This window comes from Pseudomonas sp. FW300-N2F2, from assembly GCF_017351655.1.
In the GTDB taxonomy this organism is placed as follows: domain Bacteria; phylum Pseudomonadota; class Gammaproteobacteria; order Pseudomonadales; family Pseudomonadaceae; genus Aquipseudomonas; species Aquipseudomonas fluorescens_AA.
Genome location: NZ_JACNDQ010000001.1, coordinates 456,282 through 511,392 on the forward strand (window position 1 = coordinate 456,282; position 55,111 = coordinate 511,392).

At 61.7% G+C, this 55,111-nt stretch carries 56 protein-coding genes (2 of these 56 only partly in view); 30 read left to right on the forward strand and 26 right to left on the reverse strand.

Annotation, left to right across the window (positions count from 1 at the left end; translation table 11 throughout):
- Nucleotides 1–410: the 5' portion of a uracil phosphoribosyltransferase gene (gene upp / locus J4E63_RS02130; protein WP_192262121.1), read on the reverse strand. 229 nt of this gene lie to the left of the window's left edge; the window shows 410 of its 639 coding nt (coding positions 1–410); the start codon lies at nt 408–410; its stop codon lies beyond the left edge, outside the window.
- A gap of 164 nt (nt 411–574) precedes the next feature.
- Here upp and J4E63_RS02135 point away from each other — a divergent pair, with 164 nt between their 5' ends.
- Both J4E63_RS02135 and J4E63_RS02140 read left to right on the forward strand, forming a co-directional pair.
- Nucleotides 575–1,132, forward strand: coding sequence for a hypoxanthine-guanine phosphoribosyltransferase (locus J4E63_RS02135; protein ID WP_053125250.1), 558 nt, complete (start codon nt 575–577; stop codon nt 1,130–1,132).
- Nucleotides 1,133–1,135: 3 nt separating this feature from the next.
- Nucleotides 1,136–1,609: a WbuC family cupin fold metalloprotein gene (locus J4E63_RS02140; protein ID WP_207280932.1), complete on the forward strand. Its 474-nt coding sequence runs from the start codon at nt 1,136–1,138 to the stop codon at nt 1,607–1,609.
- Nucleotides 1,610–1,735: 126 nt separating this feature from the next.
- On the opposite strand, the gene dauA is transcribed toward J4E63_RS02140, so the two are convergent.
- Nucleotides 1,736–3,478, reverse strand: coding sequence for a C4-dicarboxylic acid transporter DauA (gene dauA / locus J4E63_RS02145; protein WP_207280933.1), 1,743 nt, complete (start codon nt 3,476–3,478; stop codon nt 1,736–1,738).
- Between the two features lie 267 nt (nt 3,479–3,745).
- Between dauA and J4E63_RS02150 the strand changes: the two genes are divergently transcribed.
- From J4E63_RS02150 to J4E63_RS02160, 3 genes are all read left to right on the forward strand, one after another.
- Nucleotides 3,746–4,231, forward strand: coding sequence for a hypothetical protein (locus J4E63_RS02150; RefSeq protein ID WP_207280935.1), 486 nt, complete (start codon nt 3,746–3,748; stop codon nt 4,229–4,231).
- A 62-nt stretch (nt 4,232–4,293) separates the two neighbouring features.
- Entirely contained in the window at nt 4,294–4,581 is a 288-nt protein-coding gene (locus J4E63_RS02155) for a PA4642 family protein (protein ID WP_207280937.1), read from the forward strand.
- 190 nt (nt 4,582–4,771) lie between these two features.
- Nucleotides 4,772–5,233, forward strand: coding sequence for a hypothetical protein (locus tag J4E63_RS02160; RefSeq protein WP_207280938.1), 462 nt, complete (start codon nt 4,772–4,774; stop codon nt 5,231–5,233).
- A gap of 63 nt (nt 5,234–5,296) precedes the next feature.
- Here the strand turns inward: J4E63_RS02160 and mqo are convergent, their stop codons facing one another.
- Together mqo and J4E63_RS02170 are read right to left on the reverse strand one after the other, a co-directional pair.
- Entirely contained in the window at nt 5,297–6,802 is a 1,506-nt protein-coding gene (gene mqo / locus J4E63_RS02165) for a malate dehydrogenase (quinone) (RefSeq protein ID WP_207280941.1), read from the reverse strand.
- Between the two features lie 737 nt (nt 6,803–7,539).
- On the reverse strand, nt 7,540–7,773 hold the full coding sequence (locus J4E63_RS02170) for a hypothetical protein (RefSeq protein ID WP_014340171.1): 234 nt from the start codon (nt 7,771–7,773) through the stop codon (nt 7,540–7,542).
- Nucleotides 7,774–7,978: 205 nt separating this feature from the next.
- Between J4E63_RS02170 and J4E63_RS02175 the strand changes: the two genes are divergently transcribed.
- Entirely contained in the window at nt 7,979–8,563 is a 585-nt protein-coding gene (locus J4E63_RS02175; protein ID WP_003205489.1) for a YajG family lipoprotein, read from the forward strand.
- 113 nt (nt 8,564–8,676) lie between these two features.
- Here the strand turns inward: J4E63_RS02175 and J4E63_RS02180 are convergent, their stop codons facing one another.
- Nucleotides 8,677–8,883 carry a hypothetical protein gene (locus J4E63_RS02180; protein ID WP_003185312.1) on the reverse strand — a complete coding sequence of 69 codons (207 nt, stop codon included), beginning with the start codon at nt 8,881–8,883 and terminating at the stop codon, nt 8,677–8,679.
- Nucleotides 8,884–9,148: 265 nt separating this feature from the next.
- Here J4E63_RS02180 and J4E63_RS02185 point away from each other — a divergent pair, with 265 nt between their 5' ends.
- Nucleotides 9,149–9,430: a hypothetical protein gene (locus J4E63_RS02185; RefSeq protein WP_060740672.1), complete on the forward strand. Its 282-nt coding sequence runs from the start codon at nt 9,149–9,151 to the stop codon at nt 9,428–9,430.
- 222 nt (nt 9,431–9,652) lie between these two features.
- On the opposite strand, the gene J4E63_RS02190 is transcribed toward J4E63_RS02185, so the two are convergent.
- Complete coding sequence (locus J4E63_RS02190; protein WP_207280943.1) at nt 9,653–10,819, reverse strand: 1-acyl-sn-glycerol-3-phosphate acyltransferase; 1,167 nt, start codon at nt 10,817–10,819, stop codon at nt 9,653–9,655.
- Nucleotides 10,820–10,958: 139 nt separating this feature from the next.
- On the opposite strand from J4E63_RS02190, the gene J4E63_RS02195 reads away from it, so the two are divergent.
- From J4E63_RS02195 to J4E63_RS02205, 3 genes are read left to right on the forward strand one after another with little or no spacing between them, the layout of a single operon-like run.
- Nucleotides 10,959–11,141, forward strand: a complete 183-nt coding sequence (locus tag J4E63_RS02195; protein ID WP_060740674.1) for a CPXCG motif-containing cysteine-rich protein — start codon at nt 10,959–10,961, stop codon at nt 11,139–11,141.
- A gap of 10 nt (nt 11,142–11,151) precedes the next feature.
- A complete protein-coding gene (locus J4E63_RS02200) occupies nt 11,152–11,412 on the forward strand; it encodes a putative signal transducing protein (RefSeq protein WP_024619861.1) in 261 nt (86 codons plus the stop codon).
- Nucleotides 11,413–11,451: 39 nt separating this feature from the next.
- Entirely contained in the window at nt 11,452–12,075 is a 624-nt protein-coding gene (locus tag J4E63_RS02205; protein ID WP_192262127.1) for an SOS response-associated peptidase, read from the forward strand.
- A 138-nt stretch (nt 12,076–12,213) separates the two neighbouring features.
- On the opposite strand, the gene J4E63_RS02210 is transcribed toward J4E63_RS02205, so the two are convergent.
- The 3 genes from J4E63_RS02210 to algW form a co-directional block, all read right to left on the reverse strand.
- A complete protein-coding gene (locus J4E63_RS02210) occupies nt 12,214–12,933 on the reverse strand; it encodes a DUF4198 domain-containing protein (protein WP_192262128.1) in 720 nt (239 codons plus the stop codon).
- 13 nt (nt 12,934–12,946) lie between these two features.
- Nucleotides 12,947–15,052 carry a TonB-dependent siderophore receptor gene (locus J4E63_RS02215; protein WP_207280946.1) on the reverse strand — a complete coding sequence of 702 codons (2,106 nt, stop codon included), beginning with the start codon at nt 15,050–15,052 and terminating at the stop codon, nt 12,947–12,949.
- A 145-nt stretch (nt 15,053–15,197) separates the two neighbouring features.
- A complete protein-coding gene (gene algW / locus J4E63_RS02220; RefSeq protein ID WP_207280948.1) occupies nt 15,198–16,358 on the reverse strand; it encodes a Do family serine endopeptidase AlgW in 1,161 nt (386 codons plus the stop codon).
- 103 nt (nt 16,359–16,461) lie between these two features.
- On the opposite strand from algW, the gene J4E63_RS02225 reads away from it, so the two are divergent.
- The 3 genes from J4E63_RS02225 to cysN all read left to right on the forward strand — a co-directional run bounded on the left by J4E63_RS02225 (nt 16,462) and on the right by cysN (nt 20,283).
- On the forward strand, nt 16,462–17,220 hold the full coding sequence (locus tag J4E63_RS02225; RefSeq protein WP_060740679.1) for a Nif3-like dinuclear metal center hexameric protein: 759 nt from the start codon (nt 16,462–16,464) through the stop codon (nt 17,218–17,220).
- 237 nt (nt 17,221–17,457) lie between these two features.
- A complete protein-coding gene (gene cysD, locus J4E63_RS02230; RefSeq protein WP_003178041.1) occupies nt 17,458–18,375 on the forward strand; it encodes a sulfate adenylyltransferase subunit CysD in 918 nt (305 codons plus the stop codon).
- 9 nt (nt 18,376–18,384) lie between these two features.
- The gene (gene cysN, locus J4E63_RS02235; RefSeq protein ID WP_060740680.1) at nt 18,385–20,283 is read left to right on the forward strand and encodes a sulfate adenylyltransferase subunit CysN; all 1,899 of its coding nucleotides are present in this window, start codon (nt 18,385–18,387) and stop codon (nt 20,281–20,283) included.
- Between the two features lie 166 nt (nt 20,284–20,449).
- On the opposite strand, the gene J4E63_RS02240 is transcribed toward cysN, so the two are convergent.
- Genes J4E63_RS02240 through J4E63_RS02250 form a run of 3 tightly spaced genes read right to left on the reverse strand, consistent with a single transcriptional unit; the run spans nt 20,450 to nt 23,857 of the window.
- The gene (locus tag J4E63_RS02240; protein ID WP_207280949.1) at nt 20,450–21,358 is read right to left on the reverse strand and encodes an acyltransferase; all 909 of its coding nucleotides are present in this window, start codon (nt 21,356–21,358) and stop codon (nt 20,450–20,452) included.
- A complete protein-coding gene (gene pta, locus J4E63_RS02245) occupies nt 21,359–23,458 on the reverse strand; it encodes a phosphate acetyltransferase (protein ID WP_207280950.1) in 2,100 nt (699 codons plus the stop codon).
- 60 nt (nt 23,459–23,518) lie between these two features.
- Nucleotides 23,519–23,857 (reverse strand): DUF3565 domain-containing protein, encoded by a 339-nt coding sequence (locus J4E63_RS02250; protein ID WP_060740683.1) that lies wholly within the window; start codon nt 23,855–23,857, stop codon nt 23,519–23,521.
- On the opposite strand from J4E63_RS02250, the gene J4E63_RS02255 reads away from it, so the two are divergent.
- The 3 genes from J4E63_RS02255 to J4E63_RS02265 all read left to right on the forward strand — a co-directional run bounded on the left by J4E63_RS02255 (nt 23,826) and on the right by J4E63_RS02265 (nt 26,275).
- Nucleotides 23,826–24,311 carry a peptidylprolyl isomerase gene (locus tag J4E63_RS02255; protein ID WP_207280951.1) on the forward strand — a complete coding sequence of 162 codons (486 nt, stop codon included), beginning with the start codon at nt 23,826–23,828 and terminating at the stop codon, nt 24,309–24,311. The two genes, J4E63_RS02250 and J4E63_RS02255, sit on opposite strands and share 32 nt — an antisense overlap.
- A 114-nt stretch (nt 24,312–24,425) precedes the next feature.
- The gene (locus J4E63_RS02260; protein ID WP_072409398.1) at nt 24,426–24,908 is read left to right on the forward strand and encodes a glutathione peroxidase; all 483 of its coding nucleotides are present in this window, start codon (nt 24,426–24,428) and stop codon (nt 24,906–24,908) included.
- A 263-nt stretch (nt 24,909–25,171) separates the two neighbouring features.
- The gene (locus J4E63_RS02265; RefSeq protein ID WP_192262133.1) at nt 25,172–26,275 is read left to right on the forward strand and encodes an NADH:flavin oxidoreductase; all 1,104 of its coding nucleotides are present in this window, start codon (nt 25,172–25,174) and stop codon (nt 26,273–26,275) included.
- Between the two features lie 137 nt (nt 26,276–26,412).
- On the opposite strand, the gene J4E63_RS02270 is transcribed toward J4E63_RS02265, so the two are convergent.
- Both J4E63_RS02270 and cysZ read right to left on the reverse strand, forming a co-directional pair.
- Nucleotides 26,413–27,612: a glycosyltransferase family 1 protein gene (locus J4E63_RS02270; protein ID WP_207280952.1), complete on the reverse strand. Its 1,200-nt coding sequence runs from the start codon at nt 27,610–27,612 to the stop codon at nt 26,413–26,415.
- A 39-nt stretch (nt 27,613–27,651) separates the two neighbouring features.
- A complete protein-coding gene (gene cysZ, locus J4E63_RS02275) occupies nt 27,652–28,407 on the reverse strand; it encodes a sulfate transporter CysZ (protein ID WP_053125122.1) in 756 nt (251 codons plus the stop codon).
- A 310-nt stretch (nt 28,408–28,717) separates the two neighbouring features.
- On the opposite strand from cysZ, the gene trxB reads away from it, so the two are divergent.
- Nucleotides 28,718–29,680, forward strand: a complete 963-nt coding sequence (gene trxB, locus J4E63_RS02280; RefSeq protein WP_003205459.1) for a thioredoxin-disulfide reductase — start codon at nt 28,718–28,720, stop codon at nt 29,678–29,680.
- Between the two features lie 187 nt (nt 29,681–29,867).
- Here the strand turns inward: trxB and J4E63_RS02285 are convergent, their stop codons facing one another.
- The 7 genes from J4E63_RS02285 to J4E63_RS02315 all read right to left on the reverse strand — a co-directional run bounded on the left by J4E63_RS02285 (nt 29,868) and on the right by J4E63_RS02315 (nt 34,585).
- The gene (locus J4E63_RS02285) at nt 29,868–31,118 is read right to left on the reverse strand and encodes an aspartate aminotransferase family protein (RefSeq protein WP_207280953.1); all 1,251 of its coding nucleotides are present in this window, start codon (nt 31,116–31,118) and stop codon (nt 29,868–29,870) included.
- A gap of 297 nt (nt 31,119–31,415) precedes the next feature.
- Complete coding sequence (locus J4E63_RS02290; protein ID WP_207280954.1) at nt 31,416–31,754, reverse strand: HopJ type III effector protein; 339 nt, start codon at nt 31,752–31,754, stop codon at nt 31,416–31,418.
- Complete coding sequence (locus tag J4E63_RS02295; protein WP_003205454.1) at nt 31,747–32,043, reverse strand: DUF1244 domain-containing protein; 297 nt, start codon at nt 32,041–32,043, stop codon at nt 31,747–31,749. The genes J4E63_RS02290 and J4E63_RS02295 overlap by 8 nt, the downstream gene beginning before the upstream one ends.
- Nucleotides 32,044–32,142: 99 nt before the next feature.
- On the reverse strand, nt 32,143–32,523 hold the full coding sequence (gene folX, locus J4E63_RS02300; RefSeq protein ID WP_014340149.1) for a dihydroneopterin triphosphate 2'-epimerase: 381 nt from the start codon (nt 32,521–32,523) through the stop codon (nt 32,143–32,145).
- Entirely contained in the window at nt 32,524–33,084 is a 561-nt protein-coding gene (gene folE / locus J4E63_RS02305; protein WP_060740690.1) for a GTP cyclohydrolase I FolE, read from the reverse strand.
- A gap of 20 nt (nt 33,085–33,104) precedes the next feature.
- Nucleotides 33,105–33,815, reverse strand: coding sequence for a dihydromonapterin reductase (folM, locus tag J4E63_RS02310; RefSeq protein ID WP_207280957.1), 711 nt, complete (start codon nt 33,813–33,815; stop codon nt 33,105–33,107).
- A gap of 209 nt (nt 33,816–34,024) precedes the next feature.
- A complete protein-coding gene (locus tag J4E63_RS02315) occupies nt 34,025–34,585 on the reverse strand; it encodes an antibiotic biosynthesis monooxygenase (protein WP_207280959.1) in 561 nt (186 codons plus the stop codon).
- A gap of 219 nt (nt 34,586–34,804) precedes the next feature.
- On the opposite strand from J4E63_RS02315, the gene J4E63_RS02320 reads away from it, so the two are divergent.
- Nucleotides 34,805–35,761 carry a MerR family transcriptional regulator gene (locus tag J4E63_RS02320; protein ID WP_207280961.1) on the forward strand — a complete coding sequence of 319 codons (957 nt, stop codon included), beginning with the start codon at nt 34,805–34,807 and terminating at the stop codon, nt 35,759–35,761.
- Here J4E63_RS02320 and J4E63_RS02325 read toward each other — a convergent pair.
- Both J4E63_RS02325 and J4E63_RS02330 read right to left on the reverse strand, forming a co-directional pair.
- On the reverse strand, nt 35,758–36,363 hold the full coding sequence (locus J4E63_RS02325; protein WP_072409419.1) for a hypothetical protein: 606 nt from the start codon (nt 36,361–36,363) through the stop codon (nt 35,758–35,760). The genes J4E63_RS02320 and J4E63_RS02325 overlap by 4 nt on opposite strands.
- A 54-nt stretch (nt 36,364–36,417) precedes the next feature.
- Nucleotides 36,418–36,891, reverse strand: a complete 474-nt coding sequence (locus tag J4E63_RS02330; protein ID WP_207280963.1) for a PAS domain-containing protein — start codon at nt 36,889–36,891, stop codon at nt 36,418–36,420.
- Between the two features lie 155 nt (nt 36,892–37,046).
- On the opposite strand from J4E63_RS02330, the gene J4E63_RS02335 reads away from it, so the two are divergent.
- The 8 genes from J4E63_RS02335 to J4E63_RS02370 all read left to right on the forward strand — a co-directional run bounded on the left by J4E63_RS02335 (nt 37,047) and on the right by J4E63_RS02370 (nt 48,109).
- Nucleotides 37,047–37,502: a flavodoxin gene (locus J4E63_RS02335; protein ID WP_072409423.1), complete on the forward strand. Its 456-nt coding sequence runs from the start codon at nt 37,047–37,049 to the stop codon at nt 37,500–37,502.
- Between the two features lie 141 nt (nt 37,503–37,643).
- Nucleotides 37,644–38,426: a class II aldolase/adducin family protein gene (locus J4E63_RS02340; RefSeq protein WP_207280964.1), complete on the forward strand. Its 783-nt coding sequence runs from the start codon at nt 37,644–37,646 to the stop codon at nt 38,424–38,426.
- Entirely contained in the window at nt 38,426–39,328 is a 903-nt protein-coding gene (locus tag J4E63_RS02345) for an alpha/beta fold hydrolase (protein ID WP_207280965.1), read from the forward strand. The genes J4E63_RS02340 and J4E63_RS02345 overlap by 1 nt, the downstream gene beginning before the upstream one ends.
- 287 nt (nt 39,329–39,615) lie before the next feature.
- Complete coding sequence (locus J4E63_RS02350) at nt 39,616–40,527, forward strand: SDR family oxidoreductase (RefSeq protein ID WP_207280966.1); 912 nt, start codon at nt 39,616–39,618, stop codon at nt 40,525–40,527.
- Between the two features lie 643 nt (nt 40,528–41,170).
- Nucleotides 41,171–42,964, forward strand: a complete 1,794-nt coding sequence (locus J4E63_RS02355; protein WP_207280967.1) for a DUF1302 domain-containing protein — start codon at nt 41,171–41,173, stop codon at nt 42,962–42,964.
- 22 nt (nt 42,965–42,986) lie between these two features.
- A complete protein-coding gene (locus tag J4E63_RS02360; protein WP_207280968.1) occupies nt 42,987–44,354 on the forward strand; it encodes a DUF1329 domain-containing protein in 1,368 nt (455 codons plus the stop codon).
- Between the two features lie 304 nt (nt 44,355–44,658).
- Entirely contained in the window at nt 44,659–47,208 is a 2,550-nt protein-coding gene (locus tag J4E63_RS02365; RefSeq protein ID WP_207280969.1) for a LuxR C-terminal-related transcriptional regulator, read from the forward strand.
- Between the two features lie 199 nt (nt 47,209–47,407).
- Nucleotides 47,408–48,109 carry a hypothetical protein gene (locus J4E63_RS02370; RefSeq protein ID WP_207280970.1) on the forward strand — a complete coding sequence of 234 codons (702 nt, stop codon included), beginning with the start codon at nt 47,408–47,410 and terminating at the stop codon, nt 48,107–48,109.
- Here the strand turns inward: J4E63_RS02370 and J4E63_RS02375 are convergent.
- Complete coding sequence (locus J4E63_RS02375; RefSeq protein WP_207280971.1) at nt 48,074–48,895, reverse strand: IclR family transcriptional regulator; 822 nt, start codon at nt 48,893–48,895, stop codon at nt 48,074–48,076. The two genes, J4E63_RS02370 and J4E63_RS02375, sit on opposite strands and share 36 nt — an antisense overlap.
- A 152-nt stretch (nt 48,896–49,047) precedes the next feature.
- Between J4E63_RS02375 and hmgA the strand changes: the two genes are divergently transcribed.
- The 3 genes from hmgA to maiA are packed head-to-tail and all read left to right on the forward strand — an operon-like array spanning nt 49,048 to nt 52,309.
- Nucleotides 49,048–50,352 carry a homogentisate 1,2-dioxygenase gene (gene hmgA, locus J4E63_RS02380; RefSeq protein WP_207280972.1) on the forward strand — a complete coding sequence of 435 codons (1,305 nt, stop codon included), beginning with the start codon at nt 49,048–49,050 and terminating at the stop codon, nt 50,350–50,352.
- 2 nt (nt 50,353–50,354) lie between these two features.
- Nucleotides 50,355–51,659, forward strand: a complete 1,305-nt coding sequence (gene fahA, locus J4E63_RS02385; RefSeq protein WP_207280974.1) for a fumarylacetoacetase — start codon at nt 50,355–50,357, stop codon at nt 51,657–51,659.
- Nucleotides 51,660–51,670: 11 nt separating this feature from the next.
- On the forward strand, nt 51,671–52,309 hold the full coding sequence (maiA, locus tag J4E63_RS02390; protein ID WP_207280976.1) for a maleylacetoacetate isomerase: 639 nt from the start codon (nt 51,671–51,673) through the stop codon (nt 52,307–52,309).
- Between the two features lie 131 nt (nt 52,310–52,440).
- Here the strand turns inward: maiA and J4E63_RS02395 are convergent, their stop codons facing one another.
- Nucleotides 52,441–53,244 carry a SirB1 family protein gene (locus J4E63_RS02395; RefSeq protein ID WP_207280978.1) on the reverse strand — a complete coding sequence of 268 codons (804 nt, stop codon included), beginning with the start codon at nt 53,242–53,244 and terminating at the stop codon, nt 52,441–52,443.
- A gap of 187 nt (nt 53,245–53,431) precedes the next feature.
- Here J4E63_RS02395 and J4E63_RS02400 point away from each other — a divergent pair, with 187 nt between their 5' ends.
- Nucleotides 53,432–54,451 carry a Glu/Leu/Phe/Val dehydrogenase dimerization domain-containing protein gene (locus J4E63_RS02400; RefSeq protein ID WP_060740711.1) on the forward strand — a complete coding sequence of 340 codons (1,020 nt, stop codon included), beginning with the start codon at nt 53,432–53,434 and terminating at the stop codon, nt 54,449–54,451.
- A gap of 138 nt (nt 54,452–54,589) precedes the next feature.
- On the opposite strand, the gene glyA is transcribed toward J4E63_RS02400, so the two are convergent.
- On the reverse strand, nt 54,590–55,111 hold the final stretch of the coding sequence (gene glyA, locus J4E63_RS02405; protein ID WP_207280980.1) for a serine hydroxymethyltransferase. It continues 717 nt past the right edge of the window; 522 of the gene's 1,239 nt are visible here — the last part of the coding sequence; the start codon falls outside the window, past its right edge; it ends in the stop codon at nt 54,590–54,592.

Below are 55,111 nucleotides of genomic sequence, written 5' to 3' on the forward strand. Positions count from 1 at the left end.
CTGCCGGTGGCGAGCATCGGGTCGATGATCATCGCCAGGCGCTCGTCGATTTCCGGCACTAGTTTTTCCAGGTAGGTGTGGGCTTGCAGGGTCTGCTCGTTGCGAGCCACGCCCACGGCGCTGACCTTGGCCCCCGGGATCAGGCTCAGTACGCCTTCGAGCATGCCGATGCCGGCGCGCAGGATCGGCACCACGGTGATTTTCTTGCCGGCGATTTTCTCCACCTGGACCGTACCGGCCCAGCCATCGATTTCGTAGGACTCCAGCGGCAGGTCCTTGGTGGCTTCATAGGTGAGCAGGGCACCGACTTCCTGGGCCAGTTCACGGAAGTTCTTCGTGCTGATATCGGCGCGGCGCATCAGGCCGAGTTTGTGTCTGATCAGCGGATGGCGGATCTCGAGGATGGGCATGGGGAAGGCTCCGGCGGCGGGCAAAAAAACCGGCCTAGATTAATCTATCCGAGGGTGTTGTCCTATAGACAATACAGAACGTTAGTCCACAAACGCTTGATCTGGCCGGGCGGGATGCGTACCTTTGCCGGCTTTTCCGAACCCTGCCCCCCCTGGAGAGCGCCATGTCCGCTGATCTCGAGCATATCCGTCAAATCATGCGAGAGGCTGACTGCCTGTACACCGAAGCCGAAGTCGAAGCGGCCATCGCCCGTGTCGGTGCGCAAATCAACGAGCAACTGGCCGATGCCAATCCGGTGGTGTTCTGCGTCATGAACGGCGGGCTGATTTTCTCCGGCAAGCTGTTGACCTATCTGAACTTCCCCCTGGAAGCGTCCTACCTGCACGCGACGCGTTATCGCAACGAAACCAGCGGTGGCGACCTGTTCTGGAAAGCCAAGCCGGAAGTCTCGTTCATCGACCGCGACGTGCTGATCATCGACGACATCCTCGACGAAGGTCACACCCTGGGCGCGATCATCGACTTCTGCAAACACGCCGGCGCCCGCGCCGTGCACACCGCCGTGCTGATCGACAAGGACCACGACCGCAAGGCGCGGCCTGACTTGAAAGCCGATTTCGTCGGCCTGCCGTGTATCGACCGCTACATCTTCGGCTACGGCATGGACTACAAAGGTTACTGGCGCAACGCCAATGGCATTTTCGCCGTCAAGGGGATGTAATCGATGACTCGGCCAAGTTTCCTGGAACACGCGTTGTTCGATGAATTGGCCGAGAAAGCCGCGGCCAGTCCTCGCGGACGCCAGCACCATAACTTCCATGAGATGGATGAACCGTGCCACCGCATGGCGGTTGGCTTGCAGCCTTGCACCTACATCCCGCCGCACCGCCACCTGAGCGCCGATAAGGCGGAAACCTTGCTGGTGCTCAAGGGGCGGCTGGGGGTGTTGATTTTCGACGAGGCCGGTGCGGTGGTGGACAAGCGGATCCTGCAGGCCGGTGGCGATTGCCTCGGCGTCGACCTGCCCTCTGGCGTGTATCACGGGTTGGTGGTGCTGGAAGCCGACAGCCTGATGTTCGAATGCAAGGCCGGTCCCTACCGGCCCGTGGGCGAGGGCGAACTGGCCCACTGGGCGCCCCGCGAAGGCGAGCCAGGCGTGGCCGAGTACCAGGCCTGGATGCGTGCTCAGTTTGACTGAGCACCGAGTCAGGCAGGGCAGCGGAGATTTTGTGGCGAGGGAGCTTGCTCCCGCTTGGGTGCGTAGCACCCACCTGCAATTGGGGCTGCTGCGCAGCCCAGCGGGAGCAAGCTCCCTCGCCACAGTTCAAGCAAGTCTTGGATGAGCGGTGTTGCCGCCGGCCAACCATTGCTCACTCTTGACCCGCGCCTGCTCCAGGGTCTGCACATAGGCCAATTGCCGCTGTTCGCGATGAATGCCGGCGCGGCGCAGTTTCAGGCGCACCCTGGGCGCGGTCGCCACCAGGATCAGGCCGATGCCGTGCTTGCGGTAATCCTTCAGGATATTTTCAAACGCAGCCAGCGCGGTCATGTCCAGCATGGGCACGGCGCTCATTTCCACGACCACCACCCGAACGCCCGGGTCGAACCGGCGCAGCACATCCAGGGCTTTTTCCGCCGCGCCAAAGAACAGCGGTCCACGAATGGCGTAGCAGCGAACGTGCTCGGGCATGTCCAGCAGGGCCTGGTGAAAATGGCGCGGCAACTCGGTGCTGTCGGTCAATTCGCTCATGCGCTTGATGAACAGCCCGGCGGCCAGCAGCAGGCCGACGGCGACGGCCAGGACCATGTCGAACAGCACCGTCAGGCCCAGGCAGGTCAGCAGCACCAGCACGTCGCTGCGCGGGGCGATGCGCAGGGTGTGCAGCACATGCCCGGCTTCGCTCATGTTCCAGGCGACCATCACCAGCAGTGCGGCCAGTGCAGCCATGGGCAAGTAACTGAACAGCGGCGCCAGCAGCACAATCGCCACCAGCACCACGAGGCTGTGGATGATTGCGGCCAGCGGTGAAAAGGCGCCACTGCGCACATTGGTGGCGCTGCGGGCAATGGCGGCGGTGGCGGTGATGCCACCGAACAGCGGCGCCACCAGGTTGCCCAGGCCCTGGCCCATCAGTTCGGCATTGGGATCGTGCTTGCTGCCGGTCATGCCGTCCGCCACCACCGCGCACAACAGTGATTCGATGGCACCGAGCATGGCGATGGCAAAGGCGGGCGCCAGCAATTGGCGGATCAGGTCATAGGACAGGATCAACGGATGTCCCTGGCTGTCCGGCAGGTTCCAGGGCCAGTCGAAGCTGGGTAGGAAGGGCGGGATGCCCGGGTGAGCGATGCCATCGACGACGTAGCTGAAACGTTCGCCCAGCGTCGCGATCGGCCATCCGCCGCGCTCCATCGCCAGCCCCAGCAACGTGCCCACCAGCAGCGCCACCAGATGCCCAGGCACCCGTGGCACCCAGCGCGGCCAGGCAATCAGCACCGCCAGGCACACGGCCCCGATGACCCCATCGCCGAGACGGGCACCGGGCAGCGCCACGATCAATTCGCCCAGCTGTTCGATGTAGTGTTTGGCTTGGCCTGCGGTGGTCAGCCCCAGCAGATCCTTCAGTTGCAACGTGGCGATGACCACGCCGATGCCGGCGGTGAAGCCGAGGATGACCGGATAGGGAATGTACTGGATCAAGCGGCCGGCGCGTAACAGGCCCAGGGCGATCAGGATCAGGCCGGCGAGCATGGTGCACAGCAGCAGGCCGCCCAGGCCGTATTGTTGGGTGATGGGCAGCAGGATCACCACGAACGCCGCTGTCGGCCCGCTCACGTTGAAGCGCGAGCCGCCGGTGAGGGCGATCAGCGGGGCCGCCACCAACACCGTGTACAGGCCGTTCTGCGGCGGCACGCCGACGGCAATCGCCAGGGCCATGGCCAGGGGGATGGCGATAATGCCGACGGTCAGCCCGGCCACCAGATCGCCGCGCAGGCGTTCCAGGGTGTAGCCGGCACGCCAGGTCTGGCGCCAGGCGGCGAATAACGGTGGGGCGGAGAAAGCCATGAATACTCCTCGCAAGGGGGGCTGGCACTGGCCCCGTGGCGAGGGAACTTGCTCCCGCTCGAGTGCGTAGCGCTCGCAATATTCTGGGGCGGCTGCGCCACCCAGCGGGAGCAAGCTCCCTCGCCACAAAGGCAGGCGCCAGTGAGATCGACGCTGATGGCCTCTTTGAGTATGCCGCGCTCGCTGTCCGGATGTATTGATCCGGATCGCTTATTTTTACTGTCCGTGCTCATGCTAGAGTGCCCGGCCAAGATTCTGGAGGTTGTCATGCGTGTATCGATCCGCCGCTGCGCCACTTCACTGTTGATCGCCAGCCTGCCTTTGACGGCCGTGGCCGCGCCGATGCACAGCCAGTTCCTGCCGCCGGATGACCAGGTGGTGCGCCAGGAACAGCCCGAACAGCAGCAGTTGCTGCAAGTGACCGAATATTCGGTGGTGCTGGGGAACCAGCGCCAGTCCAACCAGCAACCGATCCCGGTCACTTCGCCCTTGCTGGTCCGTCTCAAGGGCAAGTCCTTGAACAAGGGGGCGACGATCAGCCAGGTGATCCTCAACTTCGACGGCGAAAGCAAAAGCTTGAAGAAACCGGCCTTCGACGAGGCGAGCAAGACCCTGACACTGTCTTATCCACAGGCCCAGTACCGGGTGGTCATCGACCTGTTGCGCAACAACACGGTCTACGTGCAGTTCCTCACCTACGCCAACGGCCATATCTGGGCCGACCTGCACACCGGCATCGAACGCCCGCGTTGAGCCCCGAGGCCTGCCGGGGGTAAACTGCCCGCCCCCGTGAATTGTGCGAGTTGGAGCCGGCAATGCGTAAAGACAAGAAACAAGTGATTGGCGACGAGATTGGCGACGAGCAGATCAAGCTGTTCCTCAATTTCGAACCGGTCGATGCCACTTCGCCGTCGTTGCACAAACTGATCAAGGCCTACCGTGGCCTGCGGGTCGATGATTTCGAGCGTTTCCTGACGTTCTTCGTCGAGACCGGCCATGACCTCGACGGCAAGGATGAGCACGGCAACGATTTCGTTGCGCTGATCCAGGACCAGCGTAATGCCGAGGAATACATCGAGTTGATCAATAAGGCGCGCCGCTGAGTTGAACCCCTGTCAACGCTCTTCGGAGCGTTGAATCGTTCGGGCTGATCGCAACTAATCTCTTCTTCTGCAAGTTGCTCCGAAAGGTTATGTCACCATTCGGGCTGTTTTGTTTTATTTGAATTTCCATTACTTTTGCGCCGAAGCCAAGTGGCTTTGACGTCATCGTTTAAATGGAGCTGTATTCATCATGGAAGATCAAAAGAAGTTTGTCGCCGGGGCGTTATTGTCCCTGGCGGCGTGTCTGGCAAGTTCAGCTTCCTGTGCACGGGATGAAATTGTCAATGTCGAAGTCTATAACGCAACCGCCGCCGTCATCGTTCCCGGCAGAAATTTTACCTGGACGCAGAATCCGGCCAATGCAGGCCACAGCTTTTCGATAAACCCGGGCGAGAGCCAGGAATTAACCTACTACCTGCCCCAGTCACGCGCCGAGCGAGAGGCCTTCAGCTATACGCAAGGCAGCCGAACCTGTCATTTCAGCTTTGGACATGTCGCAAGGGCACCGGGCAATGATAAAGAGGCAATGCCTTATCATCGCTGGGTCAAGGCGGAGCCGGCGGGTTCCTGTGTCGCTGAATTGTTTTATGTTGAAGATGATGACGACTATGTGAGTCACGGTGGAACACGCGTCAAATTCAGCATGAACTAACACCGAGGAAATAAAAAAGCCTCCCGTCTGCACGGGAGGCTTTTTTATATTAGCGGCAAGGTGTCAGGCGTAACTTTGAGCCTTGCTGTCTTCAACCAACTCCAACGCAATGTTGTTCTGCGCGTTGATCTTGCGATACAGCGCCGCGTCGGTTTCCAACACTTTTTCCCGGGCCGGGAATATCTCTGCGAGCTTGTCAGCCCACTCGCCCTTGGCCTTGTCCGGGAAGCAGCGCTCGATCAGTTCCAGCATGATCGATACGGTCACCGAAGCACCCGGCGATGCGCCGAGCAGGGCGGCGAGGCTGCCGTCCTTGGCCGCCACCAGTTCGGTGCCGAACTGCAGGACGCCACCTTTCTTCGGGTCCTTCTTGATGATCTGCACCCGTTGGCCGGCCACTTCCAGGCGCCAGTCTTCGGCTTTCGCCTCGGGGTAGAAGCGACGCAGGGATTCCAGGCGCTGCTCCATGGACTGCATCACTTCGCTGATCAGGTACTTGGTCAGGTCCATGTTGTCCCGGGCCACGGCCAGCATCGGGCCGATGTTGCCGGCGCGTACCGACAGCGGCAGGTCCATGATCGAACCGTGCTTGAGGAACTTGGTGGTGAAACCGGCGTATGGCCCGAACAGCAGGGATTTCTTGCCGTCGACCACGCGGGTGTCCAGGTGCGGCACCGACATTGGCGGCGAGCCCACGGCGGCCTGGCTGTAGACCTTGGCCTGATGGTGCTTGACCACTTCCGGGTTGTCGCAACGCAGCCACTGGCCGCTGACCGGGAAGCCACCGAAGCCCTTGCTTTCCTCGATGCCCGAGGCTTGCAGCAGCGGCAAGGCCGCGCCGCCGGCACCGAGGAACACGAACTTGGCGTCGACTTCGCGGGTGCTGCCGGAATTGACGTCCTTGATGCTCACGGTCCAGCCGTTGCCGTTGCGCTTGAGGCCGGTGACGCGCTTGCAGTATTTGACCTGGGTGTCCGGGGCGCTGGTCAGGTGCTTGAGCAACTGATTGGTCAGGGCGCCGAAGTTGACGTCGGTCCCGTTCATGACGCGGGTGGCGGCGATGACTTCATCGTCCGGCCGGCCAGGCATCATCAACGGCATCCACTCGGCCATCTGGCCTTTGTCTTCGGTGTATTCCATGTCGGCGAAGGCGTGATGCTGGCGCATCAGCTCGAAGCGCTTCTTCAGGAACGCCACGCCTTTCTCGCCCTGTACGAAACTCAGGTGTGGCACCGGGGCGATGAAGGACTTGGAGGAGCCGAACGTGCCTTTCTGGGTCAGGTACGTCCAGAACTGCTTCGACACTTCGAACTGGGTGTTGATGTGCACGGCTTTCTTGATGTCGACGGTGCCGTCGGCCGCCTGGGGTGTGTAGTTGAGCTCACACAGCCCGGCGTGGCCGGTACCGGCGTTGTTCCACGGGTTGGAACTCTCCGCGGCACCAGAGTCCATCAGCTCGACGACTTCCAGCGAGATCGCGGGGTCGAGTTCCTTGAGCAGCACGGCCAGGGTGGCACTCATGATGCCGGCCCCTACCAGAACTACATCGACTGCTTCGTTATGCGCCATTTAACGCGTCTCCAAAATCTGCAGCACCAAATTGTCGGCATAGCGGCCAGGAGTGGCGGGGCAGGTCAGTTGCGCCCCAGTTATCCATGGCCAGGATCGCCATGTCCGAATCTTCGCAATTTTTCGCACCTACTGCGGATGCATGCAGCCTGGCCTCAAGAGTCACATGAACTCATTTAAGCGCCGGGCAGGCAATTCGACTTATGGCCGAGACATCCGTTCGTGCAACCAAATCCGTAGCGGACAGGCTTCAGGCGCCGGTTCTTGAGCGATATCCGGTCCTGTGTCGTTGGGCTGTTTCAGACGCTAATGGTGCTTGTTCAGACGCAAAACTCTTCATTTGCTCGCCACACTCTCGTGAAGTTGTGAAAACCCGTTTTTTCACGCTCTTTTGAAGACGTGAACCTCAAAAAAGGGCTGTCCCAGCCTGGCACCGTGCCCGGTTTGGTTGCCCCCATGGAGTACATGACAGGCAAAACAGGCAGACAGCTCAGTGACCGAGCGTAATGACAGCTCTGCAGATTCGCGAAAAGTGGTGATTTGCCTGGAGAACAGCAAGCGCGCCAGCTTCACTCGATCTGTGTGGGCGGCTCTCTGTGGGCGGTGCGGGGTGCCAATACCAGCGCATCAGCGGTGTTGCGAGGCCCGATCAGGAGACGTCCTTATAATCGGGGGGAGATTGTATCGAAGAAACGCAGGGAAATGGTCGTGTTTAATGACTTTTATTAGCCGTCCGGTCAGATGGTCAACAGTTGCCGGTTGCGTGCGCGGGCACGAAGCGGTTGCACGCGGGCGCTGGCGGGCAATGGCTGGTGCAACCAGTTGAGGCGGATTTCGTCGATTTCCACCCAGCCCTCGCCCATGGGTTGCAGGCTGCACTGCTTGAAGGCCTGGCAACGGCCGTTGCGATCGAGCAGGGCGAAGCTGCGGTGATGGGGACGCGGGGTGAACAGGGAAATGAGGAAGCGCATGAGTGGATACCGGGTCAGGGAGCTTGGAGCAAGCCTGACAGCGGGCCATGACATGCCGGTGTAAGGACCGTGACAATGGGGTGACAGGAACCGGCAATCACGGCCCGTGTCAGACATTTCAGTATTCATCGTGCGACGCTAGTTCACGGCGATGGCGCACCGCTATACTGCCGGCCTGTTTGTGCCCGATTCTGGAGAGAAGAGCATGTTGCAACGCCTGTTGTTCGGTTTGATCGCTGTGACCAGTCTGACCCTCGTCGGCTGCGCCCACAGCCCGCAACAACTTAACCCGGAGCCCAAGCTCAATGCCCAACTGGCGCCTGTGGGTCGTGGCCAGCCGGTGGTGGTGCGGGTCGTGGACGGTCGTCCGTCGCCGACGCTCGGCACCCGCGGCGGGCTGTACCCGGAAACCAGCGTGATCACGGTGCAGGGTGCGCAGATCCTGCCCAAGCTGCAGGCCCAGGCTGAAGCCGCGGTACGTTTGCTGGGCTTCACGCCGACCGCCAATGCCTTGAATGCACCGCAGTTGACCGTGACCCTGGCTGAGCTCAAGTATCAGTCGCCCAAGGAAGGCATGTACGTGACCGAAGCCACCATCGGCGCGACCTTCCGCTCCGACGTGCAGAACGCCAACCGCCGCTACAGCGGGCGTTACGGGGCGTCCCTGGACCAGCGCTTCGGCATGGCGCCTAACCAGGACACCAACACCAAGCTGGTCAGCGACGTGTTGAGCGATGCCCTGACCCGGCTGTTCAAGGACCCGACCATTGGCCAGGTGCTGGCTGAGTAAGCATTAAGTCTGCAACCCCGTGGGAGCGAGCTTGCTCGCGATAGCTGAGTGTCAGCCATCTTGATGTCGGCTGATCCACCGCTATCGCGAGCAAGCTCGCTCCCACAGTTTTTTCAGGCCGCCTGGGAATAGAATTCCAGCACGCTGATCCCGGTCAGCAGGTCTGTCTCAGGCAGGTCGGCATGTTGATGGCCGCCGAGGGCGCAGTACACCAGCCAATGGCGGTCCTGCACATTGAAGGACAGGCTGTCGACGAGGTTCTGTTGTTCGTCGCTTGGGCTGATGAGATAGAGGCGATCCTGGTTTTCGGCGTGCAGCATGACGGGTTCCGTGCGGGTTTGAAGGGCGACAGAGTGGCCTATTCAGATGACGAAACCGTGACGGGGGAAATTAAGCCAAGGCTTGATTGCGAAGCCTGTGGCGAGGGAGCAAGCTCCCTCGCCACGAAGTTACCAGGCCATTATCCCAGCCGGTCGTTACTGGTCGGAAAAAACGGTGCAGGACGGCAGGCTTTCGGTAGAATCCGCGCCCTGTTCGTAGGCCACGGGCGTGTCTGTCCTGTCCGTTTTTCGCTTGAGGTTCGTGATGTCGCTGCATCTGTTTTCGTTGTTCGCTGCCCACCCCGCCAAACTGATCAACCTGCTCGCGTTGCTGTTTGCCTGCCCGGGCGGCTGGGTGCTGCATGCGACGCGTCGCCGTGAACAACGGGCGCGAGCCTGCCTGCAAGCACGCAATGGCAATGGCGAGGAGCGCTTCGAAGCACTGCTGGACCTGGCCACCCAGCGCATGAACCGGTTTTTCTATCGGTTCGGCTTTGGCTGCCTGGCGCTGGCGTTGCTGGTGTCGTGGATCAGTACGCAGTTCTGACTGCGTAGCCGTGGCGAGGGCGCTTGCAGCGCAAGCGAGGGCCGCCAGGCAAAGGTGCTTTTGTGGCGAGGGAGCTTGCTCCCGCTGGGCTGCGAAGCAGCCCCCTCTTGAACGGTCAGCCCCAAGGCTCTGACTAACCGCAAGCCCGTTTTGCGATTGCTGCGCAATCGAGCGGGAGCAAGCTCCCTCGCCACAGAGACCCTGTGTCCTCAGACCTGTCGCTTAAAGCGCCAACCCCGCCTTGACCCGATACTGATTACGCACTGGCGTCGCATATTGCAGCACCAGGAACGGCCGGTGTTCCGGCGGGCAAGCGTCCAGCCGGCGCTGCCATTCTTCCTGGGCCTTGGCCAGTTCATCGGCGCCAAACACCTCGGCGGCCGTCGGTACCTGCAACTGCGGGTCGGCGTCGGCCCATTGGGCGTAAGCCAGGTAATGCACCGGGAACAGGCGGTAGCCGCCGAGAATCTGCCGGTCCATTTCCAGGGCCAATTGCTTGGTGTCCTCGAACAGCTCGGTGATGGGCGCGGCGAAGTTCACGTGGACCCGGCCCTTGTAGCCGGTGATGCCCTTGGCGATGCTCACGTCGTCCTCGCCCGGTGCCTTGGTGTAGGTGCCGGTGGTGGCGCGGATGAACAGCTCGCGGGCCTTGGCCTGGTCGCACGGGTCATATTCGTAGCTGATCGACACCGGCGTGAGGTTCAGCGACTGGATCACCTCGCCGAACGGCTCGTCCTTGCGACTCATGTGGAACATCTTGAGGATCGCCGATTCGGTCCGGTCGTCGCCGTCCTTGGCCCGCCCTTCGGCCTGGGCGATCCAGATCGAGGCGCAGTCGTTGCGGATCGAATGGTTGATGTACGCCGACAGCAACTGGTACGCCGCCATTTTTTCCCGCCGTCCGGTGATGGAGCGGTGCACGATGAAGCTCTTGTTCAGGCGCATCAGGTCGCTGACAAAAGGCTTTTGCAGCAGATTGTCGCCAATGGCGATGCGCGGCGTCGGCAGGCCGGCGTGGTACACGGCGTAGTTGACGAAGGCCGGGTCCATCACGATATCGCGGTGGTTGGCGATGAACAGGTACGCACTGCCGGACTTGAATTGCTCCACGCCGGTGTAGGTCACGCCATCGGTGGCGCGCTCGATGGTGTGGTCGACATAGAACTCCACCTTGTCCTGCAAAGTGGCGACCGACGTCACACCGGCGAACTCACGGCGCAATCTTTGCGCTATAAGGGGTTTGAGCATCCAGCCGAAGGCGCCGGCCAGGCGTGGGAAGCGGAAGTGGGTGAGGATATCTAGAAACGCCTTGTCGCCGAGCAGCCGTGCCAGCACCGCTGGGACTTCGCTGTCGTCGTAAGGTCGGATGGCATCGAATTCGCCCATCATGCTCTCTTGTTGGAAACGGCTAGGGTAAGTAAAGGTTCGATCGAAAAAACGACGGGGCACGGCCTGGAAGATAAGCCAGACGAAAATAGCCCTGCAAATAGACCGGCAATTATACGCACAAGTCACTTGGGAGACCGCGATGCTGGAGCAGGCTCATTATGATTGTCCCTATTGTGGGGAGGATGTGGAGACAACCGTGGACTTGTCCGGCGGCGACCAGACCTACATCGAGGACTGTCAGGTGTGCTGTCGACCGATCACCTTTGTGCTGCAGGTCCATGGCGAGGAATGGCATCTCGAGGTCTTCAGCGAAAACGAATGATGGGGCGCCCATGCAGCGAATCTACGAACTGGAAAACCTGATGGAAGGCGAGTTGTTGCAAGGGATGCTTGCGAGCGAAGGCATCACGGCGCATCTGGTGGGGCGTGATTTGCTCGGCGGCGCGGGGGAGTTGCCCATGCAGGGCCTGCTGGGGCTGGCGGTGGAGGACGAGCAGGCGCAATACGCCCGTGAGTTGATCGCCGCGTACAATGTCGCGCTGCCGCTGCCCGGCGATGAACCGGACAGCTACCCCGGCACGCTGGTCTGTTAGGCTGGCGGTCGTTCGTTCGATCAAGAGTCGTGTTGCCCCATGTGTGGACGTTATGCCCTGTTTCGCTGGAACCCCACCTTTGCGGCCCTGCCCGGTTTTCCCGCTGATCAGAAGGCCCAGTGGAATATTTCGCCCAACGATTCGGTGCTGATGCTGCGGGCCGGCGCCGAGGGCCAGCGCGAGCTGGCTCGGGCGCGTTGGGGCCTGACGCCGCCGTGGCTGACCGACCTGTCCCGCACCCCGGCCCATGCCCGGGCCGAAACCGTGGCCGAGCAGCCGATGTTTCGTGAGGCCTTGCGCCTGCGCCGCTGCCTGCTGCCGGCCAACGGCTTTTATGAGTGGCGCGGCGGCACGCGCAAGCGTCCGTACTGGCTGACGCCGGGGGAGGGTTCGTCGCTGTTTTTTGCCGCGATCTGGGAAGCGTATCCGGTGCAGGAGCAGGTATGGCTGAGCACGGCGGTCATCACCCAGCCGGCGGCGGGCCAGCGCCGGCCGTTGATCCTGGACGAAGAAGGCCAGCGCCTGTGGCTCGACCCGCAGACGCCGCTGCATGCCTTGCAAGGGTTGCTGGCAAGCGAGCCGGCGCCACTGCGCGAGCGGGTATTGGCCAATATGGTCAATGATCCGAAGCTCAATGGGCCGGAGTGCTTGACTCCGGCTTGAGCTTTGCGGTGATTGTGCCGGCCTCATCGCGAGCAAGCTCGCTCCCACAGTGGGTTACTGGGGCGTTCACAAAAAATGTGTTCACCGCCTATCTCCCGTGGGAGCGAGCTTGCTCGCGATGGCGTCGTGTCAATCAACCTAGTCGTGATGCGGTTCGCCCAGGAAGGTCAGCGAGGTGAACACGCCGCGGCTGGCCACGTCCTTGTTGTCCTTGAGCGCAATTTCCATCTGCGCCGCGATCACATTCAGGCCTTCGTTGCGTACCAGCACCTTGGCCCGGCCTTCTGCGTCGGTTTCGGTCGAGACGGTGTTCGGCGCGCTGCGGTAGTCGCCCACCAGTTTCACACCGGCCGCCGGTTTGCCATCCAGCAGCACCCGTACCGGCAATGACTGGCCCGGTCCTACGGTCAGCGGGTCGACTTCCGGCAGGATCACGAACTTGATCGGTGCAAGCGCCGGCAGTTTCGCTCCCGGCTCATAGATCGCCAGGCTGTACTTGAACGTCTGGGTCGACTCGATCGCCCCGGGCACTTTGCTGCGGCCTTCGTTGATCCACTTCTTGTCCGCCGTCTGGGACCACATGCCATTGTCCAGCGCCACCGCCAGCACGGCCGGCGGCTTGAGCGGTTGCAGGCGGGCGTGGTCCGGCAGGCGCTCTACGGTGACCGGAATCATCTTGCCGCCCAGGTCATAGGCCCAGGCACCGCTGATTTTCTGCGCCTTGAAGGCATTGTCTTCGGCGCCGTGGCCGTAGATCACTTCGATGTTGCCGCGACGCTGTTCGGTCCACAAGCCATGGGCCGAGGCCTGTGTGGCCAGGAGCAGGCCGAGCAGGGCGAAGGTCTTGGGGTGTTTCATGGCGTTTTTCCTTTTACAGAGCGAGGGTAAGACTGACGGTGAAGTTGCGCGGTTCGCCGGGGGTGACCCAGTAGTTGCTGTAGGCGCGCTCGTAGTATTTTTCGTCGAAGACGTTGTTCAGGTTCAGGCCCACGGTGACGTCGTCGCTGGCCTTGTAATGGGCCAGCAGGTCCACGGTGTGGTAGGCCGGCAGTTCGAAGTCCTTGCCGGCTTCGCCCGAGCGATCGCCGACGTAAGTGAGCGCCGCGCCGACATCCGAACCGCGCAGGTGCCCGTCCTGGAGTTCGTAGACCCCCAGCACGCTGCCGCTGTGTTTGGCGACGCCGAGGATCCGGCTGCCGGTGGGATTTTCCCGGTCACCCTGGGTCACTTCGGCATCGATGTAGGCATAGGCGCCGATCACGCGCACGGCGTCGGTCACCTGCCCAGTCACTTGCAGGTCGATGCCCTGGCTGTGGGCCTTGCCGATGGCGCGGCTGAAGTCGGTCCCGGCGACCGGGCTCAGGACGTTTTCCTTCTCTATATGGAATGCCGCCAGGGTGGTGCTCAGGCGATCGTCGAACCACTCGCTCTTGATCCCCACTTCATAGCCCACCCCTTCCTCGGGATCGAAAGTCTTGCCACTGGCATCCAGGCCGTTGTTGGGCTTGAACGAGGTGGAGGCGTTGGCGAACAGCCCGACTTCGGGTGTCAGTTGATACAGCAGGCCGGCCCGCTGCGTCAGGGTGTCGTGGCGCTGGCGGCTGGTTTTACTGCGGGTGTGGTCGTCGATGCTCTGCTCGAAATGCTCATACCGCACGCCGAGCATGCCCCGCAGCTTGTCAGTGAAGATGATCTGGTCCTGCAGGTTCAGTGCGCGGCTTTGCACGTGTTCGAAGAAGTCTGTGCCGGTCCGGGCACCATTGGGTTTCGGCTGGCCGTAGATCGGTTGATAGAGGTCGATGGGGTAGGTGCTGCCACCGATGGTGGTCACGCGCTCGTTCTTGCGGTAGTCCTCGTATTCGCTGCCGACCAGCAGTTCGTGCTGCCAAGGGCCGAGGTCGAACAGGCCGCGCAATTCCAGTTGGGTGATGCTGTCGTGCCAATTGTTGTCGCGCTCGCGATAGCGGCGGTTCACCGTATGGCCGTCGGCGTTCAGCGGGCGCGCTTCAGAGGCGAAGCCCCAGAGTTCACCTTGTTTGTAGTGGCTGGCCAGGCGCAATTGCCAGGTGTCGTTGAGCTGATGTTCGAGGGCGGCCTGGAGCATGTTGTTGTGATTGTCGATGTCGCCATCGTTGGGTTCGCCCAAAAAGGTCGAACGGGAAACGCCGCTCCACCGATTGTTCGGGGCGACGATGCCACGGTCGAATGTCGAGCTGTGGCGCACGATTTCGCTTTCCACCAGCAACCGCGTGTCGGGGTTCAACTGCCAACTGATGGAAGGCGCGACGAAAACGCGCTTGCTGTCGACGTGATCGCGAAAGCTGTGGTTGTCCTCTACCGCCAGGTTGACCCGCGACAGCAACTGGCCCTCGGCGTCCAGTGGTGTGTTGACATCCAGTGCGGTGCGATAGCGGTCCCAACTGCCGGCGCTGGTCTGCAGGGTGGTGAAGGCTTCCGGTTGCGGTTTCTTGGTGACGATGTTCACCGTACCGCCGGGATCGCCACGGCCATACAGGCTGGCAGCCGGGCCCTTGAGCACTTCGATGCGTTCGATGTTTGCGGCGTCCGGTGTGCTCGGATAACCGCGGTTGGCGCTGAAGCCGTCCTTGTAGAACTCCGACGTCGTGAAGCCGCGCACGCTGTATTCGTAGAGCGTCAGGCCGCCGAAGTTGTTCTGCTTCGACACACCGCCGGCATATTCCAAGGCCCGCTCGACGCTGGTGCTGCCCAGGTCCTTGAGCACGCTGGCGGGAATCACACTGATCGATTGCGGGATGTCGCGCAGGGCGGTGTCGGTTTTGGTGGCGCTGGCCGAGCGGGTGGCGCGATAGCCCGTGACAGGGCCGGTGGGGGATTCGTAGTCGGACGTCACGGTGATGGCGTCCAGCTCCAGGGGTTGGATTTCTTCGGCGTAGGCCGGATCGCCGAGCAGGCCCAGGGCGAGGCTGACAGCTGAAATCCGTTTTAGGGGTGGCATGTTATATTGTTCCAATTTTCAGTATTGAAACAATATAACACTACTAATGAGAATTTATGCTATCTGTGTTTTTCAGAGAAAACGGAACCGGACACGGGTTTTGTGGCGAGGGAGCTTGCTCCCTCGCCAGGGGGCTTTGAGGGGGTTACTGTTCTTCCTTGAGCACCATCGGCGCTGGCGGTGGGCGCAGGCCGATTTCAGCGGTGAGCTTGAGCTCCTTGCCGTTGCGCATGACCTGGATCGTCACCTTGTCGGTGGGCTTGATCCGCGCCACCTGGTTCATTGAGCGGCGGCCATCGCCGGCCGCTTCGCCATCGATGCTCAGGATCACATCGCCCAGTTGCAGGCCGGCCTTCTGCGCCGGACCGTCGCGGAAAATTCCCGCCACCACGATGCCGGGCCGTCCGGACAAGCCGAAGGATTCCGCCAGCTCCTGGGTCAGCGGCTGGACTTCAATGCCCAGCCAGCCACGGATCACCTGGCCGTGTTCGATGATCGACTTCATCACCTCCATCGCCAGCTTCACCGGAATGGCGAAACCGATGCCCTGGCTGCCGCCGGACTTGGAAAAGATCGCCGTGTTGATCCCGGTGAGGTTGCCGTTGGCATCCACCAGCGCGCCGCCGGAGTTGCCGGGGTTGATCGCGGCGTCGGTCTGGATGAAATCCTCGTAGTTGTTCAGGCCCAACTGATTGCGCCCGGTGGCGCTGATGATGCCCATGGTCACGGTCTGGCCGACGCCGAACGGGTTGCCGATGGCCAGGGCTACGTCACCGATGCGGATGCTGTCGGAGCGACCGATGGTGATGGCCGGCAGGTTCTTGAGGTCGATCTTCAGCACCGCGAGGTCGGTTTCCGGGTCGCTGCCGATCACCCGAGCCAGGGTTTCACGGCCGTCCTTGAGGGCCACCACGATCTGGTCGGCACCGGCGGTGACGTGGTTGTTGGTCAGGATGTAGCCTTCCGGGCTCATGATCACGCCCGAGCCCAGGCTCGACTCCATGCGTTTCTGCTTGGGCGAGTTGTCGCCGAAGAAGCGCCGGAACTGCGGGTCTTCGAACAGCGGATGGCTGGGCTTGTTGATGACCTTGGTGGTGTACAGGTTCACCACGGCCGGCGCGGCGGTGGTCACGGCGTCGGCATAGGACACCGGCCCCTGCTGCACCGCCTTGGTTTGCGGCGCTTGCTGCAGGTTGACGTCGAGGCTCGGCAGGCCGACCCATTCCGGGTAGCGCTGGATAATCAGTAGAGCGACAAGCACGCCGGCCAACAGCGGCCAGCCGGAAAAACGCAGCGCCTTGAGCATTAAGCACGTCCTACAAAGGTTGCAGGCGGTATGAGACCGCCCATAATGTCGCGCATTATACGAGGCCGCGCGCGCCTCTGAACGGGATATTTAGGAGTCTTTTATGGCCGTAGCCCTGAACACCCTGGTTGAAGAAGCGGACCGTTACCTGGCAAGCAGCCGGATTGCCGATTATTGCCCCAACGGCCTGCAGGTCGAAGGCGCGCCCCAGGTGATGCGCATCGTCAGCGGTGTCACCGCCAGCCAGGCGCTGCTCGATGCCGCCGTCGAGGCCGAGGCTGACCTGGTGCTGGTGCATCACGGTTATTTCTGGAAGGGCGAGAACCCTTGTATCACCGGCATGAAACAGCGTCGTCTCAAGACGTTGCTCAAGCATGACATCAGCCTGTTGGCCTATCACTTGCCCCTGGACCTGCACCCCGAGGTGGGCAATAACGTGCAGTTGGCCCGCCAGTTGGACATCACCGTCGAGGGCCCCCTGGACCCGGATAACCCCAAGGTTGTCGGTCTGGTCGGCTCCCTGTCCGAACCAATGACGGCGCGGGATTTCGCGCGCAAGGTTCAGGATGCCCTGGGGCGCGAGCCCCTGCTGATCGAAGGCGGGCAGATGATCCGCCGGGTCGGCTGGTGCACCGGTGGTGGCCAAGGTTATATCGATCAGGCGGTGCTGGCCGGGGTCGACCTGTACCTCAGCGGCGAGGCGTCGGAGCAGACATTCCACAGCGCGCGGGAAAACGGCATCAGCTTCATCGCCGCCGGGCATCATGCGACCGAACGCTACGGTGTCCAGGCGCTGGGCGACTACTTGGCGCGACGCTTTGCCCTGGAGCACATCTTCATCGATTGCCCGAATCCCATCTGACTCAACGCAGATCCCTTGTGGGAGCAAAGCTTGCTCGCGATGACGTCGGCACATGCAACGCCGCTATCGCGAGCAAGCTTTGCTCCCACAGCGTTCACTGCAGTGCCCGAACCACCAGGCATATCCATATGCTGTTTCGATCTAGTTGGCGCCCTGATTAGAAGAGGTCGCTGTGCTAGGATTCCCCGCTCGAACACGGCCCGCTGGCCGTTCATAAGAAAGTTTTCGTGAGTAGCCATGGTCGACAAACTGACGCATCTGAAACAGCTGGAGGCGGAAAGCATCCACATCATCCGCGAGGTGGCCGCCGAGTTCGATAACCCGGTGATGCTGTACTCCATCGGTAAAGACTCCGCCGTGATGCTGCACCTGGCACGCAAGGCGTTCTTCCCCGGCAAGCTGCCGTTTCCGGTGATGCACGTCGACACCCGCTGGAAATTCCAGGAAATGTACAAGTTCCGCGACCGCATGGTCGAGGAACTGGGCCTGGACCTGATCACCCATGTGAACCCGGACGGCGTGGCGCAGGGCATCAACCCGTTCACCCACGGCAGTGCCAAGCACACCGACATCATGAAGACCGAAGGCCTCAAGCAGGCCTTGGACAAGTATGGTTTCGACGCCGCGTTCGGCGGTGCCCGTCGCGATGAAGAGAAATCCCGCGCCAAGGAGCGCGTGTACTCGTTCCGTGACAGCAAGCACCGCTGGGACCCGAAGAACCAGCGTCCGGAACTGTGGAACGTCTACAACGGCAAGGTCAACAAAGGCGAGTCGATCCGCGTATTCCCGTTGTCGAACTGGACCGAGCTGGACATCTGGCAGTACATCTACCTCGAAGGTATCCCGATCGTGCCGCTGTACTTCGCCGCCGAGCGTGAGGTGATCGAGAAGAACGGCACGCTGATCATGATCGACGACGAGCGCATCCTCGAGCACCTGTCCGACGAAGACAAAGCCCGTATCGTCAAGAAGAAAGTGCGTTTCCGTACCCTTGGCTGCTACCCGTTGACGGGCGCGGTGGAGTCCGAGGCCGAAAGCCTGACGGATATCATCCAGGAAATGCTCCTGACGCGAACTTCCGAGCGCCAGGGCCGGGTCATCGACCACGATGGCGCAGGCTCGATGGAAGATAAAAAACGTCAAGGTTATTTCTAAGGGGCTGTCATGTCGCATCAATCTGATTTGATCAGCGAGGACATCCTCGCCTACCTGGGCCAGCACGAGCGTAAAGAGCTGCTGCGCTTTTTGACCTGCGGTAACGTCGACGACGGCAAGAGCACCCTGATCGGGCGCCTGCTGCACGACTCCAAGATGATCTACGAAGATCACCTGGAAGCCATCACCCGCGATTCGAAGAAAGTCGGCACCACCGGGGACGATATCGACCTGGCGTTGCTGGTCGACGGCCTGCAGGCCGAGCGCGAGCAGGGCATCACCATCGATGTCGCGTACCGCTATTTCTCCACTGCCAAGCGCAAGTTCATCATCGCCGATACCCCCGGCCATGAGCAGTACACCCGCAACATGGCCACTGGTGCCTCCACCTGTGACCTGGCGATCATCCTGGTGGATGCCCGCTACGGCGTGCAGACCCAGACCCGTCGCCACAGCTTCATCGCCTCGTTGCTGGGCATCAAGCACATCGTCGTGGCCATCAACAAGATGGACCTCAAGGACTTCGACCAGGGCGTGTTCGAGTCGATCAAGGCCGACTACCTGAAGTTCGCCGAAGGCTTGAAGATGAAGCCCACCAGCATGCACTTCGTGCCGATGTCCGCCCTCAAGGGCGACAACGTGGTGAACAAGTCCGAGCGTTCGCCGTGGTACACCGGCCAGTCGCTGATGGAAATCCTCGAGACCGTGGAAGTGGCGGGCGACCGCAACTTCACCGACCTGCGTTTCCCGGTGCAGTACGTCAACCGTCCGAACCTGAACTTCCGCGGTTTCGCCGGCACCCTCGCCAGCGGCATCGTGCACAAGGGCGACGAAGTGGTGGTGCTGCCGTCGGGCAAGAGCAGCCGCGTGAAATCCATCGTCACCTTCGAAGGCGAGCTGGAGCACGCCGGTCCAGGCCAGGCGGTCACGCTGACCATGGAAGACGAGATCGACATCTCCCGTGGCGACCTGTTGGTGCATGCCGACAACGTTCCGCCGGTCACCGACAGCTTCGAAGCGATGCTGGTGTGGATGGCCGAAGAGCCGATGCTGCCGGGCAAGAAATACGACATCAAGCGCGCCACCAGCTACGTGCCGGGCTCCATTGCCAGCATCGTCAACAAGGTGGATGTGAACACCCTTGAAGAGGGCCCGGCCAGCGCGCTGCAGCTCAACGAAATCGGCAAGGTGAAGATCGCCCTGGATGCGCCGATCGCCCTGGACGGTTACGAAAGCAACCGCACCACCGGCGCCTTCATCGTCATCGATCGCCTGACCAACGGCACGGTCGGTGCCGGTATGATCGTCGCCCAGCCGTTGACCCACGGCAGCAGCACGCACCACGGCAAACTGGCCCATGTGTCGGTGGAAGAACGCGCCCAGCGCTTCGGCCAGCAACCGGCCACGGTGTTGTTCAGTGGCCTGTCGGGCGCGGGTAAAAGCACCCTGGCCTATGCGGTCGAGCGCAAGTTGTTCGATTCGGGTCGTGCGGTCTTTGTCCTCGATGGCCAGAACCTGCGCCATGACCTGAACAAGGGCCTGCCCCAGGATCGTGCCGGGCGGACCGAGAACTGGCGCCGTGCGGCGCATGTCGCCCGTCAGTTCAACGAAGCCGGCCTGCTGACCCTCGCCGCGTTCGTCGCGCCGAGTGCCGAAGGGCGTGAGCAGGCCAAGGACCTGATCGGCCGTGAGCGTCTGCTGACGGTCTACGTCCAGGCCTCGCCAGCAGTGTGTGCCCAGCGTGATCCGCAAGGGCTGTATGCCGCCGCCGGCGACAACATCCCGGGCGAGTCCTTCCCGTATGACGTGCCGCTGGATGCCGACCTGGTCATCGACACCCAGGCGCTGACACTGGAAGAGAGCGTCAAGCAGGTGCTGGATCTGCTGCGCAAGCGTGGGGCGATCTAAGGAACGCCGCTGTCAGTAAAAAGCCCGCAGATGAGTGATCGTCTGCGGGCTTTTTGTTGTCTGGAAGGACGCTATCGCGAGCAAGCTCGGCTCCCACAGGGATTGATGCGAACCCAACAATCCCTGTGGGAGCGAGCTTGCTCGCGATGAGGCCAGTACAGACACCTCAGGATTTACCGGGATACTCGCGGTGCATCTGCGCAAGCAACGCATCCTTGTCCTGCCACAGCTGGTTGATCCAGCCCTGGAACTCCAGGCGATACACGCCGTCCTGGTCGTAGTTCTTGCCGATGAACTGCGGCGGGATCTTCAGTTCCTGGAAGTGCACCACCACTTCCCCAACGTTGCCGCAGAGAAAATCCCAATACCCCGGACGTCCGCCCGGGTAATGGATGGTCACGTTGATGATCGATTCCAGTTGTTCACCCATGGCATCGAGCACAAACGCGATGCCGCCAGCCTTGGGCTTGAGCAGGTAGCGAAACGGTGACTGTTGCTGGGCATGCTTGCCGTCGGTGAAACGCGTGCCTTCGACGAAGTTGAAAATGCCCACGGGGTTGTTGCGAAACTTCGCGCAAGTCTTGCGAGTGGTTTCCAGGTCCTTGCCTTTCTTTTCCGGGTGTTTTTCCAGGTACGCCTTGGAGTAGCGCTTCATGAACGGGAAGCCCAGGGCCCACCAGGCCAGGCCGATCACCGGCACCCAGATCAGTTCCTGCTTGAGAAAGAACTTCAACGGCCGGATGCGCCGGTTCAGTACGTACTGCAACACCATGATGTCGACCCAGCTCTGGTGGTTGCTGGTGATCAGGTAAGAATGCTGGTAGTCCAGGCCCTCCAGGCCACTGAGGTGCCAGCGGGTACGGCGCAGCAGGTTCATCCAGGCCTTGTTGTTGCTGATCCAGGCCTCGTGGATGTGGCCCATCAGCCAGTCGGTGAAGCGCTGGGCGGTGGGGAAGGGCAGCAACAGCTTGAAAATCGCCACGATGAACAGCGGTGTGCAGCAGGCGATGGTGTTCAGCGCCAACAGCAGCGAGGCAATGACGCCGCGCAAAGGGGGAGGCAGGAAGTCCAGCATTTAAATATCCAAAGGTCGGTTGGCGGCTTGGATCGCGGTCAGGGCGATGGTGTACACGATGTCGTCGACCTGGGCGCCGCGGGGCAAGTCATTCACCGGTTTGCGCAAGCCTTGCAGCATGGGCCCGAGGCTGACGCAATCGGCGCTGCGCTGCACGGCCTTGTGGGTGGTGTTGCCGGTGTTGAGGTCGGGGAAGATGAAGACCGTCGCCCGGCCGGCCACCTGGCTGTTGGGCGCCAATTGCCGCGCCACGGTTTCATTGGCGGCGGCGTCGTATTGCAGTGGACCGTCGATCAGCAGGCCATGCTGGGCTTCGTGGGCCAACAGGGTGGCTTCACGGACTTTTTCCACTTCTTCACCACTGGCCGACTCGCCGCTGGAATAGCTGAGCATCGCCACCCGCGGTGTGATGCCGAACGCGGCGGCCGAGTCGGCGCTTTGCAGGGCGATTTCCGCCAGTTCCGCGGCGCTGGGGTGCGGGTTCATCACGCAATCGCCGTAGACCAGCACTTCTTCGGGAAAGAGCATGAAAAACACCGAGGACACCAGGGAGCAACCCGGCGCGGTCTTGATCAGTTGCAACGCCGGGCGGATGGTGTTGGCGGTAGAGTGGATGACCCCGGATACCAGCCCGTCGACCTCATCCAGTGCGAGCATCATGGTGCCGATGACCACGGTGTCTTCCAGTTGCTGCTCGGCCATCGGCGCGTTCAGGCTTTTGCTCTTGCGCAACCTCACCATCGGTTCGACATAACGCTCGCGAATCGAATCCGGGTCGAGAATCTCCAGCCCCGGTGGCAGCTCGATGCCTTGGGCGCGGGCCACCGCTTCGACGTCGGCCGGTTTGGCCAGCAACACGCAGCGGGCAATGCCCCGGGCCTGGCAAATGGCGGCGGCCTGGACGGTCAGCGGTTCGCTGCCTTCGGGCAGCACGATGCGTTTGTTGGCGGCTTGGGCGCGCTGGATCAACTGATAGCGGAACACCGCCGGCGACAAGCGCATTTCCCGCGGTGTGCCACAGCGCTGGTGCAGCCATTTGGCGTCCAGGTGGCTGGCGACGAAATCGGTGATGATCTCCGCACGTTCGCGGTCATCGATGGGGATTTCCTTGTTCAGGCCGTTGAGCAGGTTGGCGGTGTCATAGGAGCCGGTGCTCACCGACAGCACCGGTAACCCTGCCTGCAAGGCGCCGCGGCACAGGTCCATGATGCGAGGGTCGGGCAGGGTGTCGCTGGTCAGCAGCAGGCCGGCCAGTGGCACGCCGTTGATCGCGGCCAGACTCACGGCGAGGATGATGTCGTCGCGATCGCCGGGGGTCACCACCAGCACGCCGGGCTTGAGCAGTTCCACCGTGTTGCGCATGGTGCGGGCGCAAATGATGATGTTGCTCATGCGCCGGGTTTCGTAGTCGCCGGCATTGAGCACTTGGGCGCCCATCAGGTCGGCCACGTCGCGGGTGCGCGGGGCGTTGAGTTCGGGGCGAAACGGGATGCAACCGAGCAGGCGGAAATCGCCGCTGCGCAGCAAGGGCGAGTGCTCCTTGAGCCGTGCGGAAAACGCCTCCATGCTTTCCTCGGTGCGGACCTTGTTCAGGATCACCCCGAGGACTTTCGGGTCCTTCGGCCCGCCGAACAGCTGCGCCTGCAACTCCACCCGCCCGGAAAGCTCGGTCAGTACTTCGTTCTCCGGTGCCGACACCAGGATGACCTCGGCGTCGAGGCTCTTGGCCAGGTGCAGGTTGACCCGGGCGGCGTAGCTGGCGTTGCGGGTCGGGACCATGCCTTCGACGACCAGCACGTCCTTGCCGATGGCCGCTTGCTGGTAAAGGGTGATGATTTCTTCCAGCAGCTCATCGAGCTGGCCGTCGCCGAGCATGCGCTCGACGTGCGCCAGGCCCAGGGGCTGCGGAGGCTTGAGGCCATGGGTGCGGGCCACCAGCTCGGTGGAGCGTTCCGGCCCGGTGTCGCCGGGATGCGGCTGGGCAATGGGTTTGAAAAAGCCGACTTTCAGCCCGGCCCGTTCGAGGGTACGCACCAGCCCGAGGCTGATGGAGGTCAGGCCCACGCCAAAATCGGTGGGTGCGATAAAAAAAGTTTGCATGCGGATTCTCTAAAGGAGCATGGCAATGGCGCGGCCTATGACTGGCCGTCTACCTACAATTCAGTCGCCAAGGTTATCGCTAACCGGGCCTTGAGCGCACCAGCCGCAAGCAAAGGGCTGGCCTATTTTTTCAATACGTTGCACAGGGTCCAGCACCCAGGCCCGGGATTGCCAGGGGGGCTGGTGGCGCAGGTGCTGGGTATGGCCGCAGGACAGCTCGGCCACCCAGTGCCCGTCCTCATCCTGGTGCAAACCGGTGACCGTCGGTCTGTTCGAGCAGGCCCGTTTGTCCGGGTTCCGTTCGCTTTCGGGCAAATCCTTGTTTAGACTTGTCCGTTCTTCATTCTTATGCAAAAGGTCTCGCCCCATGCTGATCGCCGCCAATAAGGCTGTCTCCATCGACTATACCCTGACCAACGACGCTGGTGAGGTCATCGACAGCTCTGCCGGCGGCGCTCCGCTGGTCTACCTGCATGGCGCAGGCAACATCATCCCGGGCTTGGAAAAAGCCCTGGAAGGTAAAGTGGTCGGTGACGACCTGAACGTTACCGTCGAGCCGGAAGACGCTTACGGTGAATACTCCGCCGAACTGGTCAGCACCCTGAGCCGCAGCATGTTCGAAGGCGTGGATGAGCTGGAAGTGGGCATGCAGTTCCACGCCTCGGCGCCCGATGGCCAGATGCAGATCGTCACCATCCGCGACCTGGAAGGCGATGACGTCACCGTTGACGGCAACCACCCGTTGGCTGGCCAGCGCTTGAACTTCAAGGTCAAGATCGTCGACATCCGTGATGCCAGCCAGGAAGAGATCGCCCATGGTCACGTCCATGGCGAAGGTGGCCATCACCATTGATTTGTGCGCTACGCTCAGGTTGACTGGAGAGGCGCCCTATGGCGCCTTTTTAGTCGCTTGCTGTTAGCATCACCCATGGATGTTTCGAAAAGATCCGCAAACCTGGAGTTCGTCATGAGTGCTTTCCACGACCTTAAACTCAAAGCCCTGGATGGTCAGGAGCTTGCTCTGGCGCCGTTCAAGGGGCAAGTCGTGCTGGTGGTCAACGTCGCCTCCAAATGTGGCCTGACGCCTCAGTACGCGGCGCTGGAAAATCTTTATCAGCAATACAAGGACAAGGGGTTCAGCGTGCTGGGCCTGCCCTGCAATCAGTTCGCCGGGCAAGAGCCGGGGACCGAGCAGGAAATCCAGGAATTCTGCAGCCTCAACTACGGCGTGACGTTTCCGCTGTCCAGCAAGCTGGACGTGAACGGTCATGATCGTCACCAGTTGTATCGCCTGCTGGCGGGCGAGGGGGCCGAGTTTCCCGGGGACATTACCTGGAACTTCGAAAAATTCCTGCTCGGCAAGGACGGTCGGGTGCTGGCGCGCTTCTCGCCGCGTACGGCGCCGGATGATCCCACGGTGATCCAGGCGATCGAAAAAGCACTGGGCTGATTCCCAAGGGCATTGCAGCCATGATGATGTCCTCTGTGGCGAGGGAGCTTGCTCCCGCTGGGCTGCGTAGCAGCCCTTTTCTTTGCGGTTGCTGCGCAACCGAGCGGGAGCAAGCTCCCTCGCCACGGGGGTTCTGGTTGAGCCCCCCTCAGCGCTTCCTTCTGATCCTTAATCATTCAAATCAATAGTGCTACCCAGCGCTTCCCATGCTCCATATTATCGTCGTCATATCCGACCTGTGACTTCGTCCCGTGGAGTGCCCCATGCCTGCAAAAGCCCTGTTCAAACCCTTCCACCTCGGCGCGTTCGAGTTGCCAACCCGGGTGGTGATGGCGCCGATGACCCGTTCCTTTTCGCCGGGTGGCGTGCCGAACGCCAAGGTGGTCGAGTACTACCGTCGCCGCGCGGCGGCCGGGGTCGGCCTGATCATCACCGAGGGCACGACGGTCGGGCACAAGGCCTCCAACGGTTATCCGAATGTGCCGCATTTCTACGGCGACGCCGCGCTGGCCGGTTGGAAGCAGGTGGTCGATGCGGTGCATGCCGAAGGCGGCAAGATCGTTCCACAGTTGTGGCACGTGGGCAGTGTGCGACGCATCGGCACCGAGCCGGACGCCAGCGTGCCCGGCTATGGTCCGAGCGAAAAACTCAAGGACGGCCAGGTGGTGGTCCACGGCATGACCCAGGCCGATATCGACGAGGTTATCGCTGCGTTTGCCCAGGCGGCGAAAGACGCCCAGAGCATCGGCATGGACGGGGTGGAAATCCACGGCGCCCACGGCTACCTGGTGGACCAGTTCTTCTGGGAAGGCAGCAACCAGCGCACTGACGGTTATGGCGGCAGCCTGGCCAACCGCTCGCGCTTCGCGATCGAATTGATCCGTGCCGTGCGGGCGGCGGTGGGCGAGGGTTTCCCGATCATTTTCCGCTTCTCCCAATGGAAGCAGCAGGATTACACCGCGCGCCTGGTGCAGACCCCCGAAGCCTTGGACGAATTTCTCAAGCCGTTGTCCGAGGCGGGCGTGGACATTTTCCACTGCTCGACACGGCGCTTCTGGGAGCCGGAGTTCGAAGGCTCCGAACTGAACCTGGCCGGCTGGACCCGCAAGCTCACCGGCAAGCCCACCATCACCGTCGGCAGCGTCGGCCTGGATGGCGAGTTCCTGCAGTTCATGGTCAACACCGACAAAGTCGCGCAACCGGCCAGCCTGGAAAAGCTGCTGGAGCGCTTGAACAACGATGAGTTCGACCTGGTGGCGGTGGGGCGTGCGCTGTTGGTGGATCCGGACTGGGCGCAAAAAGTCCGTGAAGGGCGGGAGCAGGAGATCTTGCCGTTCAGTCGCGAGGCGTTGATGACGCTGGTTTAAGCGGCGCCTGATCTGACGCTATCGCGAGCAAGCTCGCTCCCACATTTGATCTTCAGCGAACATGATTCTGGTGTTCGACAAAGATCCCCTGTGGGAGCGAGCTTGCTCGCGATGGCGATCTCAATATCGCCGAAGACTCAGCGCACAGTCGGCGCAACAGGCATCACCTGCTCACCCACGCAAACCCCTCGCAGCTGCGCTTCAAATTGCTCGATCACCGCCGCCCAACCCTGGCGACTGGCATGCTGGCGCGCATTGAGCCGCACGCAACGCAAGGTCTCGCGCTCCTCCAGCAGCCAACGGGCGGCATCGCAGAACGCCTCTTCATCCCCCGGCATCGCCAGCACGCCGTTATAGCCGTGGCGAATGTGTTGCGCAGCCGCGGCCTGATCGTAGGCCACCACACCCAGCCCGGACGCCAGCGCCTCCAACACCACGTTGCCGAAGGTTTCGGTCAGGCTCGGAAAGACAAACACATCCCCGGACGCATAGTGGCTGGCCAGCGCCTCACCGCGTTGCGAGCCGCAAAAGATCGCCTCGGGCAATTCCTGTTCCAGCTCGGATCGCTGCGGGCCGTCGCCGACTATCACCAGCTTCATCCGTCGCCCCGTAAAAGCGCTGCACAGCGTGTCGAAACTGCGCTTGAGCAGCCCCAGGTTTTTTTCCGGTGCCAGGCGTCCGACATGGAGCACGGCGATATCGTCGTCGCCCAGGCCCCACGCTTCGCGCAGGCTCGACGAGCGCTTGACCGGATGGAACAGTTGGCTGTCCACGCCGCGGGACAACAACGCCACGCGCTCGAAATGCCGTCGTTCCAATTCCAGGCGCTGGCTGAGACTGGGCACCAGGGTCAGGCTGGAGCGGTTGTGAAACCAGCGCAGGTAATGGGTGAGCACGCGACTCAACAGCCCGAGGCCGTACTGTTGAGTGTATTGCTGGAAATTGGTGTGGAAACCACTGACCACCGAGATGCCCAGGCGCCGTGCCGCCCGCAGCGCCGACAAACCCAGCGGCCCTTCGGTGGCGATGTAGAGCACGTCCGGACGATGACGTTTCCAGCGCCTGAGCAGCTTGTGCATCGACGCCTGGCCCCACTGCAAACCCGGATAGCCCGGTAGCGGCCAGCCCCGGCACAGCAGCAACTGCTCGTCACTGGCTTGGCGTAAGTCGTCGGCCTGGCGAGGCCGTATCAACTCGACCTGATGCCCGCGGGCGCGCAAGCCGTCGTACAGGCGGCCCAAGGTATTGGCCACGCCATTGATTTCCGGCGGGAAGGTTTCGGTGATCAGGGTAATGTGCAGGGGTGTGGTCATGACCCCAGTGTCGACCGGGGCCATTTCGTCATTGTGACGCCAGGATGATGGATTTGTGACGGCTCAGCCCTGACGGGCCAGGGCGGTCTCGGCGCCTTGCTCGCGCACCCAGAACAAGGTCGCGCCGGCCACTGCCGCTGGCATCATCAGGATGTTCACCACCGGGATCAGCAGCACCAGGTACACGCTGCCGCCAAAGCCCAGGCTCTGCCAGCGTTTTTCCCGCAGCCAGGCGAGCATTTCGTTCCAGCCCAGCTTGTGGTTGTCCGCCGGGTAGTCGATGTACTGGATCGCCATCATCCACACGCCGAACAGTAGCCACAGCGGTGCCGCCACCAGATTGACCACGGGGATGAACGACAGCACGAACAACCCCAGGGCGCGGGGTAGGAAATAGCCGAGTTTGCGTGCTTCCCGACCGAGGGTCCGGGGGATCATGGCAATCAACTCGGCCCAGCTGAAGGCCGGGAAGTCGTCGGTGCCACGGATGACCACTTCGACTTTTTCCGCGAGAAAACCGTTGAACGGCGCGGCGATGATGTTGGCGAGCATGGTGAAGGTAAAGAACACCATCAGCACGACGAGCACCACGAACAGTGGCCAGAGCACATAGCTGAGGAAGCTCAGCCACTCTGGCAGCGACGGCATCAGCGTATCGACCCACAGGCTGAATTGATGGCCGGCCAGGTAGATCAATCCGACGAACAGCACCAGGTTGATCGCCAGGGGCAAGAGTACGAACAGGCGCAGGCCCGGGCTCAGGACCAGCTTGAGGCCTTCTCGCAAATATTGCGGGCCGGACAGGACGGGGGCGGGCATAGGTGACTCCGAGCGAAGGTGAACGCGCCGACCTTACCGGCTTTACCCAGCGCGGGAAAGCGGCGACATGGCGCGTAACAACCTTTATGGCAGCGAATGCGCCTATTGAAGGGGCCGCTGCGGATAGAGCTCACCTATGAGCTGGATTGTTAAACCGTATTTCCTTAATCTTCGCTCCCTCGATACGCTGCACCCATTCTTTTCCAGGACTGTCGAACCCAAGCCTTCCCCAAGTGCGTCAACGGTCCTTTTTTATTCACGCCCTCACCCGGCGTTCCGGCCCGCAAGGTCCGGTCAACAGGAGCAGGTCATGTCTGAAGTGCGTCATTCGCGAGTGATTATCCTTGGTTCCGGCCCTGCCGGTTACAGCGCTGCGGTTTATGCGGCCCGTGCCAACCTCAAGCCGCTGCTGATCACCGGCATGCAGGCTGGCGGTCAATTGACCACCACCACCGAAGTCGACAACTGGCCGGGCGACGTCCACGGCCTGACCGGCCCGGCCTTGATGGAGCGCATGAAGGAACACGCCGAGCGCTTCGAGACCGAGATCGTTTTCGACCACATCAATGCCGTGGACTTCGCCGCCAAGCCGTACACCCTGACCGGCGACAGCGCGACCTATACCTGCGATGCCCTGATCATCGCCACCGGCGCCAGCGCTCGTTACCTGGGCCTGCCGTCGGAAGAAGCCTTCATGGGCAAAGGTGTGTCGGCTTGCGCCACCTGCGACGGTTTCTTCTACCGCAACAAGCCAGTGGCTGTGGTCGGTGGCGGCAACACCGCGGTCGAGGAGGCGCTGTACCTGGCCAACATCGCCAGCACGGTCACCCTGATCCACCGTCGCGAAACCTTCCGCGCCGAGAAGATCCTGATCGACAAGCTCAACGCCCGCGTCGCCGAAGGCAAGATCATCCTCAAGCTCAACGCGACCCTGGACGAAGTGCTGGGCGACAACATGGGCGTGACCGGTGCCCGCCTGAAGAACAACGACGGCAGCTTTGACGAGATCAAGGTCGACGGTGTCTTCATCGCCATCGGCCACACGCCGAACACCTCGCTGTTCGAAGGCCAGCTGGAGCTCAAGGACGGCTACCTGGTGGTCAAGGGCGGCCGCGACGGCAACGCCACCGCCACCAGCGTCGAAGGGATCTTCGCGGCCGGCGACGTGGCCGACCACGTCTACCGCCAGGCGATCACCTCGGCCGGTGCCGGTTGCATGGCAGCCCTGGACACCGAGCGTTACCTGGATGGCCTGCAGAACGCTTCGTTCTGATCCATCGGGAATAAAAAAACCGGCTTCGGCCGGTTTTTTTATGCCCGAATACCTGGCGATGAACCCTTGTGGGAGCGAGCTTGCTCGCGATGGCGGTGTATCAGTCAACATCGATGTCGGCAGACTTGACGCTATCGCGAGCAAGCTCGCTCCCACAGGTTTTTTGTGTGCTCAGAAGCACTGCATTTCAGGCCAGCTTCGCCAGGCATGCCTCCAGAATATCCAACCCCTCTTCCAGCACTGTCGGCTCGGTCGTCAACGGCGCCAGCAGCCGCACGATGTGTCGCGACTTGCCACTGGGCATCAGCAGCAGGCCCGATTCCCGTGCCAGGGCCAGCAGTTGCGTCAATTGTGCCGAAGCCGGGGTGCCGTCGGCGTGGCTCAGCTCGATGCCGCGCATGGCGCCGATGCCGGTCAGGCGGCCCAGGTAAGGGCTTAGCCCGCGGCTGCGCCAGGATTCGTAGCGGCTGACGATCGCCTCTTCCTGTTGCACGCCCCAGGCGTGCAGGTTGGCGTCGGTCATTTCGTCCAGGGTCGCCAGTGCGGCGGCGCAGGCGATGGGGTTACCCGAGTAGGTGCCGCCCAGGCCACCCTTGGGCAGGTTGTCCAGCAGCGCCTTGCGTCCCACCACGGCCCCCAGGGGCACGCCGCCGGCAATGCTTTTGCCCAGCAGGATCAGGTCTGGTTCGATGCCCAATCGGGAGAAGGCAAAGCGCTGGCCGGTGCGGCCGAAGCCGGACTGGATCTCATCGATGATCAGCACAATGCCCTTGTCATCACAGAACTGCCGCAGGGCCTGGGCGAAGGGCACGTCCATCGCCAGGAAGCCGGCTTCGCCCTGCACCGGTTCGACAATGAAACAGGCCACGTCATTCACATCGATCTCGACGCTGAACAGCCGCTCCATGGCCTTCAAGGCTTCTGCGCAGGTGACGCCGTTGTCCTGGCTGGGGTACGGCAGGTGATACACCGGCCCGGGCAGGACACCGACTTTCTGTTTGTAAGGCGCGACCTTGCCGTTGAGGTTGAGGGTCGCCAGGGTGCGGCCGTGAAAGGCACCGTCAAACGCGATCACGGCGGTACGGCCCGTGGCGCCCCGCACGATCTTCAAGGCGTTCTCCGTCGCCTCGGCGCCGCTGTTGGTGAGCATGCCGCTGACCGGGTAATCCACCGGAACAAACGCCGCCAGGCGTTCCATCAATTCAATATAGGGAGCGTGAGGGGCGGCGTTGAATGCGTAGTGCGTCAGCCGCGTAGCCTGTTCGCGGATCGCCTCGACAATGCGCGGATGACAATGGCCGAGGTTCAACACACCAATGCCCCCGACAAAGTCGATGTAGCGTTTGCCGTCGGTGTCCCAGACCTCGGCATTCCTGCCGTGGCTGAGGCTGACGGGATGCACGATGGAGATCGATTGGCTGATGGTTTCGCTGCTCATGGATGACGGCCCGGACGAAGGAGAAATTTCCGTTATCTAAGCCGCGAGCAGAGGGGCCCGGCAAACGAAATAAAGTTGCCGGGTCAATCTTAAAAGTCGGGATGTGGTGAGGCGCCGCTTACTTGGAATGAGCTTGTGGCGAGGGAGCTTGCTCCCGCTGGGGCGCGAAGCGGCCCCGAAACCTGGCGACCCGGTGTGCCAGGCAAATTGAGTCTGACTGCTTGGGTCTGCTGCGCAGCCCAGCGGGAGCAAGCTCCCTCGCCACAAAAGCGGATCTCACCACACAGGCAGGATCGATCAGCGCCGTTGCAGCGGCTGCTCGTCGAACTTCACACCTGCCAGCCCATGCACCATCAGCGCACGGATATTGCCGTGATCACTGCCTTCGGGCGTGGCCAGTACCGAACGGTAATGTTCACCGAATGCCAGCAGTGCTTCTTCATCGCTCAAGCCTTCGAGCAGTGCCAGGCCCAAGGTCTTGCACGAGCCTTCGTTCTGCCCGGCGGCGTTTTGCACGCCACCGTTGTTGAAGGCTTGGGGTTGGTAGTCGTAGCCGGCGGCGATAAAGGCCAGGGTGTCGGCGAAGGCATGTTCGCCGCTCTTGAGGCAGGTACGCAGGGTATTGAGGTCAGGCATCGGGTTTTCCTTTGGCGAACGCCGCCTGTTGTTCGGCGCTGGCTTCTTTCTGGTATTGGGCTTTCCATTCGGCGTACGGCATGCCGTAGACCACTTCGCGGGCGTCGTCGAGGCTGACCTCGACCTGGCGCTCATCGGCGGCGGCCTTGTACCACTTGGACAGGCAGTTGCGGCAGAAACCGGCGAGGTTCATCAGGTCGATGTTCTGCACATCCTTGCGGCTGTCCAGGTGGGCAACCAGCCGACGGAAAGCGGCGGCTTCGAGTTCGAGGCGTTGTTGGTCGTTCATGGAGGTCTCTGCGAGGCAGCTTCAAGGGGCAAGCTTCAAGCTGCAAGAGTGGATTTGCGGTGGTCAGGCTTGAAGCTTACAGCTTGAGGCTTGCAGCTGCTACGAAGCAGCCCGACTTGCTGCGAGCGTAATCGACACTGATTCGGCGAATCGCAAGGCATGGGGCTTGTCGACTTCGACTTCGGCGTACAGCACCGACTCGTTGGCCATGACCAGGTCGAGCAATTCCTGGGTCAGGCGTTCGAGCAGGGCGAAGCGGTTGCCTTCCACGTGGGCGATGATCGCCTTGGTGATGGTGCGGTAGTTCAGCGCGTGGTCGATGTCGTTGTCGCGCACCGCCTCCTGGGCGGCATAGAGGATGGTCAGGTTGATCAACACATCCTGCTTGTTGAGGATTTCATCCTCGTTGATGCCGATGAAGGTGCGCAGGCGCAGGTCCTTGACCTTGATGCGTGCCATGGCTGGCTGAAGTTGTGGCATTTACTTGCTCCGTCGAATCAATTGCAGGAACTCCTGGCGCGTGGTGCTGGAATCGCGAAAGGCGCCGAGCATCACCGAGGTGTTCATGGTCGAGTTCTGTTTTTCGACACCGCGCATCATCATGCACATGTGCTGGGCCTCGATCACCACCGCCACGCCAGCGGCCTGGGTGACCTGCTGCACGGCGTCGGCGATTTGCCGGGTCAGGTTCTCCTGGATCTGCAGGCGGCGGGCGAACATGTCGACCAACCGGGCGACCTTCGACAGCCCCAGGACCTTGCCGGTAGGAATATAAGCCACATGGGCCTTGCCGATGAAGGGCAACAGGTGATGTTCGCACAGGGAATAGAGTTCGATGTCGGCGACGATCACCATTTCATCGTTGTCAGAGGCGAACAGCGCGCCGTTGACGATCTGCTCGACGCTTTGTTCATAGCCGTGGCAAAGGTACTGCATGGCCTTGGCGGCACGCACTGGGGTGTCGAGCAAACCTTCGCGCTCGGGGTTTTCCCCCAGGCCGATGAGAATCTCGCGGTAGTTCTGGGGCAGGGATAGCGTCATGGTGCATCCTCGAAACAAGGCTATTTGACGTGCCGCCCGCCGTTGACGGTCAGGGTCGTGCCGGTGACATAAGAGTTGTCCAGCAGATAACGCAGGCTCTGGTAGATCACTTCGCTGCCGGGTTCTATACCCAGTGCGGATTTGGCCAGGGCCTTGGCGCGGTAAGCCGCGTCGTCTTCGGGGTTGAACAGTAGCAGGGCCGGGGCGATGCCGTTGACCTTGATCGCCGGGGCGAACTTGGCCGCGAACGACAGGGTCAGGCTTTCCAGGCCGGCCTTGGTGGCGCAATAGGCGATATGTCGGGCGCTGCCCTTGCGGGTCACGTCATCGCTGATGTGCACGATATCCGCCGGCGTTGAACGCAGCAGCAAATCGGCGCAATGCAGGTTGATCAGGTAAGGCGCAAGCATGTGCACGCCGAACATGGCGTTGAAGGCCGCCGCTTCGCTGCCCGGGCCTTCGGCCAGCCAGGCCGAGGCGTTATGCACGATGGCCCGCAGCCGGTCGGTGTGTTGCTTGAGTTGTTCGATAAAGGCCAGGATCCCCGTTTCGCTGGAGAAGTCGGCGAACAGCACCACCGCCCCCAGGTCCCGCAACGTTTGCACGCCGGGGCGTTCGGTGCGATAGGTCGCGATCACCGGGTGCCCGTCCTCCAGCAAGCGCCGGGCGCAATGCAGGCCGACGCGCTGGGCTGCACCAGTGATCAGGATCGGAGCGGTGGTGCTGGACATGGGACGGCTCGGTTCACGGCAAGAGCAAAACTATAACAGCGACGCGGGGCGCATCCTATGTACAAAGGTCAATCCGGTCGCGACCAGTTGCCCACTGTGGGAGCGAACTTGCTCGCGATGACGGCCTGACCTTCAGTATCCTCAGTGACTGTCACACCGCTATCGCGAGCAAACTCGCTCCCACAGGATGACTGTCGAGACCGGTGGCATCAATGATTGCGCGTAGCCGGCAACGCCCGTTGCGGCGCGCCGTTGAGCCAGTTCGCCAGCAGATGGGTCGACATCGGGATAAACAGGTAGACCATCAACGGTGTCAGGATGGCGGTGCTGATGAGCACGCGGCTCAACAGGCCCAGTTCGCCCAGCAGCGGTCCCAGCAGGAAATTGAACAACAGCGACACGGGAAAGAACGCCAGCCAGATGGCCACGGCCTGTTTCCAACGTGGCGGACGCTGGCCGACCGAGCCGAACCAGCCATCGATGCCACGCACCCGATGTTCGGAGGGATGGGCAAACAGATCGCTGCCGCGTCCCAGCCAGGCCGTGCGCGAGGCGGAGTGTTCCCAGGCGTGCAGTGTCTGTTCGTCGGCAAAACGGAAAATGATCTGGAATTCATCGTCCTGGGGCGGTGGCGCGAGCACGCCGGACCCCAGGTAACCAGGGAAATCGGTGGCCAATTGTTCGCCTTCGCGCAACCAGGCAATCAGATCCTGATAGCGTCCATTGGCGACGCGGCGGGCCACCATCAAAGTGACGGGGGAGGTCGACATTATGTATCTCCGTAAGACAGGCGCAACGCTCCGGATAGGAGGTTTGCGGGAGACGCCCCCGGGGTGGTGGGATGCGTCTGGTCGCCAAAAAACAGGCAAGGATTATTCCCGATGGCGGGTAAAACAACAAAACCGCACACCTGAATACGTTGTCCTTGTCATGACGTGGCTTGGAGGAGAATATAGGATCCAATTTTTCAGCCGGAATTGTCCGCTAAAATGAGCGAAATCACAGAGGATAGCTTTATTTTCCAGGCATCAGCCTTGAAAAGGGAAGACCTGTTCCCCATTCGCGAAGTCGCGCGCATGACCGGCGTGAACCCCGTGACCCTACGGGCATGGGAGCGGCGCTACGGTTTGATTCAGCCTACTCGCACCGAAAGCGGGCATCGCCTGTACTCGTTGAGCGATATCGAAAAGGTGCGCAGCATCCTGGCGTGGATCGAGCGCGGCGTAGCCGTCAGTAAAGTGGGCAAGATCCTGGCCAAGACCGAGGCAGTGCAACCGGTCTCCACGCTGCTTTCATCCGACCTGGTCAAGGCGGATCACGCCCGGTGGCAGCAACAGGTGGCGGATGCGGTTGGCAACTTTGACGATGTGGAGCTGGATCGCGTCTACGGGCAGGTCTTTTCCACCTACACCGTGCCGGTCGTATTCCAGGACATCCTGATGCCGCTTTGGCGACAAATGCTATATCGCCAGCCAGAGTTCGGGCAAATCAGTGAATGGGTGTTTTTCGACGGGTTCCTGCGTTCGCGCATCATCCAGCGGCTTTTGTTCAAGCGCGAAGGTCAGTCGCCGCGGGTCCTGGTCTGTGCCCTGGCCGGCCAGTGCCGTGAGCTGGAATTGCTGGTCACGGCACTGTTCCTGTCCAGCGCGGACGTGGGCGTCAGGGCGCTGTCGATCGGCCTGCCCTTCAACGAACTGACCTTGGTGTGCCAGAAGATCCAGCCGCTGGCCTTGGTGCTGGTTTCCAATCATGCGCCGGTCCCTGACTTGTCCAAGCGCCTGGGCAAATTGGCGATGAGCCTGGATTGTCCGTTGATGCTGGCCGGTGAAGCATCCGACCTGGCGCAGGAAAGCCTGACTGGCTCGTCGATCGGTTGCCTGGGTAACGAAGGAACAGTGATGCGCCAGCGCCTGCGTCAATTTCTGGCAGGCAACCTCGACACCTAGAGATGCATGGAGGGATGGGTCAGGCGATGTTGCTGCAGGATGTACTGGCGCAGGCGCTCGGTCTCGTCCTGGTCATTCTGGTTCAGGTGATAGGCCAGCAAACCTCGATCGGTTTCCCGTTCGAAGCCGCCACGCAACGAAATTCTTTCGTAGCCTGAGGGGCTGAACCACAAGGCAAACTGCTTCGGTGGCTTGGTCCGGCTGCGGTTTTCCAGCAATACACCCTTGCAGGACACTTCGTGGACCCAGAGCGGTCCCGGCTGGCCCTTGATATTTTCCAGCGCCACCGGCTCGTCGAGCGTCAGGCGCCACGGGCGTATCTTCGGTCCGTCTTCGTAGATGCTCGGCACACCCAGGCGCAGGTGCATCGCATGGAATTCGTCTTCCACCAGGTGCAATGGAAACGTCATTTGCTGGTTTTCGAAATTGGCTTGCAGGGTGACCTGCTCATTCGCCGCCAGGCGCGTCAACAAATCACGGATCTGCGACCCACCGTTGACCAGCAAGCTCGACGTGACATCCCGCTCGTTCAACTGCGGGTTATGTTGCATCGTCCGGATGAAATCCAGTTCATCCTGCGTCAGGAGGGCATCGCGCTGCATGGTCGGCTCGAAATGATAATTTACGTTTTCACTGGTGATTGTAGTGACTGACCATTAATTCGTGGTTTTGTTTGCACCGTTCGTCGCTTCAAGCCGGGCAATCGTTTCCCGGGCTTCGGCCAGCTCCTTTTCCAGCTGGGCGACGCGTTGTTGAGCCTTGACCTGGGTCGTGACGTCTTTTTGCACACCGACAAAATAGGTATACCCGTCAGCCTGGTTTTTTACCGTGGACAATGACAGCTCATTCCAGAACGGCGTGCCGTCCTTGCGGTAGTTGCGCAGCACCTCTCGGCAGGCACCGCCCTCTCGCAAGGCCTTGCGAATCGACTCCAGGGACGGTTGGTCCCGATCACCCGACTGCAGGAACCGGCAATCCTGGTAAAGGATTTCGTCGCGGTGATAGCCGGTCAAGCGTTCGAAAGCCGGGTTTACGTAGATCAGGATATTGTCTTCGCCTTCTTTTTCGGCGATGACAATCCCGTCGTTGGAAGCATTGATGACCAATTGCATCAATTGAGCGTTGATCATTGGAAAGAGCCCTTTTGAACATCCGTGTTGAATCAGCATTCTAGAAGAAATCGAAAGGCTGTCTACTGGCCATTACTGCCGTTGAGAGCCATTCGCAGCCTTGTGGGTGCAACTGTTACTATCCCGGCTCTTTTTTCAGGATCAGGATCAGATTGATGAAAGTCGCCATTCTTTCCGGCTCAGTGTATGGCACCGCCGAAGAAGTCGCCCGGCACGCCGCCAAACTGCTTCGCGACGCGGGCTTCGACGCCTGGCACGACCCTCGTGCGACCCTGGCGGATGTCCAGGCATTCGCGCCAGAAGCCTTGCTGGCGGTGACTTCTACGACCGGCATGGGCGAGCTGCCAGACAGTCTGATGCCGTTGTATTCGACCATCCGCGATCAATTGCCAGGTTTTTTTCGCGGCTTGCCTGGCGCAGTGATTGGCCTGGGCGACGCCAGCTACGGGGATACCTTTTGCGCCGGCGGCGAGCAGATGTGCGAACTGTTCGCCGAACTGGGCGTTCGCGAACTGCTGCCGATGCTGCGTCTGGATGCCAGCGAAAGCGTCACACCGGAAACTGACGCCGAGCCGTGGCTGGCTGAGTTGATCGACACGTTGCGGCCTTGAAGCGGATGCGCTGACTCGTTTGGCCAGTAAGCTGGCTGCCAATGCAACTACCGCCTCTGAAAGACCTGACTAGACTGAGTTTTCTTGCGTACGACGTTTTGATGACAAGACTCCTATAACAAGAAATCAGAGGTCAGAGCCGTGAGCGTAGCGCCCGTCCAAACGACACTCAGTATCAAGGAACAGGTCAGTGCGGCCGAATGGCAAACCCGGGTGGACCTTGCCGCCTGTTATCGGCTTGTCGCGCTGCATGGCTGGGATGACCTGATCTTCACCCATATTTCCGCGAAGGTCCCCGGCACCGAGGATTTTTTGATCAACCCGTTCGGGTTGATGTTCCATGAAGTCACCGCCTCGAGCCTGGTCAAGGTTGACCAGGCCGGTAACAAGTTGATGGACAGCCCCTACGAGATCAATCCGGCCGGCTACACCATCCACAGCGCGGTGCATGAGGTGCGCCATGATGTGGCTTGTGTGTTGCACACCCACACCGCCGCCGGTGTCGCGGTGTCGGCGCAGAAGCAAGGCGTGTTGCCGATCAGCCAGCAAGCACTGTTCGTGCTGTCGAGCCTGGCCTATCACGCTTACGAAGGGGTGGCCTTGAATCACGAAGAAAAGGCGCGCCTGCAGGCTGACCTTGGCGAAAGCAATTTCCTGATGCTGCACAACCATGGCTTGCTGACATGCGGCGGCACCATCGCCGATACCTTCCTGATGATGTTCACCTTTCAACGAGCCTGTGACATCCAGGTCCTGGCCCAGAACGGCGGGGCCGAATTGATTGTCATCGAGCCGCAGATTCTGGCCGGCGCCCGGGCGATGATCGCCGGGGTGACCAAAAGCGCCCAAGGCATGGGCGGCGCATTGGCCTGGCCGGCGTTGCTGCGCAAGCTCGATCAACAAGACACCGGGTATAGAAGCTGATGCCCCTGGCCCAGATCCCCCTGCGTATCTGGCGCCAGCGCAGCCAGACTTTCCTGTTCCGTGGCCACGCCATCCGTTATTGGGTGGCGGGCCAGGGCGAGCCGCTGTTGTTGATCCATGGTTTTCCCACCGCCAGTTGGGATTGGCATTACCTGTGGCAACCCTTGGCGCAACGCTACCGGGTGATCGCGTGCGACATGCTCGGTTTCGGCGATTCCGCCAAACCGATGGATCACGTCTACAGCCTGCTGGAGCAGGCCGATCTGCAGCAGGCCTTGCTGGCGCACCTGAATGTGAAGGGTGTGGTGCATGTGCTGGCCCACGATTACGGTGACAGCGTGGCCCAGGAACTGCTCGCTCGGCATTACGAAGCACGCATCCACCTTGACAGTTGTGTCTTTCTCAATGGCGGCCTGTTCCCTGAAACCCACCGCCCGGTATGGGCCCAGAAACTCTTGTTGAGCCCCCTGGGCTGGCTGTTGGGGCGGATGTTCTCCCGGGAAAGCCTGGCCAGCAGCTTTCGGCAGATCTTCGGCCCCAGGAGCGGCCCTACCGAAAGCGAGCTGGATGACTTCTGGAGCCTGGTGGAGGCTCATCACGGTCCGCGAATCATGCACAAACTCATCGGCTACATTCCCGAACGTCGTGTGCAGCGTGATCGCTGGGTGCTGGCGATGCAGCGCGGCGAAGTGCCGTTGCGGGTGATCGACGGCGCGGTCGATCCGATTTCCGGTGAACACATGGTGGCGCGCTACGAGGCCCTGATCCCAAACCCGGACACGGTGTTGCTGCCCGACATCGGTCATTACCCGCACACCGAGGCACCGGTGCAGGTGCTCAAGCATTACCTGGCGTTTCGCGAAACCGTCGCCGCGCCGCACAGACAAATGGCCTGTACCTGACGACATCTCTTCTGACTGAAAGACCGCTATCGCGAGCAAGCTCGCTCCCACAGTGGGTCGATTGTAAATACGGAATTTGTGAACAACAAAATCCCTTGTGGGAGCGAGCTTGCTCGCGATAGCGGTCCCCCGGCCAGCAGGAAAATCGAATGCGCTGCCGTCGCTTGGGCCTGCATCATCCCCCCGCCTTATCGGCCACCATTCACTGGCAATCGTGTTGATTGTGACCGGCCGACAGGTGCCGGACACTCGTGGTCATTGTCCTATCCGCCTGCTGGAGTTCTGCCATGAGTGAGTCTGTGCGCTTCGAAGATAAAGTCGTGATCGTCACGGGAGCCGGCGGTGGCCTGGGGCGCGCCCATGCGTTGCTGTTCGCCAGACAAGGCGCGAAAGTGCTGGTCAACGATCTTGGCGGCTCGGCGCAAGGGGAAGGGGCCAATGCCTCGGCAGCGGATCGGGTGGTCGCCGAAATCCGCGAGGCAGGCGGCATCGCCGAGGCCAACCACGACTCGGTCACCGATGGCGACAAGCTGGTACAAAACGCGCTCGATGCGTTCGGTCGCGTCGACGTGGTGGTCAACAATGCCGGGATCCTGCGGGACAAGACGTTCCATAAAATGGAAGACGCCGATTGGGACCTGGTCTACCGCGTCCACGTCGAGGGTGCCTACAAGGTGACCCGGGCCGCATGGCCGCACCTGCGTGAGCAAAACTACGGGCGGGTGATCTTCACCGCGTCCACCTCGGGCATCTACGGCAACTTCGGCCAATCCAACTACGGCATGGCCAAGCTCGGCCTTTATGGCCTGACCCGCACCCTGGCCATCGAAGGCCGCAAGAACAACATCCTGGTCAATGCCATCGCCCCCACTGGCGGCACCCGCATGACCGAAGGCCTGATCCCGCCGCAGGTGTTCGAACAACTCAAGCCCGAACTCGTCAGCCCGCTGGTGGTGTACCTGGCCAGTGAGACCTGCCAGGAAACCTCAGGCTTGTTCGAAGTGGGCGGCGGCTGGATGGGCAAGGTGCGCTGGGAGCGCAGCCTGGGTGCGGGCTTCGACCCGCGCAAAGGCTTTTCGCCCGAAGACGTCGCCGCCCATTGGCAGCAGATCTGCGACTTCGAGGATGCGGTACACCCGAACGACAACCTGGAAGCCTTGAAAGAAATGATGGCGAATCTGCAACGCCACGCTATCTAAACCTCACCGCCCGTGCCGCTTGCCGCCAGGCGCGGCAAGCGTGCTCATGGACAATACTCTGTTCACCCGGGCCGCCAGGTTCGCGGTGGTCTCGATAGGGCACAGACCTATCCCACACGGCTCAACCTCCAGGCAAAGCGCGCGGCGGGGATTTCCTACAGCAACGTAGGAAACAAGAAGTTCTAACTCGAAAATACCCGCACATAAAAAAGGCCGCTGCTAAAAGCAGCGGCCTAAGCGTGACGTTGCAAAGGAGCTACAAACCAACGTCGATGAACACGGGATGATGGACCGATGCGCCAATCCATCCGAATGACGGTGCGCCAGGCGGGAAGGATGCCGTGGCGACTTGCGCTTGCAGGCCCGTTGCCCTGCAAGCCCGACCAGCATAGGGATCGAGGCCGACGGGAAACAGCCCGGATCCGGACATGCACCGTTGCAGGGCGCGTAACAGTCGCAGGCGGGGCAGGAATATGCGTGGCGCTGATGGCCCATCATCCAGTCCGTCCATGGGGCGCGCAAACGCCCGTCCCGCAGGGGCTGTAATCCTTTTGAGGTACAGCGCGAATACCTCCTTGGTGCGCTTATCGCCCATGGCGTGCGGCAGTAGGGTGAAGCCTCTGTCACTCACCGGGGAAGACGCATGACAACAATAACAATGCGCGCCATCTTCAAACCGCAGGCGCTGGCCGTCGCGGTGGCCTTGGGTTGCTGTGCCCAGGCGCAGGCCGTTTCATTCAACATTGGCGAGATCGAGGGTCAGTTCGATTCGTCGCTGTCCGTGGGCGCGAGCTGGGGCATGCGCGATGCCGACAAAGACCTGGTCGGCACGGTCAACGGCGGGCGGGGCCAATCCTCCACCGGTGATGACGGACGGCTGAATTTCAAGAAAGGCGAAACCTTTTCCAAAATCTTCAAGGGCCTGCACGACCTCGAGCTCAAGTACGGCGACACCGGTGTGTTCGTGCGTGGCAAGTACTGGTACGACTTCGAGCTCAAGGATGAGGGCCGCGAGTTCAAGGACATCAGCGACAGCAATCGCAAGGAAGGCGCCAAGTCTTCGGGGGCACAGATTCTCGATGCCTTCGTCTATCACAACTACTCCATCGCCGATTTGCCAGGCACCGTGCGCGCCGGCAAGCAGGTGGTCAGTTGGGGGGAAAGCACCTTCATCGGCAACTCCATCAACAGCATCAACCCGGTGGACGTGTCCGCGTTCCGTCGCCCCGGTGCGGAGATCAAGGAAGGCCTGATCCCGGTGAACATGCTGTTCGCCTCCCAGGGCCTGACCGACAAGCTCACCATCGAAGGTTTCTACCAGTTGGAGTGGGATCAGACCGTGGTGGATAACTGCGGCACGTTCTTCGGCAACGACGTGGTGGCCGATGGTTGCACCAGTGGCTACACCGTGGGCAGTCCGGCGATTGCGCCGTTCGTGCCCTTGACCCGGGCATTCGGCCAGGAGATCCAGGTGTCCAGGGAAGGGGTGATCATTCCCCGTGGCGGCGACCGCGACGCCCGCGACTCCGGCCAGTGGGGCACGGCGTTGCGCTGGCTCGGCGATGACACCGAGTACGGCCTGTACTTCATGAATTACCACAGCCGTACGCCTACCGTCGGGACCACCACGGCAGGGCGTTCGACGCTGGCGGCGTTGCCGGGAATGGTCGCGATCGCCAACGGCCTGGCCCCTGGCAGCGGTGCGGGTCTGGCGCAAAGCGTGATGCTGGGCCGTGGTGGGTACTACCTTGAATACCCGGAAGACATCCGTCTGTACGGCGCCAGTTTCTCCACGACGTTGCCCACCGGCACCGCCTGGACCGGGGAAATCAGCTACCGTCCCAACGCGCCGGTGCAGGTCAATACCAACGACCTGACCCTGGCCCTGGTCAACCCGATTGCCGGTGGCGCGGCATCGCCCATCGCGACCGCACCGGGTGCCGACAATACTGGTTACCGGCGCAAGGAAGTGACCCAGGTCCAGAGCACCCTGACGCACTTCTTCGATCAGGTGCTGGGGGCTGATCGCCTGACGCTGGTTGGCGAAGCGGCGGTGGTGCATGTCGGTGGCCTGGAGTCCAAGGACAAGCTGCGTTATGGCCGTGACTCGGTCTATGGCCAATACGGCTTCCAGGGCGACACCGATGGTTTCGTCACCTCGACGTCCTGGGGCTACCGCGCCCGGGCGATTCTCGACTACTCCAACGTGATCGGCGGAGTGAACTTCAAGCCCAACATGTCCTGGTCCCACGACGTGGCCGGCTATGGCCCCAACGGTTTGTTCAATGAAGGCGCCAAGGCCATCAGCGTTGGTGTCGATGCCGATTACCGCAACACCTACACCGCCAGCTTGAGCTACACCGACTTTTTTGGCGGCGATTACAACGTTCTCGAAGACCGCGATTTCCTCGCGCTGAGCTTCGGCGTGAACTTCTGATCTGGCTGACAAGGAAAACCCAATGCGCAAGATGATCCTGCAATGCGGTGCCCTGGCCTTGAGCCTGCTGGCGGCGAACGTGATGGCGGCGGTTTCGCCGGAGGAAGCGAACAAACTGGGCACCAGCCTCACGCCGTTGGGCGCGGAAAAAGCCGGCAATGCCGATGGCTCGATCCCGGCCTGGACCGGTGGTATCGCGAAAAACGCCGGGGCCGTGGACAGCAAGGGCTTTTTGGCCGACCCGTTCGCCAATGAAAAACCGCTGTTCACCATCACCGCCGCGACCGTGGACAAGTACAAGGACAAACTCTCCGAAGGGCAGGTGGCGATGTTCAAGCGCTACCCGGAGACCTACAAGATCCCGGTCTATCCGACCCATCGCAGCGTTTCCCTGCCACCGGAAATCTACGAGTCGGCCAAGCGCAGCGCCCTCAACGTGGCGTCCATCAACGACGGTAACGGCTTGTCCAACTTCACCGGCAACCGTTACTACGCCTTCCCGATCCCCAAGAACGGCGTGGAAGTCATATGGAACCACATCACCCGTTATCACGGCGGCAACCTGCGACGCATCATTACCCAGGCCACGCCACAGACCAATGGCAGCTTCACGCCGATCCGCTTCGAAGAAGAAATCGCCGTGCCGTTCCTGATCAAGGATGCCGACCCGGAAAAGGCCAGTAACGTACTGACCTATTTCAAGCAGGAGGTCACCGCCCCGGCACGCCTGGCCGGTAACGTGCTGCTGGTGCATGAAACCCTCGACCAAGTGAAGGAACCTCGCCTGGCCTGGATCTACAACGCCGGCCAACGCCGTGTGCGTCGTGCCCCGCAAGTGGCCTACGATGGCCCGGGCACCGCCGCCGACGGGTTGCGCACCTCCGACAACTTCGACCTGTTTTCCGGCGCGCCGGACCGCTACGACTGGAAGCTGATCGGCAAGAAGGAAATGTACATCCCGTACAACAGCTATAAGCTCGATTCGCCCAGTCTCAAGTACGATGACGTGATCAAGGCCGGTCATATCAACCAGGACCTGACCCGCTATGAACTGCACCGGGTCTGGGAAGTGGTCGGGACGGTCAAGCCCAGCGAGCGGCACATCTACGCCAAACGCCACATGTACTTCGACGAAGACAGCTGGCAGGCCGCGCTGGTGGACCACTACGACGGCCGCGGCCAACTGTGGCGGGTAGCCGAAGGTCATGCCCAGTTCTACTACGACCATCAGAACCCGGGCTACACCCTGGAGGCGCTCTACGACATCATCGCCGGCCGCTACATCGCGCTGGGGATGAAGAACGAAGAGAAACACAGCTACGAGTACGGCTTCGAAGCCCGGGCAGCCGACTACACGCCGGCGGCGCTGCGCTCGACCGGGGTTCGATAACCCTTCGGACGGACACCGCATCTGTGGCGAGGGAGCTTGCTCCCGCTGGGGCGCGCAGCGGCCCTGAAACCAGACGGCTCGATGTATCAGGTGCATTGAGTGGACCGTTTTGGGGCTGCTGCGCAACCCAGCGGGAGCAAGCTCCCTCGCCACGGGGCCGAGTCTGATTTGAACCCGACATGACGACCGGCAGCAAACCTGCCGGTCGTTTTTTTATGGGCGACAATCAGCGCGCTGAATACTTCTCCAAAGGTCGGCGACACAGGGCTAGGGTGGTGAGATAACAATAAACAGGATCACCCACATGACCGCCATGACTCCGTGTCCGGACCGTCCAGGATTGCTGCCTCGCCTGTCCTCGACACATCTGCCACGGCGGTCCCTGAGCGAGCCGCTGCTGGCTTCCGAGGCGCGGGTAAAACTGCTCTGCGCGCCGGCGGGCAGCGGCAAGAGTGCGTTGTTCGCCGAGTGCTTCCTGCAAGCGCCCAGCGACTGTCGGCTGCATTGGTTGCCTTTGGGGGGCGCGGCGTTGAGTGCGGCGAAAATGTGCGAGCACTTGGCGCAGACCCTCGGGCTGCCGGTGCTGGATGAAGCGGGTTTGTTGGCCCACCTGGCGCGTTTGCAAACACCCACCTGGTTATTCCTGGACGACTATTGCCGGGTGCCGAACCCCGAGCTGGATCAACTGCTCGACCGTTTGTTGAACACCAGCAGCCCGGCATTGCACCTGTGGTTGAATGGCCGCCGCCGCCCCCACTGCAACTGGCCGCGACTGTTGCTCGATGACGAACTGCACGAGTTTGACCCGCAGGCGTTGTTCTTCACCCCTGATGATATCCAGCCACTGCTTCGTCATCTGCCCGGCCCCCAGGCTGCCCGCACGGCTTGCGAGGTGATTCAGCGCAATGGTGGCTGGTGTGCCGGGGTGCGCATCACCCTGCTCGAGCGCTGCGAATGGGCGCGCAGTCATGCGACACCGGGGCGGCCGGGGACCTTGCTCGACTACCTGGAGTACGAACTGTTCAGCACGTTGACCCCGGACCTGGCACAGGCCTGGCGCGTGCTGGCGCATCTGCCGCGGTTCAATGCCCGGCTGTGCGAGCACTTGTTCGGCGACACGGTGGGCGCCCAATGCCTGCCGTTGTTGTTGGAGCTGGGGTGTTTCATCGAGCCGTGGGAGCAGACCTCGGATTGGTTGCAAATCTTCCCGGCCCTGGCCCGGTTGGTGCGTGAAGAGCCCTGGTCCCAGGGTCGCTCCTGGCATCGACGGGCCTGCCAGTGGTTTGCCGCCGAGCAGGACTGGCAAATGGCGTTCGAGCAAGCCATGTTGGCCGAGGAGTTCGAGACCGCGGTCAGTTTCTTGCAGCATTTGAATTTCGAGCACGTCTTGCAGCGCCGTAACGTGGTGTTGTTGCTGAGCTTGCACGATCAACAAGGCGAAGCGTTGACCCTTGATACGCCGCAGTCGGTGGGGCTGGTCACCGCTGCGCTGTTGTTCGCCGGACGCTTCGATGAGGCGTCGACATGCATCGAGCAACTGGCCAGGTTCCTGCCGCAGCCTTCGGCCTGTCGGCAGCGACAGGTGCTGGCCAGGTGGCTGGTCTTGCGCGGCTGGTTGCTGCACCTCTCGGGCGATGGCGAACCGGCGCGCGAACATTTCCTCCAGGCCCAGGCCAGCCTGGACCCCGAGGCCTGGTCCCAACGGGTGCTGTGCCTGGGTGGGCTGACGCAGCAGGCGCTGCTTGCTGGCGAACTGGCCTCGGCGCAATGGATCAACCGCCAGGCGTTATGCCTGGCGCGTGCGCAGGGTTCGCTGGTCTTTGAAGGATTGCTGGAACTGGACCACGCCCAGGTCCTGGAGCAACGCGGCGCGCCGCATCGGGCCGATCATTTGCTGGCCGCCGTCCAGGCACTGCTGGATAAACCGGGCCAGGACTTTTCTGCGTTGTTGGGACGGATTGCCTTGCGGCGCGGGCGCTTGGCGTTGCGCATGGGGTTTGAGGAGCGGGCCGCCGAGCACTTTCAAACGGGCTTGGAAACGGGCCTGCACAGCCAGGACAAACAGGTGCTTTATGGCTTTCTCGGCAAGGCCTGCCTGGCTGCCAACCAGGGCGACTACGGCGAGGCCTTCATGCACCTGCGCGATGCCGAGCGGGTCATGCAGCAGCGCCACATCCCCGACACCGTCTACCGTGGCGTGTTGTTGCAAACCAGCTGCCAGTTCTGGTTGCAACAGGGGCGGGCGGAACTGGCCCATGAAGCCTTGACCCGCGTCTTGCGGCATTTTCGCGGACCCCAGGCCAAGCACGCGCCTCCCGCGACCCTGGAGCTTATTGCGCGACTTGAATACCTGCTGGTGCTGGCCGAAGTCTACTTGCAGCGGGCGCAGGCGCCACAGGCGCGCCTGCAGGCCATGATCGCCCTGGCGCAGCACGGTGAAATGCACAGCCTGGAAACCGAACTGCACCTGGTGCTGACGGAGGTCGTCTGGTTGTCCGGCGATCGTGCCCAGGCCCGCTCACTGCTGCAAGAGGGGCTCAAGCGCGTCACGTGCTGGCGGGCCCAGCAAGCGTTGTGCGAACTGGGCTTGCGCCAGCCTGAACTGTTGCGCTGGGGGCAATCGGCAGAACAGACCGAGTCGCCCGTCACCGCCGAGGAGACGTTGCTCAGTCATCGCGAGCTGGAGGTCCTGGAGCTGATTGCCCAAGGGCATTCAAACCAACAGATTGCCGAACAGTTGTTCATCTCGTTGCACACGGTGAAAACCCATGCGCGTCGCATCCACAGCAAGTTGGGTGTGCAACGACGTACCCAGGCGGTGGCAAAAGCCAAGGGCATGGGGGTGATGGGTTAGCTGCAATGATTCGACGCTTCACGCACGCTTACACTTGCCTTTTTTACAGTCGGGCGCTGGCCTGTGTATAACGGCCTGGCTGAAGTTCAAGTCTTGAGTTGCCGCTTCAGTTGACCGGATGCCGTGTTATTGCATCAGGCGCATACCCCATAACGGCTCGAACAGGAAGTTCGAGCCCATGAAATGACAAGGATGTCTTATGAATACCCCGTTGTTTTCTTCTCACTCCGAAAGACTTCTAGCACTGAAGAACACGCGCGTGGATTTTGCCGTGCAGGTGCTATTGGATCATTACCTGGAGCCATTGGACGTCAACCCATTCACTGCCTATGTGAACACGTTGATGGACTTCCCCAAGCTCGAAACGGGAACTTCTCGAACGTTATTCGAGGAAACGCTGGCCTGGGTTGAAAAGCAAAGTCTGCCAACCTATACGCAAGGAATCAGTAATGTGTTCAGCAGGCGTTATTCCTTTGCCGCCGAAGACCGGCTAAAGACGCTGGACTTGATCGCTTTTGAAAAAATCGTCACAGACATCGTTGCAAGTTTGACGGAAAAACCTGCAATCGATTTATCCCCGCGCCCCCTCAGGCCATTGACCGCCGAGGATGTGCAGGGTGCTTTGAAAGTTCATGCGCCCAACATCTATCCGGAGGGCGTGTACGTGACCAGTTTTATTGACCATGGCCTCGGCAGGCGCATGGTGTTGTCTTCCGAAAGGCTGGTTGAGTATCTACTGGGCCATTTCAAGAACGATGTGATTCCCTTCCATTCGAAGGGCAGCCACCAAGGCATTTATACCGTCGGCTTCAGCGGCGAAGAGCGCCATCTCCATCCGCAACTGATCACCCCGCATCTCAATGATCTAGTGATCAGGATTGTCCCGGATTTCCTGGGCTGATCCTGGACCCGCCTCATACCCCATCCGCCAACTCACGGCCCGGGTCGCCGCCAACAGTCGTTGCGCCGCCGGGCCGTTTTCGTCGGCGTGGAACAGCGAGGTCGGGCCGACGACGGTCATCACTGCCTTGACCTCGCCGACCGCATTGAAGACCGGAGCGGACAAGGCGTCCACGCCCGGCATCAGCAAGCCATGCACATGGTGCAGGCCACGGCGGCGAATCTGCTCGCACAGGGTGGCATAGGCGCGATCATCGGCCAGGGCGTGGTGCTCGGTGTCTCGCACTTCCTGCTCGCGCAGGCCGATCGTCTCGCGGGCTGGCAGATAAGCGCTGAACACCAGCCCCGTGGACGAGCTGAGCAGCGGCAACACCGAGCCCAGTTGCGTCACCACGGTCACGGCCCGCACGGCGGGTTCGATACGCACCACGGTCGCGCCATGGTTGCCCCACACCGCCAGGAAGCAGGTTTCGTTCAAGTCATCGCGCAACTCGGCCAGGGGCAGGGCGGCCACTTGCAGCACGTCCATGCCGTTCAACGCGGCCAGGCCCACGCGCAGGGCTTCGCGGCCCAGGCCGTAGTGGTTGGTGGCGGCGTTCTGCTCGGCGAATCCGCTGGCGATCAAGGCCTGCAAGTAGCGATGGACCTTGCTCGCCGGCATCTGCACGTGCTCGGCCAGGCGCGACAGGGACGTGGAGGGGGAGAGTTCGGCCAGGGCCTTGAGAATGTCGGTGCCGACTTCGGCCGAGCGGACTTTCTGTTTACCGTTGCTGAGCGGGGTTTCCATGGAGGCGCAGGGTCCAGAGGCGAATGGGCGTCTTTATAGCTTGACGGTCGCCGTCGAGCAAATTACGTTATGCGTAATTGAATTACGATAAAAATAACCCGGTGCGCCTCAACCACTCCGTTGAGTGACGGGCCGCAGTCCCAGGAGGCTCCATGAACCTCGATTCCACAACGTCGGACCTGGCTTACCAGTCAGGCTTGGGCAACGAATTTGCAAGCGAAGCCTTGCCCGGCGCCTTGCCCGTCGGCCAGAACTCCCCGCAGAAAGCTCCGTACGGTCTCTACGCCGAGTTGTTCTCTGGCACGGCGTTCACCATGGCCCGCAGCGAAGCGCGGCGTACCTGGATGTATCGCATCCGGCCGTCGGCCAATCACCCGGCCTTCACCAGGCTCGAACGGCAATTGGCGGGTGGCCCGCTGGGTGAGGTCACGCCCAATCGCCTGCGCTGGAACCCGCTGGACATTCCCGCCGAGCCCACCGATTTCATCGACGGGCTGGTGTGCATGGCGGCCAATGCCGGCGCGGACAAACCGGCCGGCGTCAGCCTTTATCACTACCGGGCCAACCGCTCCATGGAGCGAGTGTTTTTCAATGCCGACGGTGAGTGGTTGATCGTGCCGCAACTGGGACGGCTGCGGATCGCCACCGAACTGGGCGTACTGGAACTGGCGCCGCTGGAAATCGCCGTGCTGCCCCGGGGCCTGAAATTTCGCGTTGAACTGCTCGACCCGCAGGCCCGTGGTTACCTCGCCGAAAACCATGGCGCGCCGCTGCGCCTGCCGGACCTGGGGCCCATCGGCAGCAACGGCCTGGCGAACCCGCGGGACTTCCTGACGCCGGTCGCCCATTACGAGAACCTCGCGCAACCGACCACCCTGGTGCAGAAATTCCTCGGTGAGTTGTGGGGTTGCGAGCTGGATCATTCGCCTCTTGACGTGGTGGCCTGGCACGGCAACAACGTGCCGTACAAATATGACCTGCGCCGTTTCAACACGATTGGCACGGTCAGCTTCGATCACCCGGATCCGTCGATTTTCACCGTGCTGACCTCGCCCACCAGTGTCCACGGCTTGGCCAATCTCGACTTCGTGATTTTCCCGCCCCGCTGGATGGTGGCGGAAAACACCTTCCGTCCGCCGTGGTTCCACCGCAACCTGATGAACGAATTCATGGGCCTGATCCAGGGCGCCTACGATGCCAAGGCCGAAGGTTTCCTGCCGGGCGGTACGTCCTTGCACAGTTGCATGAGCGCCCATGGCCCGGACGGCGAGACCTGCACCAAGGCGATCAACGCTGATCTTCAGCCGGCGAAAATCGACAACACCATGGCCTTCATGTTCGAGACCAGCCAGGTCTTGCGCCCAAGCCGTTTCGCCCTGGACTGTCCGCAACTGCAAACCGACTACGATGCTTGTTGGGCCTCGCTGCCTGTCACGTTCGACCCGACCCGGAGATAACCATGACTCAAAGTTCCCCTGACCGTAGCTGGGTCGCCAGTGCCAACGGCCACGCCGACTTCCCGTTGCAGAACCTGCCATTGGGTGTCTTCAGCGTCGATGGCGGTGCCTTGCGCTGCGGCGTGGCGATTGGCGAGCGGATTTTCGATCTGCAGGTGGCGCTGCAAGCGGGCTTGTTTGATGGCGCGGCGCAACAAGCCGTCGAAGCCATGGCCGGCGGCCAGTTGAATGGGTTTTTCGACCTGGGCCGCAGCGCCCGGGTTGCCCTGCGTGAACGACTGCTGGAACTGTTGCGCGAAGACAGTCCGTTGCGCGGCAAGGTCGAAGCGCTGGGGGCGAAGCTGCTGCTCCTCGCCGCCGACTGCCAGATGCACCTACCGGCCAGGATCAACGACTACACCGATTTCTACGTGGGTATCGAACACGCGCAGAATGTCGGCAAGCTGTTTCGCCCCGACAATCCATTGCTGCCCAATTACAAATACGTGCCCATCGGTTACCACGGTCGTGCTTCGACCATTCGCCCGTCCGGCACCGACGTGCGCCGTCCCAAGGGCCAGACCCTGCCGGCCGGCCAGACCGAGCCGACCTTCGGCCCGTGTGCGCGGCTGGACTATGAGCTGGAGCTGGGCATCTGGATCGGCAAGGGCAATGCGCTGGGCGAACCGATCCCCATTGGCGATGCCGCCGAGCACATTGGCGGGTTCTGCCTGCTCAACGACTGGTCGGCCCGGGATATCCAGGCCTGGGAATATCAGCCCCTGGGGCCGTTTCTGTCGAAGAGTTTCCTGACCAGCATTTCGCCGTGGGTGGTGACGGCTGAGGCCCTGGAGCCGTTCCGCCGCCCGCAACCGGCGCGTCCGCAAGGCGATCCGCAGCCGCTGCCGTATCTGCTGGACACGCGTGATCAGGCCGGCGGTGCCTTCGACATCGAGCTGGAGGTGCTGTTGCTGACCGAGGCCATGGTCGAGCAGAACCTGCCGGCCCAGCGCCTGACGCTGAGCAACACCCAGTACATGTACTGGACCGTGGCGCAAATGGTCGCGCACCACAGCGTCAACGGCTGCCAGTTGCAGGCCGGCGACCTGTTTGGCTCGGGCACCTTGTCGGGGCCTGAAAACCATCAATTCGGCAGCCTGCTGGAAATCACCGAAGGCGGCAAGAAACCGATCGAACTGGCGTCTGGCGAAGTGCGCCGATTCCTCGAGGACGGTGACGAAATCATCTTGCGGGCCCGTTGCCGCCGCGAGGGTTTCGCCTCCATCGGTTTCGGCGAGTGCCGGGGCAAGATCCTGCCGGCGCGTTGAGGGGGGAGTGCATGGAACTCTATACCTACTACCGCTCCACCTCGTCCTATCGGGTGCGCATTGCGTTGGCGCTCAAGGGCCTGGATTACCAGGCCTTGCCCGTCAACCTGATCGCTGTGCCTGGGGGCGAGCATCGCCAGCCGGCCTACCTGGCGATCAACCCCCAGGGCCGGGTGCCGGCGCTGCGTACCGATGAGGGCGCGTTGCTGGTGCAATCGCCGGCCATCATCGAATACCTGGAGGAGCGTTATCCCCAGGTGCCGCTGCTCAGCGCCGACCTGGCGGTGCGCGCCCACGAGCGCGGTGTCGCCGCGTTGATCGGTTGCGACATTCATCCCCTGCACAACGTCAGCGTGCTCAACCAACTGCGGCAGTGGGGGCACGATGAAGCGCAGGTGACAGAGTGGATCGGGCATTGGATCAGCCAGGGCTTGGCGGCGGTGGAGCAGTTGATTGGCGACGACGGCTACTGCTTCGGCGCGCTGCCGGGGTTGGCGGATGTGTTCTTGATCCCGCAGTTGTACGCGGCCGAGCGGTTCAATGTTTCCTTGCAGGGGTATCCACGGATCCGTCGCGTGGCGGCATTGGCGGCTGGGCATGCCGCGTTCCAGCAGGCGCATCCGGCGACGCAGCCGGATACCCCGGCTTGATATTGATGTGGGCCGTTGCATCGCTATCGCGAGCAAGCTCGCTCCCACATTTGATTCGGATCAACGGTGGGAGCGAGCTTGCTCGCGATAGCGATTCAACAAGCAACCTGAATCTGCATGCCTGCCACCGGTCAATGCACCACCGAATTCGGCGGCAAATGCCCCAGCCGCTCCGTCAGCCGGATTCGCTGGATCGGATCATCGCTGAGCATCAGGGCATGCTCCAGGTCGAAGCGCTCGGCGTTGGGGCAATCGAGTCGCTGATACAGGCTGGCGCGGGCCAGGTAATCGGCGGCGCTGGCGTTGCCCAGTTCCAGCACCCGTTCGGCGTCGATCAGGGCCGCGATGTAATCGTCGTTCGCCAGATGCAGTTGGCGCAGGTTGCGCGACAGGCGCTGCAGCATCTGCATCGGCTCGGCGTTGACCAGGTGTTCCGCCTTGAGCAGCATGTTCGCGCCGTATTGGCGCTGTAGCAGTTCCCGGCAGTCATTGGGGTACAACCGGCGCCCACCGCACGGATCGAGCAGGTGATCGGCGCCGGGCACCTTCAACAGGAAATGTCCGGGGAAATTGACACCGACCATCGGAATTTCCAGGCCACGGGCCAGTTCCAGGGCAATCAAGCCGAGGGCCAGGGGCTGCCCGCGCTTGCGTGCCAGGACTTGGTCTAGCAACGCCGCGCGTGGTCGCAGGGGAGTGAAGTCGTCTTGGGCGAAACCCAGGTCATTGAGCCGTCGCAACAAGGGCTGGCCCAGTTCGCTGACAGGCAGCATCGGCAGGCCATGGCTGACCCGCTGTTGCAGCTCCTTGAAATCCTTCAGCAAGGTCGGGACGTCGACGTCGCGATCATGTTCGGCAGCGATCCACAACGCCGCTTCGAACAACGCCGGTGGTGAGCGGTGCAGACAGTCAAAAAAGGCTTGGCGCGGTTTCATCGAACTCTCCGGGCTATGCTCCCGTTTTAGCCCTGCCATGGATTTTCGTCCAGTCTCGAACAGCCGCTGTCACGGGTTATGCCGAAAAAGACTGACCATCCTGGCGACTTATTCCGGCGTGCTCCAGCAATTTTCGACTGCACGCCTATACTGGCGAAACAAACAAAAGTGATTCGGGAGCCTTACGATGTTTGCTCTCATGCAAAGCTCCCGCCTTGAATCGCTGCACCTAAGCGTAGACCCGACGACCGGGTTGAAGGCGGTGATTGCTATTCATTGCAGCCGTCCCGGGCCTGCCCTGGGGGGCTGTCGTTATCTTGCCTACCCCGACGACGAAAGTGCCGTGGCAGACGCCGTGCGCCTGGCTCAAGGCATGAGCTACAAGGCGGCGCTGGCCGGCTTGCCCGTGGGCGGTGGGGTTGCGGTGATCATGCGTCCGGCCCATGTCGAGAGTCGGGCGGCGCTGTTCGAAGCCTTTGGTCGCTGCATCGAGCAATTGGACGGGCGCTACATCACGGCCATCGACAGCGGCACATCGGTGGCCGACATGGATTGCATCGCCCAGCAGACCCGCCATGTCACCAGCACCACGGCCTCGGGAGACCCCGCGCCCCACGCGGCAATGGGCGTTTTTGCCGGCATTCGTGCCACCGCCATGGCCCGCCTGGGTAGCGATAACCTCGAAAGCCTGCGGGTGGCGATCCAGGGCCTGGGCAATGTCGGTTATGCCCTGGCCGAACAACTGCACGCGGCGGGTGCCGAACTGCTGGTCAGCGACATTGACCCTGGCAAGGTGCAACTGGCCATGGAGCAACTGGGCGCCCATCCGATCGCCAACGACGCGCTGCTCAGCACTCCCTGCGACATCCTCGCCCCCTGCGGCCTGGGTGGGGTGCTCAACAGCCACAGCGTGGCGCAACTGCGCTGCTCAGCCGTTGCCGGCTCGGCCCACAATCAGTTGAGCAGCCTGCAGGTGGCCGACCAGTTGGAAAGGCGCGGGATTCTTTATGCGCCGGACTATGTGATCAACTCCGGCGGGTTGATCTATGTCGCGCTGAAGCATCGCGGCGAAGAACTGTCGACGATCACCGCACATTTGTCGAAGATCGGTGCCCGGCTCACGGAAGTCTTCGCCCACGCCCAGGCGGAGAAGCGCTCACCGGCGCGGGTGGCCGATGAGTTGGCAGAGCGCCTGCTGTACCGCTGAAAATCCAAAGGAAGCAATGGGTAGCAGTGAAGGAGCCTAGCTGTGGGAGCAAGGCTTGCCCGCGATGCAGACGCCGCGATTGTTCAGGCTAACCGAGTCATCGTTCATCGCGAGCAAGCTTTGCTCCCACAGCTGCAATTACCTCAGCAGATACACCGGAAAGCATTCACACAAATGCATCACCCGGCGTCGGGTGTTATCCAGGCGTGCGGCGTTGTCCGGTTGTTCCAGCAGGTCGGCGATCAGATTCGCCACTTCGGCACATTCCGCTTCACCAAAGCCACGAGTGGTCAGCGCTGGGGTGCCGATGCGAATGCCACTGGTGATCGCCGGTTTTTGCGGATCATTGGGTATCGCGTTTTTGTTCAGGGTGATGTGGGCGCTTTCCAGCAACGCCTCGGCGTCTTTGCCGGTGATGTTCATCGAGCGCAGATCGAGCAGGAACATATGGCAGTCGGTACCGCCGGACACCACCCGCAAACCGCGCCGGGTCAGCACATCGGCCATGACCCGGGCGTTGTCGATCACCCGCTGCTGGTAATGCTTGAATCCGTCGCCCAGGGCTTCGTTGAAGGCCACGGCCTTGGCGGCAATGACATGCATCAGCGGGCCGCCCTGGTACACCGGGAAAATCGTCTTGTCGAGCAGGGCGGCGTATTG

Coding starts and splice junctions, on each gene's coding strand:
- J4E63_RS02135 (WP_053125250.1), top strand. CDS start 575: ATGTCCGCTGATCTCGAGCATATCCGTCAAATCATGCGAGAGGCTGAC.
- J4E63_RS02140 (WP_207280932.1), top strand. CDS start 1,136: ATGACTCGGCCAAGTTTCCTGGAACACGCGTTGTTCGATGAATTGGCC.
- dauA (WP_207280933.1), bottom strand. CDS start 3,478: ATGGCTTTCTCCGCCCCACCGTTATTCGCCGCCTGGCGCCAGACCTGG.
- J4E63_RS02150 (WP_207280935.1), top strand. CDS start 3,746: ATGCGTGTATCGATCCGCCGCTGCGCCACTTCACTGTTGATCGCCAGC.
- J4E63_RS02155 (WP_207280937.1), top strand. CDS start 4,294: ATGCGTAAAGACAAGAAACAAGTGATTGGCGACGAGATTGGCGACGAG.
- J4E63_RS02160 (WP_207280938.1), top strand. CDS start 4,772: ATGGAAGATCAAAAGAAGTTTGTCGCCGGGGCGTTATTGTCCCTGGCG.
- mqo (WP_207280941.1), bottom strand. CDS start 6,802: ATGGCGCATAACGAAGCAGTCGATGTAGTTCTGGTAGGGGCCGGCATC.
- J4E63_RS02170 (WP_014340171.1), bottom strand. CDS start 7,773: ATGCGCTTCCTCATTTCCCTGTTCACCCCGCGTCCCCATCACCGCAGC.
- J4E63_RS02175 (WP_003205489.1), top strand. CDS start 7,979: ATGTTGCAACGCCTGTTGTTCGGTTTGATCGCTGTGACCAGTCTGACC.
- J4E63_RS02180 (WP_003185312.1), bottom strand. CDS start 8,883: ATGCTGCACGCCGAAAACCAGGATCGCCTCTATCTCATCAGCCCAAGC.
- J4E63_RS02185 (WP_060740672.1), top strand. CDS start 9,149: ATGTCGCTGCATCTGTTTTCGTTGTTCGCTGCCCACCCCGCCAAACTG.
- J4E63_RS02190 (WP_207280943.1), bottom strand. CDS start 10,819: ATGATGGGCGAATTCGATGCCATCCGACCTTACGACGACAGCGAAGTC.
- J4E63_RS02195 (WP_060740674.1), top strand. CDS start 10,959: ATGCTGGAGCAGGCTCATTATGATTGTCCCTATTGTGGGGAGGATGTG.
- J4E63_RS02200 (WP_024619861.1), top strand. CDS start 11,152: ATGCAGCGAATCTACGAACTGGAAAACCTGATGGAAGGCGAGTTGTTG.
- J4E63_RS02205 (WP_192262127.1), top strand. CDS start 11,452: ATGTGTGGACGTTATGCCCTGTTTCGCTGGAACCCCACCTTTGCGGCC.
- J4E63_RS02210 (WP_192262128.1), bottom strand. CDS start 12,933: ATGAAACACCCCAAGACCTTCGCCCTGCTCGGCCTGCTCCTGGCCACA.
- J4E63_RS02215 (WP_207280946.1), bottom strand. CDS start 15,052: ATGCCACCCCTAAAACGGATTTCAGCTGTCAGCCTCGCCCTGGGCCTG.
- algW (WP_207280948.1), bottom strand. CDS start 16,358: ATGCTCAAGGCGCTGCGTTTTTCCGGCTGGCCGCTGTTGGCCGGCGTG.
- J4E63_RS02225 (WP_060740679.1), top strand. CDS start 16,462: ATGGCCGTAGCCCTGAACACCCTGGTTGAAGAAGCGGACCGTTACCTG.
- cysD (WP_003178041.1), top strand. CDS start 17,458: ATGGTCGACAAACTGACGCATCTGAAACAGCTGGAGGCGGAAAGCATC.
- cysN (WP_060740680.1), top strand. CDS start 18,385: ATGTCGCATCAATCTGATTTGATCAGCGAGGACATCCTCGCCTACCTG.
- J4E63_RS02240 (WP_207280949.1), bottom strand. CDS start 21,358: ATGCTGGACTTCCTGCCTCCCCCTTTGCGCGGCGTCATTGCCTCGCTG.
- pta (WP_207280950.1), bottom strand. CDS start 23,458: ATGCAAACTTTTTTTATCGCACCCACCGATTTTGGCGTGGGCCTGACC.
- J4E63_RS02255 (WP_207280951.1), top strand. CDS start 23,826: ATGCTGATCGCCGCCAATAAGGCTGTCTCCATCGACTATACCCTGACC.
- J4E63_RS02250 (WP_060740683.1), bottom strand. CDS start 23,857: ATGGAGACAGCCTTATTGGCGGCGATCAGCATGGGGCGAGACCTTTTG.
- J4E63_RS02260 (WP_072409398.1), top strand. CDS start 24,426: ATGAGTGCTTTCCACGACCTTAAACTCAAAGCCCTGGATGGTCAGGAG.
- J4E63_RS02265 (WP_192262133.1), top strand. CDS start 25,172: ATGCCTGCAAAAGCCCTGTTCAAACCCTTCCACCTCGGCGCGTTCGAG.
- J4E63_RS02270 (WP_207280952.1), bottom strand. CDS start 27,612: ATGGCCCCGGTCGACACTGGGGTCATGACCACACCCCTGCACATTACC.
- cysZ (WP_053125122.1), bottom strand. CDS start 28,407: ATGCCCGCCCCCGTCCTGTCCGGCCCGCAATATTTGCGAGAAGGCCTC.
- trxB (WP_003205459.1), top strand. CDS start 28,718: ATGTCTGAAGTGCGTCATTCGCGAGTGATTATCCTTGGTTCCGGCCCT.
- J4E63_RS02285 (WP_207280953.1), bottom strand. CDS start 31,118: ATGAGCAGCGAAACCATCAGCCAATCGATCTCCATCGTGCATCCCGTC.
- J4E63_RS02290 (WP_207280954.1), bottom strand. CDS start 31,754: ATGCCTGACCTCAATACCCTGCGTACCTGCCTCAAGAGCGGCGAACAT.
- J4E63_RS02295 (WP_003205454.1), bottom strand. CDS start 32,043: ATGAACGACCAACAACGCCTCGAACTCGAAGCCGCCGCTTTCCGTCGG.
- folX (WP_014340149.1), bottom strand. CDS start 32,523: ATGCCACAACTTCAGCCAGCCATGGCACGCATCAAGGTCAAGGACCTG.
- folE (WP_060740690.1), bottom strand. CDS start 33,084: ATGACGCTATCCCTGCCCCAGAACTACCGCGAGATTCTCATCGGCCTG.
- folM (WP_207280957.1), bottom strand. CDS start 33,815: ATGTCCAGCACCACCGCTCCGATCCTGATCACTGGTGCAGCCCAGCGC.
- J4E63_RS02315 (WP_207280959.1), bottom strand. CDS start 34,585: ATGTCGACCTCCCCCGTCACTTTGATGGTGGCCCGCCGCGTCGCCAAT.
- J4E63_RS02320 (WP_207280961.1), top strand. CDS start 34,805: ATGAGCGAAATCACAGAGGATAGCTTTATTTTCCAGGCATCAGCCTTG.
- J4E63_RS02325 (WP_072409419.1), bottom strand. CDS start 36,363: ATGCAGCGCGATGCCCTCCTGACGCAGGATGAACTGGATTTCATCCGG.
- J4E63_RS02330 (WP_207280963.1), bottom strand. CDS start 36,891: ATGATCAACGCTCAATTGATGCAATTGGTCATCAATGCTTCCAACGAC.
- J4E63_RS02335 (WP_072409423.1), top strand. CDS start 37,047: ATGAAAGTCGCCATTCTTTCCGGCTCAGTGTATGGCACCGCCGAAGAA.
- J4E63_RS02345 (WP_207280965.1), top strand. CDS start 38,426: ATGCCCCTGGCCCAGATCCCCCTGCGTATCTGGCGCCAGCGCAGCCAG.
- J4E63_RS02350 (WP_207280966.1), top strand. CDS start 39,616: ATGAGTGAGTCTGTGCGCTTCGAAGATAAAGTCGTGATCGTCACGGGA.
- J4E63_RS02355 (WP_207280967.1), top strand. CDS start 41,171: ATGACAACAATAACAATGCGCGCCATCTTCAAACCGCAGGCGCTGGCC.
- J4E63_RS02360 (WP_207280968.1), top strand. CDS start 42,987: ATGCGCAAGATGATCCTGCAATGCGGTGCCCTGGCCTTGAGCCTGCTG.
- J4E63_RS02365 (WP_207280969.1), top strand. CDS start 44,659: ATGACCGCCATGACTCCGTGTCCGGACCGTCCAGGATTGCTGCCTCGC.
- J4E63_RS02370 (WP_207280970.1), top strand. CDS start 47,408: ATGAATACCCCGTTGTTTTCTTCTCACTCCGAAAGACTTCTAGCACTG.
- J4E63_RS02375 (WP_207280971.1), bottom strand. CDS start 48,895: ATGGAAACCCCGCTCAGCAACGGTAAACAGAAAGTCCGCTCGGCCGAA.
- hmgA (WP_207280972.1), top strand. CDS start 49,048: ATGAACCTCGATTCCACAACGTCGGACCTGGCTTACCAGTCAGGCTTG.
- fahA (WP_207280974.1), top strand. CDS start 50,355: ATGACTCAAAGTTCCCCTGACCGTAGCTGGGTCGCCAGTGCCAACGGC.
- maiA (WP_207280976.1), top strand. CDS start 51,671: ATGGAACTCTATACCTACTACCGCTCCACCTCGTCCTATCGGGTGCGC.
- J4E63_RS02395 (WP_207280978.1), bottom strand. CDS start 53,244: ATGAAACCGCGCCAAGCCTTTTTTGACTGTCTGCACCGCTCACCACCG.
- J4E63_RS02400 (WP_060740711.1), top strand. CDS start 53,432: ATGTTTGCTCTCATGCAAAGCTCCCGCCTTGAATCGCTGCACCTAAGC.